Here is a 54924-nt window from a genome sequence, read left to right on the forward strand (position 1 = left end):
TCGTCGCGCAGGTGACCGAGATCGCCGCCGCGCGGCTTGGCCTCACCGTGACACAAGTGGAGCGCGCCATGGCGCTCTCCACCTGGACCACCGCCGTCGAGACAATCGAGCGCGAGTTCCTCGGCGACTACCGCGGCTACTTCCCGAAGTGCGGGATGGCCGTGCGCAACGAGGCCATCATTGCGGAGGTCTTTGACGCCATTGCCGAGGCCCTCGGCGATCTGCGCCGCACGCTGCGAGCGGGGATCTACACGCCCCCTGTCCCTAGTGCTGCATCCGTCGCCCCAGCCGGAGGGCGGACCAATGGGTGAGGGTCTCTACTGGAGTCGCGCCGGCCGCACCGTCTACGTCGAGCCCTTCGACTATTTCGACCCCGATGATCACGTTCTCTGGCGGGACGCCTGGTCCGATCTTGGCGAGACCATTGCATCCTGCTTGTCGGACGCCTGGGAGCACCTGCCGCGCTGCTGGAAACGCTCCGGCGAGCGCGTGGTCATGCGCAACGGGCTGCATGAGGTCTGGCTACATGAGGACAGCTACGCCCGCGTCCACGTCACCTTTGGAGTGCGCTGCGATCTCTACGAGACCGACGCCCTCGCTCTCGCGACGATGCCGGACAGGGCCGAGGCGTTCTTCGACCGGCTGGCGCTGCACTACGAACTGCGCGTCCGCACCTCCGCCTGGACGAGTGCTGCGCGCATTTCCCGCCCCACCGGGGAGGCGTTGGCATGAAGATCGAGCTGCACGCCATCCGGTACAGCGCTGCCGCCTCGCAGGAGACGGCGTTCTACTCGGCGGACCTCCATGTCAATGGACGCAGGATTGGAACGATCTCGAACGGCGGCACCGGCGGGGAGGATGTCGTCCACGGCGACCGCGCAGCCTATGCGGTCGCCAACGCTTGGTGCCGCGCGAACCTGCCGCCCTGGCGCACGCCGGACGGGCTCGCGTTCGAAACCGACCTCGAACTGCACTGCGCTACCCTCCTGCAGCAGTGGATCGACGCGGACGAGTTGCGCCGCGCCTTGGCGGAGCGCGTCCTCTGGCGCGATCCGGTCGATAGGCGCGTCTACGGGCTGCGCCACCACGGCCGGATAGAGGCGGCGATCTCCTCGGTGCGGCGTCGCCATCCCGATGTGACCATCCTGAACGAGCTGCCCTTCGTCATGGCGCTGGCGATCTGGAGGTCGATCCCCCCGCAGGGACCTTCGGAGGATTGCCAATGACCGCCCGCCTATCCGTTCCCCCGCCATCGCCGCCGAGATCGTGGCAGGCGCACTCTTCGCGATCTTGCATTCGGGCGGCAAGGACAGTCAGGCCATGACGATCCTGCTGCGCGAGATCGTCTCATCGAAGTAGATCGTCGTCGTGCACGCGCCCTTCGGCCGGGTCGAGCGGCCTGGCACCCTGCGTCGCATCCAGCGGACGACCGAGGGCCTGCCGCTGATCCTCGCCAGCGCGCAGACCGATTTGCTCGCCGTGGTCCGTCGGCGTGGGCGTTTCCCGACGCCCGGCATCCTGCAGCGCACTTCGGACCTGAAGCGCGGGCCGATCACCCGCGAGGTCCAGTGCTATCTGCACGCCCGCCCGCAGCACGAGCTGCGCGTCGTCTCCCACATGGGCATGCGGGCGGACGAGAGCCCCCGGCGGGCGAAGTAGGCGCCGCTCAAGATCAATACGCGGAACTCCGTCGCCGGGCGGCATTGGCTCGACTGGCTGCCGATCCACCACCTGACGGAGGCGGAGGTCTTCGAGACCATCGCCGCCGCCAGGCAGCGGCTGCTCTGGGTCTACCGCGCGGGGATGTCGCGATGCTCCTGCTCGTTCTGCATCATGGCGTCGAAGAAGGATCTGCGCCGGGCGGCGCGGCTCCGGCCGAAGCTGGCGTCCGAGTACGTCGCGTTGGAGGAAGAGATCGGGCATACGCTCAGCCCGTCGCGAGTGCCGCTGCGCCGTCTCTTCGCGGCATGATCGAGCCCGACCCCGGTGGGAGGGTTGTGTCCGTCCCTGCCCGTTCGCGTCGTCTCGCCCGGAGCCCTCGCCCTCATTCACGCACAGGTCCCGTTTCCGACCTTAGACGCCCGGTGGGGCCGAACTTGGCCCTGTCCTAGCCCTGCCGTCCTCGCGGATATTCTCTCTACCTAATCTGCTCTTGAGTACGGTGTTCAGCGGGTTCTGCCGGTCTGGCCGGTAGCCGGTGATGGGCGGATGAGGTCGCAGGCAGGTCAATCCCTGCCCGTGGTCTCCTGTCGTTTCGTGGCATGGGTGTCTGGCCGGATCGCGCGCGGGCGTGCCCTGCGGGTCGTCGTGCCTCCGCCCCTTCGGCAAGCACGAATACGGCTTCCACCCCCCCTGCGGTGTGCGGACCCTCCGCATTCGCGCCTGCGCCAGCGCTTCTCCGATCCGGCCTCTTCGACCCTATCGAAACGAAAGGAGACCACGACATGGCCCGCTACAACCTCACCGCCCCCGTCACCTACAGCCAGAACGGCACCACGAAGACCCGCTACACCCGGGTGGGGACCGTTTTCGAGAACACCCGCGAGGACGGCTCCAAGTGCCTCTCGATCAAGCTCGACTTCCCCGTGGGCGCCACCGAGCTCGTCGCCTTCGAACCCCGCGCGCGGGAGGAAGGCGAGGGCGAGGGCTGAAGCCCTCGCCGGGGGGCGCCGCGGTGCCCCCCACCCGCATGCCCGGCGGCGCCTGTGGGACCGAAGGGCGCCGCGTCCGTCGCCCCGCGCCTTCGGCGGATGCCACGATCTCGTGAACGTCGTCTCGGGTTACGCCCTCTCCCAGCTGACGTCGCCGACCGACTTGGTTGCCGTCGCCAATCCGGTTCGTCGTCGCCGAAGACGTCACCGCTTCGCCTCCGGCTTGGTTGCACGCTGCCACGTCAGCCGCTCATACTGGACCTCCCTCTGAGGCCGCCGAGGCCGTGGCTTGCGGTCCAGGTCCGTCGCACGGTCCGTGTCCCCCTCGACCAGAGCCTCCAGGCGCCGCTCCGCCAGGGAGCGGTGATCGACGCGCACCTCGTGGTCCGCTGCCGCGAGCGCCTCGTTCATGATCCGCGCCCACGCCGCGCGCAGCTCGACCAGGACCGTCCGCGGGGACATCTCGCGCAGCTTCGCCATCAGCGCGCGCCCCTCCAAGCGGCGCGTCGGGGTCAGCACCACGACGATCAGGTTGCGGGGGTCGCCGCCGTCGGGCGGCCGATGAACCGCGCAGTCCGCCACCACGCCGAACCGCTCCACCAGCAGACCCGCGAACCGTCCGACCATCCCGACATGCGCGTCGAGGTCCAGCTCGTGCGGCAGCGACAGCTCGTACTCCCTGGCGACCTGCGCATCCACCCGCGTCTCCCGGCGCTCGACCGCGTTCCACAGCGCGGAGCGGTCGAATACCCAGGCCGGAGCGTCGTCCGGCGCGTGGGTGCCGGTTTAGATCACCATGTCCATGCGCTGTTAGCGATGGACCAGTCCCGTCCGGTCGCGACGGATCCGCTCCCCGAACTTGTAGGCCGCTACACGCGTCGCGGAGCGCCTCTCGGAGCGCTTCATGATGCGGGCGGTGAAGTGGTAATGCGCCACGACGGATGTCCTCGTCCTCGGGAGGCGAACGATAGAGGCATCCGGATGCCGATCCAACGCCTCGAACCACCACGTCGGGCCGAAGCATCCACTTCGAGCCGCCGCGCCGCCGCCGGTGCGGCGTCGCTTCGGGCCCTCGTCGGCTTCGCCTCCCCGAGCCCCGCACCCCCGGCCTCCCTGCCCCGGCGGCCTTACGGCCTTCCGCGCTCCGCGGTCTCCTCCGGAGCCCTCTCCACGCGGACGGGGCATGGTCGGTCGCGGGCACGGGTCTCGGCCCTTCGGGTATCGGTCCCGGGCAGGGACATCGAACCGGATCGGATCCAGGGGTGGCAAGCGTTGCGCCCCGCCCTCGGGGATTCGCCGCCCTGCGGGCGACGAACGCCGCTCGGCCGGGGGACGCCCCGGACCATCTCCCTGCCCCGCCCGTCCGCCACCCTGCCGGATCGGTCGCGGCCCGGACGCCTGGCAGGCCGACGGTCGGCATCAACAGGCTTTCGCGGCATATCCTCGCCCCTTTGGGCTCCGGTATTCCACGGTCCTGTTGACCCCTCCCTCAGACTGGCCTGCCTACTGGGCCTGTGCGACCGACCGACGGGTGACAAACAAGCGAAGCGCGCCGGAGGTACGTCCGGTTCTCTTATGCGGAGGCCCTTCGGGCCGCGGGGGTTTTGTTGCCCCCTGCCTCCGGCAGGCGGCGATGTGCTCTCTCGGTCGGGGATCGAAACAAGCGGAGTAAGGGTTTGTTTGCAAAAGGTTTATTTGCGATGCAGGCCAATATATTCCTTCGGTGTCAGGGGGTTAAGGGGTATTCTGAGGACAGAGGAAGCGAGGCGCTTCCCACCAAGGCCGGGGCTGCCCGGCGCACCAGATGACAGAAGGAAACAGACCCATGACCATGACCCCCTATGACCAGATCGAGCTCTTCGGCCTCACCGAGACCGGCACCGACGAGTTACCCATCCCGAACGATTTGGAGTTGCAGGGCCGCGCCGTGGGCGATGCCTTCGACGCCATCATCGGGACCATCCAGAACACTGGGCTCGCGTCCGAGGTGGAACCCCTCGCCCATGCGTTTGCCACCATGTTCCAGCGCCGCGCGACCCTGACCGAGGAAGCCGCCGATCGGCTAAAGGATAAGATCACCGCCCTGATCCGTGCGCAGGACGGGTCCGAGGTGGCCGAGGTCGAGTTGGAGACCGCACAGCGCCAGTTCGAGACGACGCAAGAGAAGGGCGACGCGCTGCGCCTCATGGCCGAAGCCGCCGCCGAGGCCTACGAGCGAGAGACCGGGGACGCCTACGTGCCCGTCACCGGCAACCGCACCACGCGGCGCGCGATGGAGACGGGAGCCGTGTTCGAGGCGAAGCGCCTGTTGGAAGCAGCCGACCGGGCCGAGGCGGAGCGCAACACCGTCAAGGGGACGTTCATCGCCGTGGCGGGGGCATCGGACTGGGCCGACCATGCCCGCATCTTCGCGCGGCTTGATGCGGCCCGCGCCCGCTGCCCCGACATGGTCCTGTGCCACAAGGGATCGAAGGGGGCCGAGCGCATCGCCGCCGCATGGGCGCGCAACCGCAAGGTGCCGCAAGTGCTGTTCCGCCCCAACTGGAACGCCCATGCCAAGGCCGCGCCCTTCCGCGCAAACGACGAGATGCTGCGGGCGAAATTGCGGGGTGTGATCCTCTTCGGCGGTGGTGGGATCGGTCTTAACCTCGCGGAGAAGGCCGAGAAGAAGGGCCTGCACGTCGCCCGGATCGCGGCAGAGCAGACTTTGGCCCGCGCGGCGTGAACCAGGGGCGCAGCGCCCCCACCCACCTGACCAGACGACAGGAGGGCGGCCCCGGGCGGGTCGCCCTTCGGCGTGTCCGCGAAGGAGATACGCGGCGGCGCGGCCCCTGCGGGGCCGAGATGTCCGGTCTGGCGGAGGCCGCGAGGGCCCCGCCAGACCGGACCGGCGCTATGCGCGCCGCAGCCACGCCCGGTGGGGTGGCGAAGCGTGTGGAGACAGTCGGTGCCAGATTTAGCCTGGTGCGCGTTATCCTGTCGGTCCACAGCGCCATCAGTGAGCCGCATACCTGAAGGATCGACCGTATGGTCCCATCTTGAGCCTTAGATAGTTCACGATGAGGCGCGCCATGCAGACCGTCGAAGCCATTCTCGATCTCCCCGGCGCGAGCTCGCCGCTCTCGCTGGTGGATCGGATCAACGACGGCCTGCCGCTGGCCGCCATCGACGCCTTCGCCCGCCGCGTCGCCCTAGAGCCCGCGCTGCGCTACCGCCTCATCCCCAAGGCCACGCTCGCCAGCCGCCGCAAGCGCCATGAGCCGCTCTCACGCGAGGAGAGCGCACGGCTGGCCCGCGCGGCCAAGGTCCTGGCACCGGCCGAGGAGGTCTGGGGTTCGCCCGAAGAGGCCCGGGCCTTCCTGCACCGCGCCCACCCGATGCTGGAGGACCGCCGCCCCATCGACGTGACCCTCGATAACGAGTTCGGCGCCGACTTCGTCGAGGGGTCCTGCAGCGCCTCCGTTTTGGCTCCGCCGCCTGATCCTCTCGCGATGACAGCGTAGCGCCTCGACCGTACGCTCGGCGTGTGGCGGATCGGCAACCCGAACGGGCTCTACCCGATCTATGACGCCACCGGTCCTACCATCGCGCCGGGGCGCTGGAACGACGCCGCAACACCGGTGATCTACGCGGCCGAGCACTACGCCACCGCCCTGCTGGAGAGGCTCGTCCACGGCTCCGGGCGCCTGCCCCCGAACCAGCATGCTGTGCAGACCACGATCCCGGCGGGGATCTCCTACGAGGTCGCCACGAAGGACGGCCTGCCCGGCTGGGACGCCATGCCGCCCGGGCCGAGCGTCGATTTCGGGGCGATGTGGGTCCACCAGGGGCGTTCCGCGATCCTGCTTGTGCCGTCCGTCGTCGCGCGCGAGGAGCGGAACGTCCTCATCAACCCCGCCCATCCCGACGCCGACCGGATCGAGCATTCGCTGCACAAACCAGTGCACTGGGATCGGCGGCTCTTCGGGCCATAGGCGGGCGTCTGCCGGTGCAGGGAGGCGCATCCGGTTCCCTGCCCGTCCACGTCCTCTCGCCCTGTCGCTTGTTCTCCTTCACGCATGGGCTCCCTCTCCGACTTCGGGCGCCTGGTGGTGGTCGAGCTTGGTCCTATCCTGGCCCCGCCGTCCTCGTGGATGTTTTCTCTGCTTGGTCTGCTACCGGGTGCGGGTGCTTTTGGCCTTGCCGATCTGTGCGCTGTCCGGTGCCGTGCGGATGAGGTTGTGAGCGGGCCAATCCCTGCCCGTGGTCTCCTGTCGTTTCTTCGTGATGGGTGTCTGGCCGGATCGCGCGCGGGCGTGCCCTGCGGGTCGGTCCCCTCCCCTCCGGCAAGCACGAATACGGCTTCCACCCCCCTGCCGGGTGCGGACCCTCCGCATTCGCGCCTGCGCCCCCGCTCCTTCGATCCGGCCTCTTCGACCCCATCGAAACACAAGGAGACCACGACATGGCCCGCTACAACCTCACCACCCCCGTCACCTACACCCAGAATGGCACCACCAAGACCCGCTACACTCGGGTGGGCACCGTCTTCGAGAACACCCGCGAGGATGGCTCGAAGTGCCTCTCGATCAAGCTCGACTTCCCCATCGGCGCCACCGAGCTCGTCGCCTTCGAACCCCGCACGCAGGAGGAAGGCGAGGGCGAGAGCAGGGACGGGGGGCTCTGACACGCACCCCCTACCCCGCCTGGGCGGCCCAAGGGCCGCCCAGAAAGCACATCGCAGAACGTTCTCGTCGCGGATGTGGTTGTCCGCTATGCGGACAAGGACGAAACCGCTTTCGCGGTAGGGCGCTTGAAGCAAATGATGCGCTCTGATCGGGGCGGTGTGATTTGGTGGATGTGCACGTCTGTCGGACGATTGGGGCCTTCTTAATCCGATACCAAGAGGCTTCCATGCCCGATCAACACGTTTTCGCTCTGCGCCGACGGTTTCTCGAAAATATTCGCATCAAGGGTCTGCAGCCCAAGACGCAGACCATGTACCTGCGGGTGATGCGCGACTTCACTCGGTTCCTGGGCCGCTCGCCCGACACGGCGACGCCTGAGGATCTGCGGGCGTTCCAGCTGGATATACATATGGGACCATTTCTGTCTCTTCTCGATATGGCGATTGTTCTCATTTGCCAGCGGCATCGAGCAATGACCGCGTGAAACTGCGAAATGCGAGCCAAGACGCGCCCAGAAAGAAGACTAGAAGCAAGAAGGTTATGAAACCCCATCTGCTCTCGGCGGCCGCCGCGATCTGCTCACCAAGTAGGTACCCGATCCCGACGAGCACTCCAGCCCAGACGATGGCCGAGGCAGCATTGAAGACCGTAAAAGTTCTCCAGGACATGCCGGAAAGGCCGACCGGAAGCGCTCCGATGGTACGCAGGCCCTTAGGATACCGATAGATGAAGATGTAAGTGATGCCGTAGGTGTCGAGGAACCGTCCAGCTTGTTCGATCCACGCGCGGATCTTCGGGCGCGCTGCAAAGAGTCGGCCGCCATAGCGACGTGCGACCGCGAAGCGCGCCTCGTCGCCCAGATATCCGCCGAGGAAGACCGTCACCGCCACCAGAATCGGATCGAGTACTCCCTGTTGCGCGACAACCCCCGCTAAGAGTGGCAGCGCGCCGCTCTTGAGGGCGCAGTACCCGAAGAGCAGCGCGTAGACCGCGACCGGATTGACGGCGATCCAATTCAGCAACGTTTCCATCGATCTCTTTCATCCGTTTAGATTCTGACGAGCAGCCAGAAATTCTTCTACCGACATCCACGACAATCAGATTTTTTCACAGCGCCATCCCATCATGCACGGCCGACGATCCATGACAGAGGAACGAGTATCGCGAGCAGGATCGGCTGATGCAGAAGATAGATCGTCAGACTCCATCGTCCCGCGAAGACCAGCGTCGTGCGAAGGGGCACACACGGTACGGCGAGGAATGCGAACCAGCTGCGGGCTTCTATGATGCGCCCTGCACCGAGGCCGATCAATGAGAGCCCGACCCAAGGAAAGACGGGGACGAAATCGTTCGAGAAAGGTGGGTCGGCGGCGAACCCGATCCAAGCAAGATGCCTCGGATCGAAGGCGGAAATCTCGACGGCATTCCCGATGAAGACGATCGTGATACCCAGAACAATGACGAACAGGGGCCGTGCGCGGATCAAGACTGCGCAGACGAGGGTGGCCACGACGATTGCATGCAGGATTCCGAAATAAACATAGGCCTCCGGAAAGGTCAGGCGGGTGACTACGGTGATCGCGAGGGCTGCGGCTGTGATCACGCCCATGCGTCGCAGGAACGGTCTTGCCAGAATTTTGTTCCTCGCGGCCAAAGCAAAGCTGATGCCCACCAGCACCATGAACGTACCTGCAAGGGTGCGTCCGAACGCGATCCATAGGGGACTGGACACCCAAGGAGCAGGGATCATTCCGAGAAAGGCAAGATCCCAGACCAGGTGGAACAGGACGACGCCAAAAATTGCGATGCCGCGGATCATATCGATCGCAACAACGCGGTCCTTGGTCTTTTGATCGTGCATCGGCGGTCCGGTCATAGCAATGGTCTTGGGACGCCTAGATGGGGCCGAAGAAGATTGCTACACCCCCTGAATTAAAACAGGATTTCGGTCTTGAACCTATACCCGGTAGAGGTTGCATACCTTCAGCTATAGGATGACCCTACCAACTGATCCGATCGCGTCACGCGATGAAGACTGAAAACGAGGACTTTAGGCCATGTTGACGAGACGGCATTTCATTCAAACGACGGCGGCTCTTTTCTCCACGGCCATTGCGACGCCAGTTTTGGCCAGCCGCCAACCGACAGCTGCTGAAAAGGCCGCATGGGACGCGCAGGTGACACCCGCAAACTACGATCCGGCGACCTCGAACCCGTGGGGGTTGGAGCCGCGGTTCCTGCCTCGTCGAGTGGAGGCGAATGCGGGTCTTGTCCCCGGTGACATCCATGTCGATGCTGTCGCGCTCTACCTTTATCATATCGAGGAAGGCGGCACGGCCATGCGATATGGCGTGGCGATCGCCCGCGATGAGCTCTACGAACCCGGCACCTACACGATCCGCCGCAAGGTGCAGTGGCCGCATTGGACCCCAACTCGAAGCATGATCGAGCGAAACCCCGAGTATGAGCGATACGCAGACGGAATGGAGCCGGGGCCACAGAATGCGCTCGGTTCACGCGCGCTCTACCTGTTTGTCGGCGACCGAGACACCTATCTTCGCATCCACGGAACGCCTCACGCCCGATCAATCGGTGGACGGGCAAGCTCGGGCTGTGTGCGGATGGTGATGGCGCATATAAATACGCTCTATCCGAACGTTCGGACCGGATCGAGGGCCTTCCTCTACGCCCCGGCCTGAGCAACTTCACTGGACTGGCCGCAAATCGGATTGCCCTGAGGCGTTCTGAGCGGCAGCAGAGTCGTCTCGACCGGCCCCACGTACTCGTACCAAAAGCATCCGTCTTCCGGCATCAACCGAGCCGTCAGGACATTCTGGCTGGGGTCGGCGAGCGCGACGACTTCGTCAGGAACCGTCCGTGCCTTGGTCGATCCATTATCATCCATAGTTCCCACACATGCGCCCAGCATTGGAAGGAGGAAGAGAGTGAGACTTGCGCGGGTGCGATACATTGCCTGGTCCTATTCGGTTCATCATGATGTGCGGAGGCTCGATATGATAACTCTCCGCTCTTTCGACAATCAGGCATGACCCTTGATCCTCCGAAATCCAAGAAGTGATTTCCGACCGCGTGGAAAAACTGCAGAAACTGCGATTTTGGCCTTGAACCTCTAGGGCCTAGAGGACCCAGATTGCACGGCGAAGCATCTCGGAGCGACGACATGGTCGAAGAATCCCACCGCCATTCCCATGATCACGGCCATTCGCACGATGACCAGACCGGCAGCTGCTGCGGTTCAGCGGCGGATAGCGTGGCCGAGGCCATCCCGGCCCCTGGCACCGGTCGCAGTTTTCGGGTCAACGGGCTCGATTGCGCTGAAGAGGTCGCGATCCTTCGCCGCGTGGTCGGACCGCAGGTCGGGGGTGCCGACAATCTGGCTTTCGACGTGCTCAACGCCCGCATGATCGTCCTCGATGGCGCCCCGCCGCTCCCGGACGCGCGCATCGTCGAGATTGTCGACGGCTCCGGCATGAGCGCCAAGCCATGGGACGATGAGACCGCCGACGCCGACCAAGCCGCGCATTTCTCCCGGCAGCGCCTGTTTACGGCTCTATCTGGGGGCTTCTGGGCGGCGGGCTTCCTGTGGCATGGGGTGGAAGCGGGCGTCGGCGGTGCACTTCGGCTTTTCTCCGGGCATGGGGAGGTGCCCATGCCCCTGTCCGAGATGACGCTGTTCCTGCTCGCCATCGTTTTCGGAGCCTGGCTGGTTGCGCCTAAGGCTTGGTCGGCCGCGCGACGCTTATCACCCGACATGAACCTGCTGATGGTAGTGGCCGTAGCCGGAGCCATCGGATTGGGCGAGTTCTTCGAGGCGGCGACCGTCGCCTTCTTTTTCGCCCTCTCCCTGACGCTCGAATCCTGGAGCGTGGGACGGGCACGGAACGCCGTTTCCGCGCTGCTCGACCTCGCGCCGCCGACGGCCCGCGTTATCCGCGAAGACGGGTCCGAGGCCGATCTGCCCGCCAAGCAAGTCACCGTGGGGGACCGCTTCGTCGTCCGGGGCGGTGACCGCATCCCCCTCGACGGCGAGGTCGTGAATGGGCACGGAGAGGTCGATCAAGCCCCGATCACGGGGGAAAGCGCCCTGACTCCCAAGGAGGTCGGCGACGAGGTCTATGCCGGGACGATCAACGGCGACGGCACCCTTACCGTGCGGGCCACGAAAGCTTCCTCGGATACGGTGCTGTCCAAGATTATCCGTATGGTGGGCGACGCCCATTCCAAGCGCGCCGAGGTCGAGCAGTGGGTGACGCGTTTCGCTCGTATCTATACCCCCATCGTAATGCTACTGGCCGTCGCCATTGCGGTCCTCCCGCCGCTGGTCATGGGCGGGGGCTGGGCGGACTGGTTCTATAACGCTCTCGTCCTCCTCGTGATCGCCTGCCCCTGCGCGCTCGTCATCTCCACGCCGGTTTCCATAGTTGCTTCCCTGGCCGCAGCCGCCCGGGCTGGCGTGCTAATCAAGGGTGGGGCCTATGTTGAGGCCCCGGCCAAGCTTTCCGCGCTGGCCATGGACAAGACGGGCACGATCACCATGGGCGAACCCGAGGTCGCAGGACTGCATCCGATCGACGGGACGCCCGAAATGGACCTCCTGCGAACCGCGGTCGCGCTGGAGGCGCGGTCCTCCCACCCGCTGGCCCGCGCGATCCTGGCTCGCGGCGAACGGGACGGCCTGCCGACAGAGGCTGCCGAAGAGACGCGCACGGTGCCTGGACGGGGCGTCGAGGGAATGCTGAATGGCGCGGCCGTCTGGCTCGGCTCCGACAGGTTCGCTGCCGAGAAAGGCTTGGATAAAGCCATCCCCCGCGACCTGCTGGAACGGATCGAGGGTGCGGGCAGCACACTAGTCGCGATCGGGACCGCAGATCGCCTGATGGGCCTCATAGAGCTGCGCGACCGCATCCGCCCGGACGCGCGCGCCGTCATCTCCAGGCTTCATGCGCAGGGCGTCCGCAAGATCATTATGCTCACCGGCGACAACGAACGTACGGCTCGCGCCGTGGCCGCCGAGGTGGGCATCGACGAGGTCCGAGCGGAATTGCTGCCGGAGGACAAGGTCACTGCGATCGAAGAATTGGTCGCCGAGTATGCAGTCGTCGCGATGATCGGCGACGGCGTGAACGACGCACCTGCCATGGCCCGCGCCCATTTTGCCATCGCAATGGGCGCCGTCGGATCGGATGCCGCCATAGAGACGGCCGACATCGCCCTGATGACTGACGATATCGCCAAGGTGCCGTGGCTTATCGGACATTCGCGCCGCACCATGGGCGTGATCCGCCAAAATATCGTGCTCGCGTTGGCGACGAAGGCCGTATTCGTCGGTCTGACAGCGTTCGGCATGGCGAGCATGTGGGGCGCTATCGCAGCCGATGTGGGCGTTTCCCTATTGGTGGTCGCCAATGCGCTTCGACTGCTTCGGGGAGAAAAAGATGAACCGGACCCCAAGGGCGGCGAGCGGATCGGAACCCGAATGACACAGGGCGCCCTCGCCCACGGTCGATAGGGTCCTGACCCCTTGAGGCGTCGGAATCGGGACGATAGCACGGCACAAAAGGCGAGGCAGGCGGCGATGAACAGTTCACTAACACGGCGAACCGCCCTCCTTGGGGGCGTTGCGGTGGCGCTCGCGGGATGTGCCGGCAAGTTCCGATCCTACAACGGCCCCGAGGTGACGCGATTGCGCATCCGGAAGGCGGACCGGATACTGTTCCTTGACGGTCGCGATCGGATCCTCGCCACCTTTCCCATCGGCCTGGGCTTTGCTCCCGAAGGACACAAGCAGTTCGAGGGCGATGGTAAGACACCTGAAGGCCGGTACATGATCGACCGCCGAAATCCGAGCAGCCTGTTCCATCTGTCCATCGGCATTTCATATCCGAACGCCGAGGATAGGGCGTTCGCTGCGGCCCAGGGTCAGTCGCCCGGCGGCGATATCTTCATCCATGGCGGTCCTCGCCGGGGCATCGACCCCATGGACAAGCGCGATTGGACGGCCGGCTGCATCGCCACCACCGATCGTCAGATCGAGCGGATCTATGCGATGGTGCGCGATGGCACACCGATCGAGATAACAGCTTAGAGGATCAGCCGCCATCCAGTGCCGGTTTCCTACCGCCGAGCATCACAAGACACGCCGCACCGCAGACGACGAAGACGTCCGCCATGTTGAAGGCTGGCCAATGGGCGACGCCAACGTAGAAGTCGAGGAAGTCGGTCACGCCGCCGAGCCGTATCCGGTCGATGATGTTGCCGAGCGCGCCGCCGATCACGGTGCCGTAGGCGATGCCCTCCACGAGACTGTGCGTTCGAGCCATCCCGACCACGAGAAACGCGACGATACCGATAGCAAGCAGGGCGAGCCCCCAGGGTGGCAGGGTGCCGAGCAGGCCGAAGGCAACTCCCGTGTTTCGGGCAAAGACCAGATCGAAGCCTGGAAAGACGGTCAGACCGCCCTCAAGCTGTGATGCGTTGGCGACTACGGCGGCCTTGGTCGCTTGATCCATGACCAGAGCCACGACAGCCATGGCAACGCCGAATTGAACAGGAGGGCGCATTATCCCAGCCAGACGTCGAGAAAAAGCATGACCACTAGGCCAACAGCAAGGCCGAGCGTTGCCTGGTTCTGATGCCCGCTTCGATGGGTTTCGGGAATGATTTCGTGGCTGATAACATACAGCATCGCACCTGCGGCAAAGGCGAGGCCCCATGGAAGTAGCGGCTGAGCCACGACAATCACCGCCGCACCGAGCAGCCCCATCACCGGTTCGATCAGTCCGGTCAGGGCGGCGACACCGAATGCCGTCATCCGCGAATATTTCTCTCCCAAAAGGGCCACGGCCACGGCCAGACCCTCCGGCGCATTCTGAAGCCCGATGCCAAGCGCTACGGGGAACCCACCTTCGAAGCCCTCTGCTCCGAACGCTACGCCGACGGCGAGGCCCTCTGGCGCGTTGTGGATCGCGATGGCGATGATGAAAAGCCAGACGCGTCGCACGGCGGCCGCCTCGGGCCCCTCGCGGCCGGAGGCGAAGTGCTCGTGGGGGATCGTCTCGTTCATCAGCGCAACAACGCCCATTCCGATCAGAATGGCGGCGCAAACGATCAAGGCGGGCATGGCCCCAGTCGCCCCCTGTTCTTCTGCGGCATCGAGCGCGGGGATGATAAGTGAGAAGAAGGACGCTGCCAGCATTACACCTGCGGCGAAGCCGAGCGAGATGTCGCGCCACATGCGCGTTGGCGTCTTACCGAAGAGGACCGGCAGTGCTCCGACGCTCGTCATCAAGCCAGCGAGCAAGCTTCCGACTAGGCCAAGCATTACCGGAGAGAGTTGGGCGATGGCGGCCATTAGATATCCTTGGAGATGAGTTGTTTTTCGCGAATCATGCGTCGATCTCGGCAAGCGCCGCGAAATCCGCCCGCGTCGCGGCGAGCGCTGCTTTCGCTCTCTGCCCATCAGGCCGCTTGTCGAACCCATCGCCCTGATGAGCGATTGGATCGACGGGGCGCCCGCCGATCCGAACCTCGAAATGCAAGTTCGGCCCCGTCGCCGTGCCCGTATCGCCGACCACGCCGATTGGATCGTCTGCGGCCACGACGTCCCCCGCAGACAGTCCCGGACGAATGGCATCGAGATGGGCATACCGAGTCATCGTATCGTTGCCGTGTGTGATTTCGACAACCTTGCCGTATCCGCCTCTCCATCCGACAAAAGCGATACGTCCGGCGGCGGTGGATTTGACAGGCGTGCCGCGCATGGCTGCATAATCGACGCCGGTGTGCTGCCGCATGTCTCCGAAGATGGGGTGTCGGCGTGGGCCGAAGACCGACGACAGGCGGGCATTTTCTACAGGCGGCACCAGGTCTTTAAGAAGAGCACCGTTGCGATAGATGGAGTGTCGGCTTCCGGCATCCTCACTCGGCCACAGAACCTCGTACAGCATGCCTTCGACATCGACTGCGGCGTATCGCATGGTCGGGCGTCCAACTGCCGTTCCATCCGGAAGCATTGTCTCGTCCCATAGAATGCTGAGCCGCTCGCCGCCCTGCAAATCCCGTCGCATATCCACGAACCCATCAAGGATCCTCCCAAGGTCATTCGCGAAACCGGTCGGGACGCCAGCACGATCCAGAGAGGCGTAAATCGACCCTTCGACTTCCAGCGCACCGGCGCGGGCGACCTGCTCCGCTTCCGGCTCGATTGTCCGGGCAGAGACCGTCGATCCAAGCGTGACCTCGATCGTTTTGCCTTCGCCGACGGCCAACTCGACCGATACGGGAACGGGTGTCGATCCGTAGAGCACTCGCAATTCGTACCCTGGCTTGAGCTTACGCAGGTCATACTCTGACGCGAGCGCATCCGTGATTGCCGACTTCATAGGGCTATCCACACCTGCTGCTTCAAGCATCGAGCCGAGCGTATCTCCTGGGTCGAGGGTCTTGGACCAGGGGGGGAGAGCGAGTGCGGCTCTGATCGCCTCAAGACTACTCGGTATGTCAGGCAGGTCGAGATATGGTTGCAGGGTCACTGGCCGGGTCTCCGCCATTGCGACAGCGACCTTCGGAGCAGCTGGTTCGGCGGGAGCGGCGAGGCTTGTCGGCGCCGCGCTCAAAATCCGTGGCGGCTCCGCCATAGGCATCCGCCAAGCCGTCGTGCCGCCGACAGTCATGATCGACGCCAGTCCCAGAAGGCCCATTGTTCCAATTTTGTTCATTGCCCTGCCTCTTCATTCTGAAACGCTCGCCGTATTTTTGGCAATGCGAAGTCCCTCGGTTCGTGATAGTCGATAGCCGTCACGAAACGTCCTGTCGCGTCGAATAGGAAGACGCCTGCCGTATGGTCCATCGTGTAGTCTTCCTCCAGCGGGACCTTTCGATATCCTACGCGGAATCCCGCCGCGGCCTTCGCTGTCTCCGGGGGCGTGCCGGTCCAGCCTTGGATCGCCGAGTGGAAGAACCCGACATATTCTGAAAGGATCTCCACCGTGTCCCGTTCCGGATCGACCGTGATCAGAACGGGCGTGATCCGCTCTGCATCTGTGCCCAGCTCGTCGAGCCAGCCCGAAATATCCGACAGCGTCGTCGGACAGATCTCGGGACAATGGGTGAAGCCGAAGAACACGAGTGCCGGCTTGCCGGCCAAGGTATCCGGGCCGACGTTGCGGCCCGATTGGTCGGTCAAGGTGAATGACATCTCGGTCAGCGGCAAAGGCCGGGGATCGTCCGTCTGAGCTTGGTCTGCTCCGGGGCCATCGACCTGCCACCAGCCAAGCAGCAGAGCGAAGACCAGCGCAGCGACGACGGCGCCCGAGGCGAGAAAAGTCCGACGCATTCCCGGTCGCTCAATCGGTCGTAGCCGCGACTTCAGCCTCGACCATCGCAATGAGTTGTGCGGCCCCGAACTCGGGCAGCGGCTTTCCGTTCACGAAGAAGGTCGGTGTTCCGCGGATGCCGACCGCCTCGACGTCGGCACGGTCTTGGTTGAGCACGCCGATCACGTCGGGCGCGCGCATCTGCGTCTCAGCTGCCTCGGCGTCGAGACCGGCAGCGACGGCGACCTCCATGATGAGAGCAATGTTGGCACCTCCATGCGACGCCCATCGGGGCTGTGCCTCCAGCAGGGCGTCCATGACGGGAAGAAACACGCCCTGCATACGGGCAGCCTCGAGCACCTTGACGGCCACCTCGGAGGCCTCGCCGTGGAATGGCGTGTAACGGACGACGACCCGAACATCGTCTGGGTGGTCCTCGAGAATGCCTTTTACGATAGGATGGAAGCGGCGGCAGGCCTCACAGGCCGGATCGAAGAATTCGACGATGGTCACGGGCGCGTCTTCGCGCCCCAAGATCGGCGAATGGCCCCGCACCAGCGCGTCCTGCGCCTGGACTGGCTCCGCTGTCGCGATAGCGGCCGTGTCCGGGCGGCCCATGTACCAAGTGCCACCGGCGAAGAGCGTTAAGGCAACGGCGAGGATGGCAAGGAGTGTGGTCTTGGTGGTCATGTGGCAATCCGTCGAAGAGGCAGGAGAAAGAAGCCGATCGCGGCAAAGGCACCGAGCGCCATCATCGGGATCGGGAGGCCGAGAAAGAGCATCCCATCATCGGTGCAGGACGGTCCGGTATCGGAACAAGGCGTGATCGGCGCGGGCACAAGCCCGACGTAGAGGGCCATGTGGTAACCCGCGATCAGGACACCCCCTGCCGCAAGCGGCAAGGCATAGACCCAAACTTTCGTATCTTCTCGCCAGACGGCGACCCCGAGCACGATCGCGAGCGGGAACATGAAGGCGCGCTGATACCAGCAGAGAGTACAGGGCATCTGTCCCAGAACCTCGCCTATGAAAAGCACAGCCAGCGACGATCCTAGGGCCAAGACCCAAGCGATTAGGAGATAGCGCGTCGCAGTGCCATCCAGCGCGCTACCGGTCGATATGACGGTCATTTCTAAATCCTTCCCCGCAAGTCGTCAGCAACCTCGGAGGGTGTGGCGTTACGGTCGAAGGTGCGCACGAAGACACCTTCATCATCGAAGAGCAGCAAATTTGGCGCGTGCCCCATCGTATAGCCGTCGGGCGCACCTTCGTCCTCGACGCGCTCGTAGTAGATCTTGAAAGCGCCAGCCGTCCGTTCAAGTTGCGTGTCCGTGCCGCCCAGTCCCACGATGGCGGGGTCGAAGAAGGCGAGGTATTCCTTCAGGCGCGATGGCGTGTCGCGCGACGGGTCGACGGTGACGAAGATCGGCTGGACCTGTTCACGATCCGCGCCGAGATTGTCCATCGCGGCCGAGATTGTGGCCAGGCCTGTCGGGCAGATATCCGGGCAGTTGGTGAAGCCAAAGAAGATCAACATCCAGCGCCCACGGAATTCGTCCCGAGTCTGCACCATGCCATTTTGGTCGGTGAGTTCGAACCGCGCCTGCACGCCGTCCGCCTCGGGCGCGACGAGGAACGGGATCGAGGTCACGCGAGATGGTGCGAGTGCCAGAAAACCGACGCCAACGAGAGCGACGGCCACGGCAGTCCACAACACCAGTCTCAGCTTCGACATTTCTCGAAATAGCCCTCACGATCGCATAAGACTGGAGATGCGATCTCTAGTAGGTAGAGGTTCAAGCGCTAAATCTTCGCGTTAGATCACGAGACCGTGAATCGCCGGACCTTCAATCACTTCAGGTATCACTCTAAAACCTCTGAAGCTTGAAGGTTTAGGAGGACACATGCTGACCATTGGAGATCTGTCGCGCCGGACCGGAACGAAGGTCCAGACGATCCGGTACTACGAAAAGATCGGAATCATGCCCGAACCCGGTCGCACTGAGGGGAACCAGCGGCGCTATGGATCCGATGAGCTCGACCGACTGTCGTTCATACGACATGCCCGGCAGCTTGGGTTTTCCTTAGACGCGATCCGGGAACTTTTAGGATTGTCAGACATTCCAGATCGCTCCTGCGCCGAGGTCGATGACATCGCACGACGCCAGCTTCAACACGTGAAGCAACGCATCGCGCGGCTCGAAGCCTTGCGCGTCGAGTTGGCTCGGATGGTCCACGAATGCTCCGGTGGAACAGTAGGAGAATGTCGAGTTCTGGGAGTTCTGCGCGATCACGACGAGTGCCTGACACAGCATAATGAAATCGGAGCCTGAGCGTAGAATCGCGCCGCGCGAACCAACGGCAGAAAACCTCCATGGCAATGCAGAAAAACCCTTGAACCTCTAGCGGCTAGAGCGCCTAGGTCTCGATCAGAACGGGGTGGATTTAGGGATTTCGGCTCGCCCCAAGGGGGGCCGGCTTCATCCGGCAATCTCCTCCCCATAGACGAGCTGGAGCCGCCGCATGTCGCACGATCATGGTCACGTACATCTTGATCCGGCTTCGGGTGACCGGCGTGTCGCGGTGGCGATCTGGGCAAACGGCTTACTCACTATCGCGCAGATTTTGGGTGGAATCCTCTCCGGAAGCCTGGCGCTGATCGCGGACGCCATCCACAATCTATCCGACATGGCCTCGCTGGTCATCGCTTTCGCGGCGCGCAAGATCTCGCGACGTCCCGCGGATGCACGCATGACATTCGGCTATGGGCGTGTGGAAGTCGTGGCCGCATTAATCAATTACACCTCGCTGATTTTGATCGGGATCTACCTGATCTACGAGGGCATCATGCGCTTTATCGAGCCTTCCGAGGTCTCAGGCTGGACGGTCGTCATCCTCGGAGGTATCGCCCTGATCGTCGATGCCCTTACGGCCGCGCTGACCTATTCGATGCAGAAGGGGAGCGTGAACATCCGCGCCCTCTTTCTGCACAACTTGTCCGACGCGCTCGCCTCCGTTGCGGTGATCGTCGCTGGAAGCCTGATCCTGCTTTATGACTTGTACTGGATCGATCCGGCCATCACGCTCGGGATCGCAGCCTATATCCTCTATCTCGCGCTAACTGAGATCGGCGGGCCGATCCGAACACTGATGCTGGGCTGCCCTCCGGAGTTGGATGCGGAGGCGGTCATCGCGGCCGTGGAAGAGATCGACGGCGTGGAGGAACTGCACCATGTGCATCTGTGGCAGATGGAAGAACACCAAGCGGCCTTCGACGCGCATGTCGTCCTCCTCACCGATCGCTGGAACGAAGCGGAAAACGTGAAGCGCGCGATCAAGATCCACCTTCGAGACGCATTCGATATCGATCATACGACGCTCGAACTGGAGCGGGCCGATCACCGGCATCGCGAAGCTGCACAACTCGGACATGAAGATGCTGGATCGGCCCAAGGCACCTAACTAACACGACACAAATCACGGAGACCACAATGCGTCGCACACTGCTTTCGTTCCTGCTGACGGCGACCGCTGCCCTACCCCTCTCTGCTCACGAGTTTTCGGGCAAGGATCTGGAGATCGGGCATCCCTACACTCATCCCATGCCCAGCGTCGCACCGACGGCGATCGCCTATCTGACGGTGACCAATACGGGCACCGAACCCGATCGATTGGTCGCGGTCGAGGCGACGAATTTCGAAGGCGCGAGCCTCCACCGGACCGAAATTGCGGACGGCATCGCACGGATGCGATCACAGCCTGAAGGCATCGTCATTCCGCCCGGCGAAACCATCGCGTTCGAGCCCAATGGCTACCATGTCATGCTCGAAGGTTTGGGCGGCGATCCTATCGAGCTGGACGAGACCTTCCCTGCGGTCTTGGTCTTCCAGCGTGCTGGCAACGTCGAGATCGTCATCAACGTCGATCCTCGTGGCGCGGGGATTTCCGGAGGCGATCACTCCGACCAAAGCGACATGGAGGGTATGGGCGACGATCCGAATGACCACGACGAAATGGACGAGGAGGACTAACTGTCGTGAACGCTCGGTAGCCTTAGGCCCGAATATGCTGCACCGTCGGCTCGTCTTCGACGTCGATCTCGACAGTCACGTGATCCATACCAAACTGTTCCTCCATCCTAGCCCTGATCGCAGCCCGCACCGTTAGCTGATCCGCGTCTCGCGTGATGGTAGCCTCGAGTGTCGCAACGGGCCGTTCTTGAGTGATCGACCACGCATGCAGGTGATCGACCGACACCACGCCTGGTACTGAAGCGACGAGGTCGGTCGTCACTTCGCGCGTATCGAACCCAGCCGGCGCACCCTCGAGAAGTATGTGCCCGCTCTCTTTCACTACGCTCCAAGCCGATCGCAGGATGAGCAAAGCAACCAACACCGACAAGATCGGGTCGATAGGTGTCCAGCCGGTGAAGATAATCACGAGGGCTGCCGCAAGGGCGGCGACGGAACCGAATAGATCTCCAAGAACATGAAGCGCGGCGGCCCTGACGTTAAGGTTCTCTCCTTCTGTGCGCGACAGGATCCAGAACGATAGGACGTTGACTGCAAGGCCACCCGCAGCGACCCAGAGCATCAGACCTCCCAGGACGGTGCTTGGTTCGCTCAAACGATGCCAGGCTTCGAAGCAAATCCAGATCGCGATAGCGAACAGCGACAAACCATTCACAAGCGCTGCGAGGACGGAAAAGCGATCGAAGCCGTATGTTCGCTTCCAGTCCGCGGGGCGGCGGGCCAGCCGGAATGCGAACCAGGCTAAGACGAGCGAGGCGAAATCCGTCAGCATGTGTCCCGCATCGGCCAATAGCGCGAGCGATCCCGATACAACGCCACCTACCACTTCGGCCCCCATGAAGCCGCCTGTCAGAAGGGCCGCGAGTCCGATCGCACGCTCCTTCGACCGTTTCTTCTCGGGTGAAGCGTCTTGATCGCCGCTTCCATGCGCGTGTCCTGCACCCATCCTTCAGTTTCCCTCCCAAGACCCGGAGCCCGTTGTCCGGCGGCTCAACGCACGAAACCGACAAACCGTGCCGTTCGGCTCAGATAAATGTCGTAAGCCGTGCCATAGGTCCTCCTAAGCCACGGCTCTTCGGCAAAGGGCGCGATCGCCAGCGCGATGATGATCCCGATCGCAACCGGGACAACCCAGACGGATGCGGCAAGCAGTATCCATCCACTCATGATCATCATGTCTGCGAAGTATTGCGGGTTGCGAGACCATCGATACCAGCCATCGACCTGCAACGCCGCCGGGCCGCCGCTGGTCGCCCCCAGACCAATATTCGCGACCGCGCTCCAAACCACGACGTTGCCAATCAGAATAAGGGGGAGTCCGAGGCCCCAACGAAGCCAGTTTGGCCAATCGAGCCCGTTCCAGTTCAAGATGCCCAACCCGATTGCACAGCCGAACACCCAGAAAGTCGGCAGCCATATTGCGATAAATGTCATTGGCGTAACCGCACGGAGCGGCCAGAGCCGTCGCTCCGGAACAGCGATCGACCACAAGAGCATCACAATCACTGCCACGTTCACGAGGCTTCCCGAGAGAAGAAGGATTTCCCTCAAGGCTGAGCCCGCTGGCGACCGACAGACTCCGGTTCTGACCCCAACGGAGAAAGACTGTCGGATCGATCATCGGCTACCATGAGCGCCGAGGTCCCAGGAATCGTGGGCACCCTCCCCCGGCGGATGCCAGCGACGCGGGCGTTCATCCAGTGGCGGATCGCATGTCGGTAGATAAACCCGCGCACGAGGCCGAATGCTTGGGTATGCTTGGCATAGAAAGCGTCTGGATCGTCGTAGAGCCCGAGGTCGCGGTTGATCCCCGTGCGCTGGATGTAGGTGTCACTGCCCGTCCAAGCGACCGGCGGATCGGTCAGGCAGTCCGTCCCTGCCCCGTAGGCGCAGAGCGACGAGCGGCCGGCGAACGCGGTCTGGAGCGCGGACAGGAACAACGCGTCGAGGATGAACCCTTCGAGGTTCACCCATGCCCCACCCCGTTCGACCTCCACCCAGGAATGCAGGATGCTTTCGGGCGCGATGCGGTAGGCGATTTCGGGCACCACGCCGCGCTGGAGCGCCTTGTGGATGGTGAAACCGTGCAGGCGGCAGGGGACGTCCAAGCCACGCAGCAGCGCCATGAGCAGCGTCGCCTTGGTGTTGCATTGCCCGTAGCCATCGCGCAGCACCTCCGAGGCCGGAATCGCGTCGTCGCGGTTGAAACCGAACGCGATTTCGTCGCGGACGAAGTCGTAGGCCGCGCCGATGCGTTCAAAAGGCGACAGGGTGGTCCAACCCCGCGCCGTGATCAGGTTGCCGATCGCGGTGGCGTCGAAGTTCAACAGATCGGTGCGGCGGAGGTGTCGATCGGTCATGTCAGCGCCCTTGATTCGTTTGTCCCGTCCAAGATGCGATCTACAGCGGCTGTAGCTTCAAGAGGTGATTGTGATGCAGGGTGACTCCAACAGGGCACTCTCGCATAGGGCATCCGTGAAGGTGATGGTATCTGATACCGCGAATTCGTGGATCAGCTAGATGCCATGAACTTGGAGAGCGAAGTTATCTCCGCAACTGCAGTGCCCACATATCCCGCTCTTCGATGTCGCCCGGGTTTTGGCCGTCCGAACGCTACCGGCTCCGACCCAATGCACTGATGAACCGGCCCGAGGTTTCCGAAGGGGCGACCACGACGCCTTCGGCCGAAAGGGCACGAAGTACCTTTGCATCGCGCCCATAGACGTCATCGCGGAAATTTAGCCCACCTCGTGCATCAGTGAATGCCGTCCGGTAAACAAGGTGAACCGGGATCGGCGACACTAGGTTTACGCGCGTCTCGTTGGTGCTGCGCAGGATGCGTTGGAAGAATGCCTCTGGATCCTCCTCTTGTGCGGCGAGGAGGTGGTAACCGAATTCGAAGGGGCGCTTGAGCCGAATGCAGCCGGAGCTGAAATCGCGAACGTCCTCTTCGTATAGGTTCTTGGCCGGTGAGTCATGGAGATAGATCGCATGTTCGTTCGGAAACATGAATTTCACGAACCCGAGGGCATTTCTTGGCCCCGGCGGCTGACGCATGGAGAACGGGAAATTCCGCGCCGTGTACTGCGAGAAGCCACGAGAACGATTTACCTCTCGGCCCCTGCTATCGGTGATCCTCATGTAGGAGGCTGCGTAAGGGTTCGCACGGAGCCGCGGCAGGTAGTCCCGGACGGCGATCGTGCGGGGCACGTACCAGGTCGGGTTGATGACCATGTGGTCCATCGTGTCCGAGAACTCGGGCGTGTGCTTGCCATTTATGGCCTGACCGATGACCGAGACCGTGCGGAACGTCTCGATCCCGTCGTCCAGCACAGTGGTGTGGAAGTCGGGCAGATTGACCCAGATCTCCCTTCCCACGCCACGGCCTCTTGGCAACCAGCGCTCCCTTTCCATGGCGACGAGGACCTGTCCAAGGCGATCGGCGGCGGAGACGTTCAGGGCCGCGATCGTTCTTGGGCCTGCCACGCCGTCGACTCGGAACCCCATTGCGGCTTGCGCCCTGCTGACGGCGGCAATCATCTGTGTGTCGTAGGTCGCGGATACGGATCTCGCGAGGAAGCCCTGCTCCCGGAGCCGCTCCCGAAGGGCAACGACTTCCGACCCCGACGCTCCGGGCTCGAGACGCGTCGCTCGTACCTTGGCTCCCCATCCGCCGTCATCGACGGCATCCTGGAGCATTTGTCGGTGCCGCATCAGGCGGACGTACTCGGGGGACTGGGGCGCGAGTTCGCGCAGCACCACGACCGGGTCTCCCTCCTCCATTCTGCGCATAAGCTCGTCGACAGGGATGATTTCCACATCACGCGGCATGGTCACCGGATCGATTTCGCGCGGAACCGTGAGGCCCGAGGACAGCGCACGTGCGAGATCGAGGTAAATTCGGCTGATCTCGACCTCGAGCCGGCCCCGGTCCCTCTGCGTTCGCGCGGCCGCGATACGCGTTCGCAAGGCTTCAGGATTGAAGCGATCGATCGGGAGCCCGTGATAATCCGCCGTAGAGAGCGCCAAGATCAACGCACTCAGGCGGTTCCGTCCTTGTTCGTCATTCGTTGTCCAGAACGGCTCGAACTTCCGGGCGCGATAGAAGGCTGCGAGGTCATCAACACGTTCGACGTCTTCTGCCAAGGCCATCTTGAAGCCCGGGTTCTCTCCGAACGGATTCGGAGAAGCGGCATGACTTTCGCCTGCCGATATCGCCATGACGGCAGCGAAAGTAAGGGCTGATAGCCTCAAAATGGTCATCTCTGTCTCCAAATCAATTTCCCAGCGAGACATAATACGACCTGTTCCCACTAGAGGTTTTACTCACGATCCTGTGTTCGCAAAAACGAATCTTCGATGTGTTGCACAATGGTTGCTCGGCGCTAATCGCACGCTCTCAGCACGGTTCCGCGGAACAGATTATCTGTTTCGACAGGATCGGTCCTACGATTTGGAACGGAGGAGACGGGTACCTAGACCCATTTGGAACACCCGAAGCTGCCATTCGTGCGTTTTGCAGCATTGGTCTCTGTAGGTTCGAAGCGGTCATCAACCTCGCTTGACGTAGAAGCCAGCTCTCGGATGCCTCTAACCGACCGCCCCCGCCATCATCACCTCCTCCACGCCCCGCCGTCCGTCCCGCCTCCCCAATTGCACCACCACGTCGATGGAAGCCGTACAGTAGCGACAAACGTCGGCGTAGGTCATGGCGATGCCCGTTCCCATGACCATCAGCGCGAGGCGGTCGATGGCCTTGGCGGCGGTGTCGGCGTGTACGGTGGTGACCGAGCCCGCGTGGCCGGTGTTGATCGCCTCCAGGAAGGTCACGCATTCCGCGCCGCGCAGCTCCCCCAGGACGATGCGGTCGGGGCGCAGGCGCAGGCTTGCCTCCAGAAGGCGCGCGGCGGAGCGGGCGGAGGCCTCGTCGCGCTCGGCCAGCAGCATTACGCGGTTGGGCTGCCCGGGGAACAGCTCGAACGCGTCCTCGATGGTGACGATGCGCTCGCCGGCCGGGATCAGGTCCAGCAGGCCGCGGGCAAAGGTCGTCTTGCCCGTCGTGGTGCCGCCGGAGACGAGCACGTTCAGCCGGTCCTCGACGCAGCGGCGCATGGCGCCCTTGACGTCGCCACGGCGCATCAGCTCCACGACCTTACCGGCCCGATTGCGGCGGCTGCGCGCCAGATCAACGAGTTCGCCATGGAGGAGGCCGAAGGCGTCCAGCCCGACCCGCTCCTCGCGGTAGCGGCGCAAGGCGATGGCCGCGCCTGCCTCTACGGCGGGCTCGTGCACGACCTGCGCGCGGATGGGGCGGCCGTCCGGCAGGGCGATCTTGCCCGAAACGATCGGGCGTCGGGCGGAGATCTGGCCCTTGGTCTCGCCGGCGATCGCACGGGCGAGATCGCGCAGCCGGGCGGGGTCGAAGCGCACACCGACCAGCAGCGCCATGTGGGTCGAGCCGTGCCGCTCGACCCAGGGAAGACCGTCCGGGTTCACGACCACCTCGACGGTGGCCGGGTCGTCCAGCGCCTCGCGTAGCGGCGCGAGGTAGGCCAGCAGGAAGGAGGTGTCCGTCGGGGCGGACTCCACCCCGTTCATCACAGTAGCTCCAGGTCGCGGTCGACGATCACTATGATCGCGGCGCCGGGCTCGACCGTGACGACGGGCGGGAGGGTCGCGTAGGCGCCGATCGCGGCGCGCGTGGTGCGCTCGAAGTTCGCGCCGATGTTTTCGGCCACCTCGCCCTCGATCCCGCCACCCGCCTCCGCCGCGGCGAGCGCCGGTGCAACTCCGATCACCGACAGGAGCGCGGCTGAGCCGAAGCGCTGCCCGAACCGCGAGTCCACCCTCCCCGTCAGGCCGGACCGCCCCTGCGTATCCGCGCCGAACCCCGCGAGAGTCACCGACTGGCCGTCCGGCGTGACGATCCGGCTCCACCCCACCAATGCGCGGCGTTGCCCGAGCGAGACGTCCGCGCTGTAGGCACCGAAGAGTCGCGAGCCCGCGGGGATCAGGATGTGGCTATGGTCGAAGCCATGGACGGGCCGCGTGACCACGGCCGTCACCGGACCGGGCAGACCGGTGTCGATGGCTGTCTCCAGCGTCGCCTCGATCACGGTGCCTTGCAGGACCGTGCGGGCAGGGTTCGCGATGGCCGTGGCACGTGCCACCGGTGCGGCCTCGGCCAGCCCCGCGACGAAGGCCCGACCGGTCGCGTCGCCGGGGGCCGGTGTCCCCTGCCCCGCCGCGGCGACACCCGCGGTGCTGCCACCGGCGTCGAACACGACGCCATCGGACTGCACCTGAGCGCGAGCCAGCGCCTGCGCCTCGGCGCGACGAGCCTCCAGCTGCGCGCGGCGCTCGGCCTCGGCGGCCGCCTGTCGGTCGGCCTCCGCCCGGGCGCGCGTCATGTCGTCCATGCCGCCCTCCAGCCGCCCGCGCAGGTCGCGGTTTTCCTCTTCCACGGCCACAACCTGCCGGGACAGTGCCTCCAGCCGCATTGTCGCGGCCTGCCTCTCCTGCTCCCGCCGCAGCCTCTCGGCCTCGGCGGCGGCGGCCTCGGTTTCGCGGCGTGCCCGTTCCCGCGCAAGGCGCTGTTCGGCCTCCAGCTCGGCGCCGCGCAGCCGGTTGTCGAACTCGGCCTGCAGCTGCGCCACCAGCTCCGCGTTCTGCGCCTGCATCGCCGAGACCGCCTCGGCAAGCGCGGCGCCGTCGTCGGCGGGTGGGCGCTCGGCCAGTTCGGCGAGCTGCGTGCGCAGGGCGGCCATCTCCTCCGCCAGTTCGGCATTGCGCCGTTCCAAGTCCTCTCGCTGCGCGTTCAGGTCGTCCCGGGGCGGCCCGCTATCTAAAGGCTCCGTCATCAGTGCAGGTTCGGGCGTCATGTCGATCCTGCCGAAGCTGCTACCTTCCTCCTCCTCCTGCCAGTCCTGCGCCCTTGAGGTCTCAGGCGGCGGAGCTTCCCCGCCTTTGATGGCGGGCCAAGCCGTCAGGCCCGCCCCGGCCACACCGGCCGCAACCAGAGCGGCTGCGGCCCACGGGCGGCGGCGCGGCCGCTCGACCACGTAGGGCTTTTCCCGGGAGGTCTCGATCTCTTCGCGCTTCGTCTCCGCCATGTCAGAACTCCCGCGACCGCAGGGCGTCGGCGTCGGGCCCCGTGACGTAGTTGGTCCCCGTGCGCGTGATGCAAACGTAGGCGTCGCCGACCCGGACCGTGTAGCTTTCGCGCACCCCGCTCACGCGCACGACCGTGCCACGTGTCGTACTGTTCTGCGTGACCTCGTAGCCCGCGCTATTCACCCCGAAGATCGCCGGCCGCACGCCGGAGCGGAATTGGAAGAAGGTGGACCGCCCGTCGTTCCAGACCTGCAGGGGACGGATCTCCTCGCCCCCTTCCCCTTCCGCGAAGCGGTAGCCCAGATCGCGACCACCGGCGACGAGCTGAGGTTGCGGGGCGCGGTCCTCGGGGAAGTTCACCACCACGCGAAAGGTCGGTCGCCGCTCTTGCCCTTCGGTCAGAGAGAAGGCGATCGCGCGGCGGTTGGTGTAGATCGTCATGTTGGTCGAGACGCGCGGCACGACCGGCTTGATCGACACGGTCTGACGGTTCGACAGGACCTCCACTTCGAAGCTCTCGCTGTCGCCCAGCAGGACCTGGTTGATCCGCTCGCCCGCGCCAAGTTCCACGGCGGTGTTCACCCGCAGGTGCGTGTCGACGCGGATCACGTCGGAGGCGTTGAAGTGGACATGCCGGACGCGGGCGTCCTGCCCCATGGTGACCGGCGCGCGTTCAGCCAGAACGGGGCCGGCGAGCAGCGCCGCGAGACATGCGATGGTCGCGGTCCTCATGTTCCGCCTCCTTCCCGAATGGCCTCCGCGTCGACGCGGAAGGCGGTGACCGTGAATCCCAGCGGGTTCTCCCAGACGCGCGCGAGGCTGCGTTCCTGCCGCGGCGCGAAATCGAAGGCGACCGTGGCAACGAAACTCTGGCTGCGTGGCGCCTCTCGGCGGCGGTGGAGCGTCTTCGTGAACCGCATCTGCGCCACGCCCGGCTCGAGGAAGGTGACCGAGCGCACGGCGACGTCGACCTGCGCCTCGGTGCCCAGCACGTCCGGCGGGTAGTCCGGCGACCCGGGCGTCCAGAGCGCCGTCAGCGACCGGCGCGCCTGTCCCGAGGAGCGGCGGCGCACGCCTTCGAGCCGGGCCTGGATACCGGGGCGGAAATAGCCCTCGCGGTCGGACAGGTAGCTGACCAGAAGCGCCTCGCGCACCGCCTCTTGGTCCGAGATGCCGGTGGGCCGCACCTGATAGACGCGCTCGGCGGCGCCGGTCGTGCCGTCCACCAGCACGGTGAAGACCTCAGTGCGCTGGAGCGGCAGCAGCGCCACGATCACGCCGGCCATGGCCACCGCTACGCCAACGGCGCAGGCGGCGACGATCCAAGCCGTCCGCGCCGCTCGGCGCGGGCCGATCACGAGATCCACGTCGAAGTCGCTCATCTTTTCATCCTTTCTTCATGCGTGCGGCCATGGATCCGGCCCCCGCTCGGGCTCCGCGCCCAATGAGGCCGCCCGCCCGGCCGGCGAGGTTGCTGTAATGCGCCATCGGTCCGCGTAGCGGCTGGCCGGTCCGAGCGCCCTCGAAGGTGCCGGCGCTGAGGCGCGCCGTCGCGCTGGCGCCGCGCCCGACCGCCCTGCGCGACAGCCCGGCGGCGTCGGCCGCGATGCCGCCGATGGCGATGTTGGTTGCGGCGAGCGACTGCGCGAAGGACGGCACCAGCACGAGGAGGCCCGCGCCCAGCATCATCACGACTACGAAGGAAAGCGCTTCGCTTAGCGTTTCGATGCCGCCCATGTCGGCTGGCGCCACTTCCGCGCCCGCTGAGATGGTGAAGCCTGCCATGGCCGCGACGAGCAGCGGCACGAAGGCCATGCCGAGGGCGAGTTTCACCCAGGCCTCGAAGATCGGGGCGGTCTGCCGGAACAGCGTGCAGGCCACCATGGCCGGCGCGATGGCGATCAGGACGGCGATCATGATCTTGGCCGCCGACAGCACGATGATCGCCACCGTCGCCATGATCGAGGCGACGAGAAACATCAGCAGCCCGGCCATGGCGCCGACTATGAGGCCGCCGCTCTCCGAGATGGCGTCGCCGATCTCCAGCGCCGTCCGGTAGAGGTCGTCGAGCCCGTCGTAGAGGTTGGTGACGGTCGCGCCCGACAGCGCGCTCAGCATGCCCGCGCCTATCTCGCCCGGCGCCTCCGTTAGCGCGAGGTAGACGGCCGTGATATTACCGTAGACGAGAAACACGTTCACCAGCGTGATCCGCAGCGCGAGGCTCACGGCGGTGCCCACCGTCAGCGGCACCGTCTGCAGCACGAGGTTCGCGCCGACCAGCGCCACGGTCAGCGTCGATGCGATGGCCACGACCGGGCGGACGGCGGTCAGCACACCATCATAGGTCTGCGCCGCCACGCCGATGACGGTCGCGTCTACGAGGCCGAGGATCTGCTCGATCACCGCCATCAGCCGTCTCCGCACCGCTCTTCGCTGAAGGTGCGGTATTGCTGCTCGACAGAACTCCAGTCAGGCCGCCGGTAGGAGCGGACGCGACTGTAGTCCGCGTCCGTCAGCTCCGCCGGCCCCCTGCCGAACGTCTCCTCGAAGAACCCCGCGAAGGGCAGCGCCTCGTAGACGCAACCGCAGGAGCCGGTCGCCACGGCCGCCTCGCGCGCCTCCACGAGGTAGGCCTTCTCGGCCGCCCCGGCGAAGAACTCGTTCTCCCAGAACGGCGTGTCCGGCACCGGCGCCTCGCAGACCTGCGGCCCGGCGAACATCAGCAGTCCGCGCGCACGGACCTCGCCCATGGCATCCAGCAGCGCATCCGCGTCCTGCGCCTCTGTCGCTGCGACCACGTCGGCCAGGAGAGCCTCGTCTGACAGCTCCGCCATGGATTGCGCGGCCGCGGGTCCGGCGATCGCCGCCAGCGTGGCCATGGCCAGAAGGTGATGTCTCATTCCTCGGTCTCCTCTCCGATGGTGGGGCCCGTGCCATAGTCGAAGAAGGCTCGGGTGCGTGCCTGCTCGGCGGCGAGGTCGAGCCCCGATTGTGCGCCGGCTAGGCCCGCGGCCGCGTTGAGCCGCCACATCTGCCCCAGCATGAAGTTGGTCTCGGCCGCCATGCGCGTGTTGAGGTCGACCGATTCCTTGAGCGTCTCCTGCGCGCCGATCGCGTCCACCAGGCCGTCGACGCGGCCGAGGCTCGCGGCCGCCTCCTCGTAAGCCATCTGCGAGGCGCCGATCGCCACGGTGTTGGCGGCGGCCGTGGTCGCGATCCGTTCCGCCGCTGGTTCGCCGGAGGCGGCCATCCCCTCCAGCGTCTCCGGGGTGAAGCCCGCATTCGCCATGATCCCGCGGAAGGCCTCGGCCGCGCGCAGCTCGCCCACCGTCACCTGCCCGTCGAGCAGCTTGTCGCGGATGGCGTCGAAGTCGCCGACCGACAGCCGGTCGACCAGTCCGTCGAGATCGACGATCTTGGCTGCCCGATCCCGGAGATCCTTGGCATCATTATAGAGGCGTGCAATCTCGTTGATCCCCGTCACCGAGCCGAGGATGCCCTCCAGGTTCGTCAACTGGTCGACCTGAAGCTCGACCTGACGGCGTAGCTCCTCGATCTGTCGAAGCTGCGCTTCGGCGTCCCGAAGTGCTGCCTGCAGCTGCTGCACGTTCTGCGCGAGGTTCGAGCCGTCGATCACCGGCACGCCCTGCGCCCGCGGCGCGGAGTCGGGAAGGACGGTGGCAGCCGCCAGCACGGCGGCGCCGAGCGCGAAGGCGCGTCTAGCTGTCATCGGCGTATCTCCAGAAGGTCGTGGTCTCCAAGGCGTCGGCCGCCTCCACGAGGTTGCCCGCGGCCTCGACCTTCACGGCTGCCGCATGTCGGCGCAGCGTCAGCGCCATCAGCCGGGCGCGTTCGGCCAGAACGTAGGTGGAATGATCGACAGCCTCCTTGGCGGTCGCGGAGCGGCCCTCGCGCAGCAGTGCCGCCATCCGGCCCATGGACGCCTCGACCTGCCCGGCCAGATGGTTGCCGTAGCCGACCGACGCATCGGCCCAGTTGCCCCAGGCCGCCGAGGCGCCATCCACCCCGACAAGGCTGCCGGTCATGTCCACGCCGGTGATGACGCCGAGATATTCGTCGTAGTAGCGCCGAATGCGCCGGACATAGGTCTGCGTCTCCTCGAAGGGTGGGATGCCCCCGTACTCCATCACCCGACCCGGTCCCGCGTTGTAGGCGGCGAGCGCATGGTCGACCCGCCCGAACCGCTTGAGCTGCGCCAGGATGTAGCGCGCGCCGCCGTCGAGGTTCTGCCAGGGATCGTAAGGGTCCACGCCGAGGTCGGAGGCGGTACCAGGCATGAGTTGGCAGAAGCCCCGCGCGCCGACATGGCTGACGGCGGCGTTGTTGAACCGGCTTTCCTGCTTGATGAGCGACTGGAACAGGATGCGCCACGTAAGCGGGGTCAGCCCCGCCGCGGCGAGGCCGGCATGGCCTTCGTAGCGCCGCGCGGTGGCGATGATCATCCGCTCCACGTCCGCGTTCTCGCCGAACAGGCGATCCGCGTCCGGATGCGCCTCGGTTACGGGATAGGTCTCGTCCGCGGAGGCCCATCCTAGCCCAGACGCTTCGAAGCGCGACAGATCGGTGGGGCCGGATGCGCCCTCGAGGAAACGCTCGTAGGCCGCGAGCTGATCGGCGTGCAAAGCCTCCTGCTCGCCGTGCACGGCCGACTTGTCGGCCTGGCGTGCGGCGTCGCGGCCCATCTCGGCGACGCGCGAGATCGCGCGGGCGAGCCGCGAGCCGTCCACGATGGGAACGCCCTGTGCCAACGCCGCTCCGCCGAGCACGGCGCCGGCCGCGACGATGGCCGGCACGATCCTAGAAGTCCTGGAAGTCGCAGGCATGGCCGGCCCCGGAGACGAAGGACATGGATGGCGAGGCATCACCGGCGCAGGGCGAGCGCTTGCCGGTGGGGACGCCGCAACTCGCCAGCAGGGCGAGGGCGAGAGCGGCACAGAGAATGCGTATCATCGGGTCATCTCCTTCCAGAAATCGGGATCGATGCGCCATCCGTGCGGCGCGCGCTCCTCGCCGGTGCGCCCACCGCCAAGCACCGTCATCAACGGACCAAGGCCGGACAGGTCGGCGTCGATCACGACCGAGTCGCCGCCCGAACGGATCAGGGCGAGGCGGCGCCCGCCCGTGCCCTCGGACAGGATCTCCGCCTCGCGTTCACCCAAGCGAAGGATGCGCCAGTCCTCGGGTGCGGCACGGGGGTTCGGAAACAGCACCTGCGTCGCTACGGACTCGGCGATGATCGCACCGACCTCCGACCGGGCGAGGTGGTCGGGCGCCTGGGTCAGCATCACGACGCAGGCGTTGCGCTTGCGCATGGTGACGAGCCAGTCGTGCAGGCGGCGCACGAAGATCGGGTCGGCCATCATCTTCCAGGCCTCATCGATCACGATCAGGGTCGGACGGCGGTCCTCGATGGTGCGCTCGATACGGCGGAACAGGTAGCTGAGCAGCGCCGTACGTTCGGCGTCGAGATCGAGCAGTTCGCTCATGTCGATGCCGATCACCTCCTCGTCAAGGCGAACGGCCTCCGCCCCGGGGCGGGAGAAGACCCAGCCGTGCCGTCCTTCCGCCGTCCATTCGCGCACGCGCCCCGCTAGGTCGCCCTCGTCGTCGGTCGAGGCCACAAGACTCGCCAGCCCATCGAAGCTGCGCAGCGCGGGTTCGGCCCGGGCGATCTGACGTACGGCCTCGGCCAGTGCGGTGGTCTGAGCGGGCTCCAGCGGGCGATGACGTGCGAGCAGGTCGGCAAGCCAGCCTGCGAGCCAGGCCTCGCCGCGCGCGTCTGTTTCGGTGGCAAAGGGATGCAAGCCCGTGGGTTGGCCGACCTTCACGGCGCCGTAGCGGCCGCCGAGTGCCCGGACAGCCATCTCCAGCCCCTGATCCTTGTCGATCACGACCACCCGTGCGTTCAGGCGGCGCGCCTGTGCGAGCAGGAAGGCGGTGAGCAGCGTCTTACCCGAGCCGGTCCGGCCAAGCACCAGGGTATGGCCGACGCTCGGCTCCGCATCCGTCCTGCCCCGCTCGTGGAAGTTGAAACGGTATAGCGTCGAGCCGACGGTGGGCAGGCCGGTGACGGGGGCGCCCCAGGGGGACTCGTTCGCGCCCCGGCCGCGGCCTGCGGCGTGCAGCGCGGCCATCTCGGCGAAGTTGTCTGCCGAGATCATGCCGGACCGGATGCGGTAGCCCCAATTGCCCGGCGCCTGCGCGAAGTAGAGCGCGCGGGCCGCCCAGCCCTCGCGCACCAGTAGCATCCCCGCCTCCTGACCGACGCGCCAGATCTCGGAGACCGCGCGCTCCAGCTCCGCCTCGTCGTCGCACCAGACCTGGATGCTTGCATGGTGGTCGCCGAAGACCAGCCGGCCCGAGGCGACCTCGTCGGCCGCCTCCACCAACTGCTCGGTCAGGCTGACGCCTGCGTCCTCGGTTGCGCCACGCTGGCGGTGGACGCGCTGAATGCGCTCCAGCGTCTCGGCGGTGCGCCGTGGCGTGAAGCTGTTGGTGACGCAGACGTCGTAGGGAAGCTCCAACCCGTCTAGCATGGCGGGCCAAGTGGCGGGCGGGTAGGACTTGACGCCGAAGATCGCACCGACCCGAGAGCGGACCCCGTCGTGCAGGCGCATCCGCCCGCCGTCGAACGTGACTTCGAAATTGGTCATCGCCTCGGCCAGCAGATCACCGGGCGCAGCGTGGACATTGGCGTAGTCCTGCCCGTGCACGGCGGCGAGCAGCGCCAGCCACTCCCCGGAGGAAACGCAGAGCCTGCGGGCGCCTCGCTCGCGCAGCGCGCCCATGACGAGACCCATGGCCTCGTCCAACTCCGCAACTCGGGCCGCACAATCGTCGCGGAACGCGCGCTTGGCGCGGCCCAGCCCGAGGGGCAGCCGATGCGCGAGGCTCGGTCGCAGGAGGACCGAGAGCATCAGCACCCGGCGCTTGAGATCGCGCGCGCCGAGGCTCTGCCGCCACGCGCCGTCCACGGCTGCGGCGAAGGGCGCGTCTTCGATTCCGGGTAGCTCGACCCGCTCGGACCGGGCGAGCCGATGCACGACCACACCGAAGCGTTCGCCAAGCTGGCCAACCATCCGCGCGACGGTGCCTGACAGCTCGTCAATGGCGGCTTCGTCCGCCGTTAGCCCGTCGATACCGTCGAGCACCATGGAGGCCATGAGGTCGCCTTGTCGGGTGAGGATCACGTCGTCGCGGAGCGCCGAGACATACGGCAGATGTCGGCCGAAGCGTTCGTGCCGGGGGACGCGCGTGCCCAGTAGGTCGCGCGCGGCAGGCGGGAGGTCGTGACCACGGAGGCTAGCCGACATAGCGGTCACCCCCGTTCTCCGTCCGCCCGGGGGTACGCGGTGTGCGCGCCGTTACTACCTGCAGGATATCGAAGACATGCGGATTGCGATCGGCCACCAGCCAGAGCGGCGGGTAGACGATCACGGGTACGAGCAGCCACCACAGGCTGCCCGTGCCGATCAACGGCACGAAGGTGACGAGGCTGAGCGCCACGCCGTAGCCGAGCGGCAGGCCGAGGAAGGTCGAGGGGCGCATCAGGCCGAGGAAGACCGGGGTGCGTCGCATGGGCATTGTCTCCGAAAGTGTCCCCCACCCTGCCGGGTGGGGAAGCATGTTATAGGGTTCAGGTCGGTGCGCCGGCGAAGCCGTCGATTACGGTTGCCGCGCCGAACACGATGGCCATGCCGACGAGCACGCCGCCGAACGTGGCCGCGTTGATGCGCCCGAACATCAGCATGACACCGAGTACGACCACGGCGACGATGCCGACGGCGCGGCCAATCGGGCCGGTGAGCGCCGTGACCACGGTGGTCAGCATGGTGGTCACCGGCGACAGGTCCTGCGCGAGCGCGGGAATCGCCGAGGCGAGAAGGAGCAGCGCCGCGGTCGCAGCGAGCTTGGGGGGTCGTTTCATCATCACATTTCTCCAAGGGAACTTCGATAGATCGCCATCACCTTGCGCACGTGCCCGCGGGTCTCGGCGTAAGGCGGCACACCGGCATGCCGCGCAACGGCCTCCGGTCCGGCGTTGTAGGCGGCCAACGCCAGCTCCAGGCTGCCGAACCGCTCCACCTGCGCGAGGAGGTAGCGGGCGGAGCCGTGCAGGTTCTGGACGGGATCGTGCAAATCGACCCCGAGATCGCGTGCCGTGGCGGGCATGAGCTGCCCCAGCCCGACCGCGCCCGCATGACTGCGGGCAGTGGGGTCAAACGCGCTCTCCACGGCAATGTTGGATCGGAAGAAGGCGTGCCACTGGCCTGCGGTCAGACCGGCCCGACGCAGTGCCGGGTGGCCGGCATGAGCGAGCGCCACGTCGAGGATCAGGCCCTCGATTTCCGGGCGGCTTCGTTGCACAGGGCTGTGCGTAACCTCCAACTCGATCTTAGGCGCGGTGCGAGTGCTCTTTACAGGCAGGCGGTCGAAATCGAGAACCGCGCCGGAGACACGGCCAGGTATCTCGTCCGCCCCCAAGTCGATCACCGAGGCCTGCGACGTACCGGACAGCGCGATGACCATGAGGCAGACTCCGACGGCCAGGCATCTGCGATTTGTCATGGCTCCTGCCCTCCCTAGTCACATACCGAACGGAACGCGCAGGGAGAGTCTGGCAGCACGCACCCGCGCCGCCAGCAAGGCCGTCATCGATCTGACGCCTGCTGTGTCGTCCCCGGCGGACGTCTCGGCAAAGCCGATCCATCCGCTCGCTCCACTCGGTCTCGGCTTTCCGCCTTCCCGGTTGATTATTGCCCCTGACATAGTGGACGTCGGGGCCGGGTTGACGATTAACTAAGAACAAACAATGAACACAAGGGGCCGGGGAACCGGATTTCATGGGAAGAGAACATGACGTTGCGCCAGCTTGATCGAGCCAGAGTTTCACAGCAGGAAAGACGATACCGGCATGTGCCGGTCTTCCTCGCCTGCCTCGCAGTCCTCACGGGTGGGCCATGGGCATGGGCCCAAACGACCTCGTTCGACTGTCTGCCTCCAGTCCCGCCATCGGCCGCGTCGCCCGACTTGCTGCGCGAGTACGAGGCCGAGCTTCGTGTCGAATACAGCGTCTATTTCGACGATGCGCAGTCCTACCTCATCTGCCTCGACGCGGCCGGCCGGACCATGCGGGCAGACGTGCAGGCCACATTGAAGGCGTATCGCCGCCTGTTCCCCGAATGATCGATCCCATGGAGACAAACGAACCGAAGGAGGCGCATCGATGCGCAAACTGCTGACAACTGCCGCGTTGGTCATGACACTGGGAACCGGCCTCGCACCCATGCGCGCCGAGGCCTACGCGGTCGACTGCGCGATACTGCTCTGCCTCGCGGGAGGCTGGCCCGCCTCGGCACCCTGTGCCCATGCCAAGGCGGAGTTCATCCGCCGGATCACGCCCTGGCCTATCGAGCCGCCCCTTCAGATCTGGCGCTGCCCAATGAGCGCGGCCTCGGGCGACGGCGATCCAGCCAAGCGCTTCGCCGCGATGGTCGCAGAGTTGTCGGGACGACCCGTTCCGATGGCTCGCGCGGTCGACGGACGCGCACAGGCACTGCGGGATGCTCTCATGCGAGTCCCAGCCTCCTATGACGGGGCGACGCCTGGTGCCGATGCCGATGTGTCCGGGCCTGCGTTCGATTTTATCCGGTCTATCGTCGTCTACGATGTGGACTGGTATGAATACGATCATGAGAACCATGAGGGCGACCATTCCTGCCGCCGCCTTCGGCAGCGTGTCCGGATCGGCACCTACGACGATACCGGTGCCTTCAGTTGGCGCGATGCACATGTTTCGGAAGCCATATCTCGCGCTTGGCTCGGTTTTACGACGCGCAGGAAGGAAGCATGCAGCTACGAGGGTTACTTCCGCGGCGTTGCCGTAGAATGGCGCGCCCACGGAGGCACACATGACCATGAGATAATACAGTACTGAGAGCGATCATGCGGGATCATTTCGAGATTGAATTCGGTGCTAATATCAATACTCTTGCCGCATTCTTGAGGAGAATCGCGCATGCAGAGAATGGAAGCCCGCGTTGCAGTAAGCGTTTCAGATCTCAAGAAAAGCCCGAGCGGCGTCATGGCGCGCGCTGATGGCGAGGCCGTGGCCGTTCTGAACCATAACAAGGTGATGGCCTATATGGTCCCGGCGAAAGCCTACGAAGCCATGAAGCGTCGGCTCGGCGAGCCGGAGGCGGACTGGAAACGGGCAAGCGGCGAGTAAGACCGCAGACGGCCCGGATGCGGTGCGGATCGGCTGCGAGCTGACGCCACCGTGAACCACGAAGATAAGGTCAAGAGAGGAGAGCAGACCCTAAAAAGCGAAACCCCCCGCGAGGTGAAACCAAGCGAGGGGGGCTTAATGAACCCAGGGTTGGCGCCCTGAACAAGATCTTCAGTCAAGATTGGTTTTAGAGCCCTCCGACATTGCAAGCAAGAAAAAACCGCATCTGTGTGAATAGGTGTGGCTTGCCAACCACCTCGCTTCAATCACAGGCGAGAACACTATGTCATTTTCACAGGCGACCACGGCGTCGTCCTACTCCCCTTATGCCGACGTACATGCGTCCGGCCCCCATCCTGTGCTGCCCGAAGGCATGCAGCGCAGTCAGGTCCGCGATCTCCTGCTGGAGCTTCGACGCGCGCTGAAGCTTAGTCAGGCGGCGTTGTTGACGTTGCTTCAGATCGTGGAACGCACGCGCCCCTCTGATTGGACCAGTCCGGACGTGGAGCCTGTCTGCTACGCCCGACAAGTGCGGCTGGCGTCCGAGCTCGGCAAATCGGAGCGTGCCGTTCGCTATGACGAGGCGCGGTTGGAGCGCATGGGCCTGATCGAACGGCGTACGCTGGCCAACGGCGCGCGCACTTCGCATGGCGGCTGCGGCCTCGTACTCTCCCCGCTCATCGAGAGGATCCCTGCGCTGCTGGCCCTTCGAGATCGCCAACGCGCCGAATGGGATGCGCGGGCGGCGCTGCTCGCCCGGCGCAGTGCCCTATACCGGGCGGTCAGGGACGCGCTGATGGAAGTGCAGACGACGCAGCCAGGAGATCCCGCCGCGCGCGAGGCGACGGAGACGTTTCTATCGTGGCCCGTACCTGCCGAGTTGCGCGCGATGTCCTTGGACGCTCTCTCGGACCATGTGGAGAAGGCTGGTGATTTAGCCGATCGCTTGGACGAATTGCTTGAGAGTTGTCGTGATTCTTCCGGTCAGACGGCAACAAGTTTCCGGTCCTATATACAAACTACAATTAACACTTCCTTTGAATTTTGTAACGCGCCGGCTAACGCCGCCGCTGACATAGAAGAAAATAGTGCGAAAAATCAGGCGGCGCACAAGCATGAACCCCAAGTGCAACCAGGACTGGATCGACTAACGCCTCAAGCACTGCGAGCGATCGCTTCGGACGAGCTTCGGCTCTACCTCGACTACGACACGCGAAACCGGGATCCGCGGATGCGAGATTTCACCCTGGCTGCGATCCGTCGACTTCCCGAGTTGGGCGTTAGCCCATCGGCTTGGGAGGAGGCCGTTGGAACCATGGGAGATGAGGCTGCTACGTTGGCCGTGTTGGTGATCGACGCGAACCGTGATCATCCCGCCGCCCCAGTTCGACGACCCGGTGGGCTGCTGCGCGCCATGGCTCGGCGACACAAGGCGGGCGAGTTGAATCTGTTGGGAAGCCTCATTGGTCTGCTGGAGCGAAAGCGCGAATAATTTTCTCGTACATGTACCCCTCAGGAGGTTGACCGAGGGGGCTTTCCCATTCGGTAGTATTCGTGTTCTGCATACCTGTGGGATACTTACATACAGGGCGTTTCATGATTTTCAGATCGGGCGGCTCCCTTTGGTCTCTTGCCGGTAGTGTCGGTGTTAAGGTAGTCCGTCGTGTGAGAACGAAGGAGCAACAATGATCCGGCGCGTCATCGCCATCTTGGCAACTATCACGCCGGTGATTGGTCAAGCCGCTATGGCGTGGGACCGGAAACTAGTACGCGGACTCGACACCTACATTGCAGCTACAGACGCAGGTCAGGTTACGGTCGTCTGCGACCCGGATCGCGTTCATGGAACGACGCCTCAGGGCATCATTGTCGTTCTCATGCCCAAGGACCGAAACGCTAATCGTGTAGTGCTTCTTGCAGAGACGGGCGAGCAGGCCGCCTTCGATCTCAAGGACGGGGTCGCGGCGCAGGCGATGTCCGACCCGGACGCCTGGAACGAGATGTCTCGAATGATGCGCGAGGGCGGGCGGATCGCGGTGGTGACCGCCAGGGACGCTTTCACCCTCGATCTGTCCCCCCTGCCCTCTTTGCGCTGCTCCTAGTCGTCGATGCGCTTCTCGAGCGCGTCAAGCTCCTCGACGAGTAGAACGCGGGCGAAGGCGCTGAGCACCTGCCCCGTCGAATGGATTCGCAGGGGGTCGTGAATGCCCTTGTGCACTTCGCGGACCTGTTCGACCGAGAGGTTCATCGTCGTGCGTCCGAAGGCCGGACCTTCCCCGCGGGAATCCTCCAGTCGCGGCGCTGCTAAATCGGTGTAGCTGCTCCAGTCGTCGGCATCGCGCAACTCGCGCATGCGTACCAGAACGGCCTTCTGCAACGCCTTCTGGATGTAAGCAACGGACACGCCCGCGACTTCGGCCATATCGTCGATGCGCGCGGTGTCCGCGAGAAGGACACGCATATGGAAGGCCGGCTTTTCACCCCCCTGCCCTGCCGTTTCCGTTTCTGCCGAATCCGATTTTACTGCGCGCGACCGCGTTCGACGCGGCTTGCGCGCCTTCGGGGCAGCTTTTGAGTTCGGCGTAGGCTCAGGCTTTACCTCGGGTTTTGAAGTAGGTTGGGCATGACCTTCCACATCAATGGTTTGCGGTGGTGGCGTCTCCGTTGCAACTTTAGGCACCGCCTTGGCCTCCTCCCCCACCGGGCGTGCTTCCATGTATTTTGCCGCGCTTACGGCAAGTGTTTCTGCACGCGCGTGCCTATCGGCGTTGGACACGCCAATACCGGTTCTCTGCGGCACTTTCCTGATCATGCCACGACCTCCTCACGGTTCTTCACAGCGGTCTCGATATCGACGAGAAGCTCCTCGCAATAGTCAAGCGCCGCCCTGACGTGACCGGCAGCCAACCGGCTGCGCGGATCGGAGGCGTAAGTATCGCGGACTACCGTCAGAGGCCCTGACAACGGCATGCGCCGGAAGGTCTGACTGGTTGGGACCGGCGTGGGCAGCATCGGCATGCGTTTGACGACCTCGTAGACTTCCAGATCCTGAGCGTGGACCTTGTCGCGCGCGCGGGCCAGCTCCGCCTCGTTGGCGGCAGTGACGAGAGCCATCGCCTTGGGTGGCGCGTTCAGCATCACCACGCCGCGCAATGGTTCGGGAAAACCCTCGGCCAAGGTTGCGGCCATCCGGTCGATCCAATCCAGCGTTTTCTGCACGGCGACGAAGTCGCTCTGCGTCGGCACGGCTGGAACGATGATCATGTCGGCTGCGAGGGCGAGGTTCTCTGTCTCGGGATTCTCGCCTGGCCGGGTGTCGATCAGCACGAGATCGATCCCTTCCTCCTCCCAGCCGTTGAGCGCTTCATAGAGCGCGTCGACAGTATCTGGGATCGGACCGATCGTGAGTCCTTCGGGCCAGGAAACGCGGGTTAGCCCGTTCCAGTCCGCAGCGTCCGACTTCGCTCTCCATTCGGTCAGTTGTTGGTCGGTATCTCCATCAAGAGCATGGACCCGAAGTCCGCGCGCGAGCGCGCCCGATGCGAGCATCTGTATCAAGGTGGTCTTTCCGGAGCCGCCCTTGGTGGACAGCGAAGTGACGGTAATCATGGTGCGAGCCTCGTCTATGCCTGTATGTGTGCAGCACTTCCGCCGGATGACCTGATACGTGTCGCTCCGATGTGTGCCGTCGTTGTGCAGGAAGTGTTTCTGCTGCCGCGCAAGATGACAAGATGGAACCTGACAATATGCAGTAGTGTGGCACACATGTACCCGTTACCAAAAACACAGGTATGCAGGATGCATATATTAGATATCGGAAAACGCGACGTATGAATGTGATATCCAAGGCGCAAGAATCATGTAAACGTACGCTGGGAAAGCACATGCAAGGATGCATTATGTCGGAACTATCCGCGCGATAGGTAGTATGCATTACGCTGGACGTGGAATGACGGAAAGCGGTATCAAAAATCCAGTATGAAGGATGCAGTATGTTGGACGCGGGACATTATAGTGTCATAACTAAAGTATGCATTCCGATACCGAGAGCGCTTGCTGGGTAGATCAAGAGCCATCGTTGATGAGGCATTAAGTCTCGACTTGTTATAGCCTTGTGCGACCCGTTCTAGGCCATGCTGAAGCTTTCTGAGCGATGCCAGATGACTGCGGCGCGCGTTGTTGGATGATTGATGGGTCGGGCTGCACCCGACGGCACTTTGGGCCTTGGCCCAAAGTGCCGCAACGGACCCCCTGTGGGGGACGTTGACAGGAATGGTATCTTGTATGACATTTTTGGACAGTCGAGCAGGGAGGGCTGACGACATGGCAGCTCGGCTCGGGAAAGATGACCGCCAGAAGGTTCTAAACCTTGCCTCAGAAGGACATTCCGATGCTGAGATCGCCCGTCGGTACGGCTGCTCCAGGCAAACGGTGGCGCGCATCCGTCAATGTGCGGTCGCTTCGGATCGGACGTCCAAGGGTCGGATCATCCAAGCTCGGGTGACGCCCCAAGAAGCAGACGCCTTCGCAACAATGGTTGACGAAGCGGGGACGACGACGTCCGACATGCTGCGCCGGATGATCCGTTTGTCGGCCGGAGTTGCTGATTTTAGGGCGGACGAACTCGAGGAACTGGGTCGGACGTCACGCGAACTGAACGCGCTGGCACGCAACCTCGTCCAACTCCTGCGCCTCGGTCATGTCGGAAAGCTGCGCTGGAACGCGCGCGACGCTGCGCTGGTCGGGCGTCTATCGGAGCGCACGGAGGAGGTCGCGCGGGCCGTCCAGGCGCTGCGGGCGGCGTCCATGCGGGGCGCCTTCGTGCGTACCGAGCTGATCGGCGCGACGCTCCCTGAAGATAGTCGACGACCAAATGGTGTCGAGACCGATGGCTGACCGCGGGACCGTCCAAGATGCGGTGATCGGCGAGGTTCTGCTCGGACTGGGACGGAACGCCCGCGGGATCCACGGTCGTGGGCCGCGCGCGCTCGGAAGCGGGCGTGGCGGGGCAGGGGGCTTGGCTGCAGGTCTAGCCGGAAACGTACTGCGGGTGCCGCAGAGCGTGGTGAAGCGGGTGGCGCAAGGTGGATGCCATACGCCGGCCGAGCTGCGGCGGCAGGCGGATTACGTGCTGCGCGACGAGGCCCGGATGTCGGCATGGAGTAACCAGATCGGCGTGGATCGATCTCTGGAGGCCGAGGGCGTTGAGGCCATCGTCGCGGATTGGTCGGCTTCTTGGGCCGGCGCGCCCAAGCGGGGCCATACCGACCATCTGATCCTAAGCTTCCCCCAGAACACCGATCCCAAGGTCGCGGAGGCCATCGCGCGTGATTGGGGCCAGACGCTGTTCGCAAGCGGCGAGCATCGGGACCGCTACCGTTACGTGGCTGCACTACATGCCAATACCGAGCATGTGCATGCGCATTTCATCGTCGATAAGGTCGGCATGGATGAAGGACGGTTCCTGTCGATCAGTCGTCATTCGGAGATCACCTACGATCTGATGCGCGAGCTGCACGTTGCCGTAGCGGCCGAGCACAGACTGGCGCTCAACGCCACATCACGGCTCAGCCGCGGCATCGTTGAGCATGCGCCGCGACAAGCCGATATCCCAGCCGCGCACCTTGAGGGACGAACGCCATTCATGGCGGGGATGGCGGAGGCGGAGCGCGATGCGCGGCTCGAGGTCGTGCGCGGCTTTGCCGAGGACTACGCGCGGTTGGCGGAGGTCGCGGGGTTCGCGGGCCCGGATGAGGATGGATTCATGGAGCGCCTTTCTAAGGCCGCGCGGTCGGCGGCGGATGCGCTTGGACGAGGGGAGATGATCATGGCGGGGTTCGAGGCGGTCGGCTTGGCGGAGCGGGATCCGGCAGCGCGGCTGACGGCAGCTTGTGAGGCGCTGGAACGCGAGGCCGAGCGGACTTGGACGGCGATCCGGGACATGGAAAGCTGTGCGGAGAAGGCGGAACTGGAGCATCTGCTCGCCGCGAAGGCCGAGGCAGTGCAGGCGGTGCTGGGTCAGAATGTGCTGGCCGGACACGAGCCGCTATCGCGCGGAACGGATGTTCATTCGGTTCCCATGATACACGCGCTGCGCACGCTCGCGGACGGGCAGGGGGAGGCGACGCGATCGGCGGAACGTGCGTTGAATGCTCTCCAGGACCGCGTCGAGGTGGCGCTCACCCCGCATGCGTCGCTGCTGGAGCGATCCGAGGTGACGGCCGAGGAGGTGGCGGCACGTTTCGCCTGGCCGAGCCGAAGCGCGCAGGCGATCGAGGCGGGGCGTCCCGCAGGCGAAGAGCGCGCGGCCTGGGATGCGATGGAGCAAGCCGCGCGAGGCGCAGCGGTGCGGGCGGCGGCCGAGCTGGCTATGACGCCCGAGCTGCGCGAGCCAGTCGCGCGGGCCGCGTTGTCGACCGCGTCCGCATCGGCCCGCCTTGCGGAAGTCGACGTGGTTCGGGAGTTCGTTCGCGCCGTGCAGGGCGAGATGGGCGAGGAGAAGACGGAGGCGGTGGTCGCGGGGCAGGGGGGTGCGCTGTCTGATCACGTCGCTGATCCCGGCCTGCGTCACGTCGTGCGATCAGAGCTGACCGCTTTGGCCGCCGCCGGCTGGGACGCCGAACCAGAGGCGCGAGACAGCGCCACCGTGGGAGCGGCGCGTGAGCGCATGATGGTGTTCGACTTGGCCGCGCGCGCGCAGGAGGCGCGGAGCCGGACGGCGCCGGAGCATGGACTGGAGCTTTGATCCGATGATCACGTCGATGGAGAGCCGCTGGCGCTACCCGCTGGCCGCCGCGGTCGGGCTTGCGGGTGGCGCGGTGCTGGGGCTGGCGCTCGCCACGCTGGCCGCGATGACGATGCTGCGCGAACCGCTAGAGACTTTTGCCTTCGCGGAGCCGTGGTTCCTGCGATGGTCGACGGACGAGCTCGAAGCCAACCCGGCAGTGCTGCGCTCGGTTTGGATGCTCACGCTGGGCCCGATGGTCGTACTCGCGGCGCTCGGCCTCGTTTCCGCTTGGCGCGGCGGGCTGACGGATTACGACGACGCGCATTTCCAGTCGGTGCGCGAGATGCGGCGCAACCGGATGGTCTCGGGGCTCGACCGGGGCGGCTTCCTCTATGGTAAACTCGGGCGGCCTGAGAAGGCCGGGAGGTTCGTCTCGGCCACGCCGGACCGCTTTCCGCATGCGATCATGATCGCGCCCACGGGGCGGGGCAAGAACGTCGGCTTCGTGTTCCCCAACCTCATGCATTTCCGCGGCAGCGCCGTGGTTCTGGACGTCAAGGGAGAGAACTTCGCCACGACCTCGATCCACCGGACGAGAGCCTTGGGCAACAAGGTGTGGTACTTTTCGCCCTTCGACTACGTCGACGCATCGGACGTGGGAGATGAAGATGGCGAGGACGGGCAGGGGGGCGAGGTCCGGACCCGCACGCACCGCTTCAACCCGCTGGCGCGCATTGCGGCGCTGCCGTCCACCGAGCAGCAGTTCACCGCCATCAACACGATGACGGACCTGTTCCTGTCGGTGGAATCCAAGGACGCCGAGAGCTTCTTCCAGGCCGGTCGGTCGCTCTTCGTGGTCGCCTGCCTGCGGGCCATCGAGACCGGCACGCCCACCATCGGCGAGGCGCTGCGAATCATGAATGGCGGCGGAGCCAAGAAGGAGAGCTACCGCCTGATTGCGGAGGAGACCGGGATCGCGGTGGTGCGCGAGGTGTTCCTCGGCATGGCCGATCAGATCGACAAGATCCTCGACAGCTACGTGTCGGTAATCCGCGGCGCGGGTCTGCAACTCTGGCTCGACCCGGCGGTCGACCGGGCGACGAGCGCGTCGGATTTCAACCTCGCCTCGTTCCGGCGCGAGGCGCAGACGCTCTACATCGCGATCCAGCCCGAGGAGTTGCGCACGCTTGCGCCTTTGGTGCGGCTCCTCTTCGCCGATGCCATCGCCTCGCTGCAACGCGCTCAGCCCGGTCCGGGCGAGCCGCATCCCGTTATGTTCGTCCTCGACGAGTTCGACCAGCTCGGCCGCCAGCCCAACGTGTTGCAGGCGCTCAAGACCATCCGCTCCTACGGGGGACGGTTCTTCATCGTCACGCAGTCGATCCCCGGGCTGGAGAGTGTCTACGGCGAGACTGACCGGCGCGCGCTGCTCGCGGCTGCGGGCGTGCAGATCTACATGACGCCCCAGGACGACCGAACGGCGGACGTCCTTTCGAGCGCGCTTGGGAGGACGACCATTGTCGCCAAGACCCGCAGCCAGGGGGCGGTGCAGAGGCTGGACGAGAGTGGCAATGTCTCGCGGCGCTCCGAGGAGCGGCCCTTGGTCTCCCCGTCCGAGACGCTGCGTCTCGACACGTCAAAGGTGCTGATCCTCCCCGAGGGACAGTACCCGATCCTGGCGGACCGGATCACCCACTACGCCGACCGGCACTTCAAGCGCATCGACGCGGCCCGGGCGGGCCATCCGCTGCCGTACCCGCCCGCGACCGTCCCGGCGCCGTCCCGGCCGCGCAAGATGCGCGCGTTCCTGTCGGAGGGGCAGGAGGCGGGCGCCGCCCTCGACCTGGTTGACGGCGCGGAATTCGCGGCCGAAGCGAAGGGAGGCGTCGCCGCAGTAGGCGACCGGGCGCGGGCGCGACCAAAGGGACGGCGCGCGCCGCCGGTTAGGAGCGATGACGTCGGCGTTGGCGAACAAATCGACCAAGCCGAGCCCGCGGTCGCTGAGGACGTGTCAGGGCTGACGGGCGAGCTGGGCCCTGATCCTGTCCCGGAGATCATCCCGACCAAACCGCCACGTCGCCGACCTCCGGCGCGTCGTGTGGCCATCGACGAAGACGCCTGACAACTTGTCAGGCGAGTTCGACGCCCTCCGCGTCGGCGGCGCGCCGGAGCGCGCGGTCTGCCGTCGTCAATGGCAGGGCACGGGTCTGGGCCAGAGCGAGATAGGCTGCGTCGTAGGCGGTCAGGCGGTGTCGCGTGGCGAGGGCGACGATGCCCGCGTCGCCGACCGCGCCCATGTCCACCGCCTCCAGCGGAAGACGGCGCAGACGTAGCAGTGAGGGAACAATCTCGGCCTCGGGCAAGCGTCCACGCCGTGCGGCCATCAGGAGGATGTTGCGCAACTCGTGCCAGATGAGGCCGGGTACGACGCCGCCCTCGGCCGCCACGCGGTGCAGGATCGCGTCAGCTGCGGCATTGTCCTCGTCTGGCAGCACCCAAACGGCGGCCACGGAGGCATCGACAATGAGACTCACGTGTGCCGCCTCAGCGCCGGCCATCGTCGCGCCAAGAAATCAGCTCGTCGGTGGTGGTGGGCTTGAGGCCCGCCCGCGCTGCGAGGATGTCAGCCACCGCGGCCCGCGCGTCGCCGGTCCGCGCGACGGGCACCAGCCGCGCCACGGGCACGTCGCCACGCGCAATCGTGACCTCTTCGCCGGCCTCAACGCGGGCGAGGAGCTCGCTGAGCCGAGTCTTGGCTTCGCCGGTCTTGATGACGGTGGGCATGGCGGCCTCCAAAGTTCTGCAGAAGGCAAGATAGGGCGCTAGGGAGGAGTTGGTCAAGACTTGACCAAGTTAAATATGTAATCCGTATTATGTAATAATAGAAAAGTTGAACGCTCGAACAGCGCCTGACATGAAGGCTGTTGACCTTCCCCCCACCGGAACCCCCATCTTCTTGGCCAAGCCTGACCGCAGGAGGTGGCCATGAACGTTCGAGAAAAGACGATACCCCTCGTTCGCGACCCTGTTTGCGGCATGGAGGTGAACCCGTCCGGTGGTGAGCCCGTGCACGTGCATGACGATCACCGTTATCACTTTTGCTCCGATCGTTGCCGCGATCGCTTTGCCGTCGCGCCGGCGGATTACGTGGAAGCGACGGATCCCGTCTGCGGCATGGCCGTCAATCGTGCCGCAGCCGAGCATCTGTCGCGCCATGACGACGAGGTTTTCTATCTTTGCTCAACGCCCTGCAAGGAACGGTTCGAGGCTACACCCGACACCTACCTCAAGGGCAGGCCCACGCCGGAGCCGATGCCGGCAGGCACCACCTACACTTGTCCCATGCATCCCGAGGTCGAGCAGGTCGGACCCGGCGAGTGCCCGATCTGCGGCATGGCGCTGGAACCCAAGGGCGTGCCGCCGGTCGACGATGGGCCAAATCCGGAACTCGTGGATTTCACCCGCCGCTTCTGGGTCGGCGCGGTGCTGTCGGCGCCCCTGGTCATCATCGCCATGGGGCCGATGGTCGGGCTGCATGTCGAGAGCTTCATCGCCGCGCGCGCGGTGCGCTGGTTCGAGCTGATCATTGCCACGCCCGCCATCCTGTATGCCGGCTGGCCATTCATCGTCCGGGGTTGGCGGTCTTTTCGGACTTGGAACCTTAACATGTTCAGCCTGATCGCGATGGGGGTGGTTGCCGCCTACTTGTTCAGTGCCGTGGCGGTGATCGCGCCGGGACTTTTCCCCGCAGGCTTCCGCGACCCCCTGAGCGGACAGGTCGGCGTCTATTTCGAGGCCGGGGCGGTGATCGTCACTCTGGTGCTTCTGGGCCAGATCCTGGAGCTTCGGGCGCGCGAGCGTACCGGCTCGGCGATCCGGGCGCTGCTGGATCTGGCGGCCAAGACGGCACGGGTGATCCGCTCCGACGGTAGCGAGGCCGAGGTCTCACTGGAAGAGATCGCAGTGGGCAACCGGGTGCGCGTCCGCCCCGGCGAGAAGGTGCCCGTCGATGGCGAGGTGGTCGAGGGATCCTCCTCCGTCGACGAATCGATGATCACGGGCGAGCCGGTGCCTGTCCAGAAGGCACCGGGCGACGCGGTGACGGGCGCGACCATCAACGGCACCGGGTCGCTGGTGATCGAGGCGCGGCGCGTCGGGTCCGACACGATGCTGGCGCGGATCGTGGACATGGTGGCGGCGGCGCAGCGCTCGCGCGCGCCGATCCAGAAGCTGGCCGACACGGTGGCGGGCCGCTTCGTGCCCGCGGTCATCGCGATCGCCGTGCTGGCCTTCGTCGCTTGGGCGATTTGGGGCCCGGCGCCGGCGCTGGCCTACGCGCTGGTGTCGGCCATCGCGGTGCTGATCATCGCCTGTCCCTGCGCGCTCGGGCTGGCGACGCCGATGTCGATCATGACGGCGACGGGGCGCGGTGCGCAGGCGGGCGTATTGATCAAGAACGCCGAGGCGCTGGAGGGCTTCGCCAAGGTCGACACGCTGATCGTGGATAAGACCGGCACGCTGACGCAGGGCAAGCCCGAGCTGGTGGCCGTGCTGCCCGAGGGCGGCATGGAGGAGGCGGAGCTGCTGCGCCTCGCTGCCGCCCTGGAGCGCGGGTCGGAGCATCCGCTGGCCGAGGCCATCGTGCGCGGCGCCGAGGCGGGAGGCCTGTCGCTGCCCCAAGCTGAGGACTTCGAGGCAGTGACGGGCATGGGCGTGCAGGGCACCGTCGAGGGACGCGCCGTCGCGCTCGGCAACGCCCGGATGCTGGAGGGGCTGGGGCTGGACGCTACGGGGGCCACGGCCGAGGCGGGTGCGCGCCGCGACCAAGGCGAGACGGTGATGTTCGTCGTGATCGACGGCGCCCCCGCCGGCCTGGTCGCGGTGGCTGACCCGATCAAGGAGACCACGGCCGAGGCGCTGGCCGAGCTGCGCCGGCTGGGTCTGCGCATCGTCATGGCCACGGGCGACAACGCCCGCACGGCGCGCGCGGTGGCGAACCGGCTGGGCATCGACGAGGTCCGCGCCGACGTGCTGCCCGAGGACAAGGCGGCTCTGGTGGAAGAGCTGCGCGCCGGCGGCGCGCGCGTCGCCATGGCCGGCGACGGGGTGAACGACGCGCCGGCGCTGGCGGCGGCCGATGTGGGCATCGCCATGGGCACCGGCGCCGACGTGGCCATCGAGAGCGCGGGCGTGACCCTGGTCAAGGGCGACCTGAACGGCATCGTGCGCGCGCGGCGACTGGCGGTGGCGACGATGCGAAACATCCGCCAGAACCTGTTCTTCGCGCTGGCCTACAACGCCGCCGGCGTGCCGGTGGCGGCAGGGGTACTCTATCCGTTCCTCGGCGTGCTGATCTCGCCCATCTTCGCCGCTGCGGCCATGAGCCTGTCCTCGGTCTCGGTGATCGGCAACGCGCTGCGGCTCAGGGGGGTGCGGCTCTAGCCGCGCCGTCTGCGCCACGCCGCCCAGGCCAGGGGCAAGCCGGTGACGAGGCCCAGGCCCAGAACTGCCAGTCCCGCGCGCGTCGCGCTCTCACCGGTCAGGGCACCCCCAAAATGAGTCAGCAGGAACGAGGCCGGGAGGACGCCCGCGAGCGTGGCCAGGAAGAACCGCCAGGGCCGCAGCACCGTCAGCCCTGCCGCATAGGAGATCAGGTCGAAGGACACGAAGGGCAGCAGGCGGCTGACGAAGACCGTGCCCATCAGCGCCCATTGCGATCCGGCGAGGCCCTGCGTGATTCGGTCGCCGAAGCGTCGTCGCATCGCCTCGGCCCCCAGGGCGCGGGCGATGGCGAAGGCGATCATCGCTCCTGCCTGCGCGCCTGCGACCACGATCAGTGTGCCCCACCAGTGTCCGTAGGCCGCTCCCGCCACCAGCGCGATAGGAGCCGAGGGAATGGGGCTTGCCACGATCGCGGCCGTCATCAGCGCGATCAGCAGCAGGGGTCCCCAAGGCCCGGCCCGCGCGACCAGGTCGGTCAGCGCGCCCTCCCCCACCAGGCCGCTAACAGTATCGCCCAATGGGGTGAGCCAGAGCAGGACCACGGCCGCCACCACCAGGGCGGCGGCGAGCATGAGAAGACGTAAGGGGCGGCGGGGAGCGGTGGTGTCAGGCATGGAGAAATTCCTGTGGAACTTGGAGCAGGTGGGAGCTTCCCCCGCGGGAGGGTCAAGCGTCCCGTTCACGGTACCGTGATCGCATAGGGCGTTGACCTTCCGGCGGGGGAACACGCGATCGGTCTTCGCAAGTTCAAATCACCGGCGAAGCGTGGAACAGGCAGGAGGACCGATGCAGGACCAGAACACGAAGATGCAGGACCAGAACACGAACCCGAAACGACATAGCCGACGCGCGTTCCTCGCGGGCGCGGCCGCTGGAGCCACCCTGATGGCCGCTCCCCCGGTATTGGCTTCGCAGGACGAGGTGCGGCGCAACCTCGCCAGCTTTCGCGTCCACGACTGGCGCGACCATTGGGACGAGCTTGGCGCGGGCGTGATCCTGTCCGACACCATGTCGCGCATGCTTCAGCACTGGGATGCAAATGGGCGAATGACGGTCTACCCGACCTCCGTGCCCATGACCGACGAGCTGACACGGCGGGGCCATACCGAGGTGGTCCGCAAGAAGGTCGCCCCCTCCTGGACGCCTACGTCGAATATGCGCGAGCGCGACCCCTCGCTTCCCCAACGGGTCGAGGGCGGCGCGCCGAACAACCCGCTCGGCACGCATGCTCTCTACCTCACCTGGCCGGCCTACCTGATCCACGGCACGCACGACACGCGCAAGATCGGACGGCGGTCGTCCTCGGGCTGCATCGGCCTCTACAATCAGCAGATCGCCGAACTCTTCTCCCGCGTGCCCGTCGGCGTGAAAGTCAGGCTCATCTGACGTGCGCGTTCCAGAGGCGGCGCGGCCTTCAAACCCGTACTTGAGTGCGGGCTGCCTTTTAAGGGAACTTCGATGAAATCTGAATATGTGCCGGACAGCATCTCGCTTGCCGGAGCGATCGCCATGGGGACAGGGGTCATGATCGGCGCGGGGATCTTCGCCCTGACGGGGCAAATCGCCCAGCTCGCCGGTCCCCTCTTCCCGCTCTCGTTCGTAGCGGGCGCGTTCGTCACCGCGTTTAGCGCCTATACTTACATCAAGATGTCGAACGCCTACCCCTCGGCGGGTGGAATCGCGATGATCCTAGAGAAGGCCTATGGCCCGACGATCGTCGCCGCCGGCGCGGCCCTGCTGATGGCGCTTTCGATGGTCATCAACGAAAGCCTCGTCGCGCGGACCTTCGCGACCTACCTGCTGCGAGGACTGGGCGTCGACCCGGATGGCTGGCTCGTTCCCGCGCTCGGCGTGGGTCTCATCGTCTTCGCCTACCTGATCAACGCGGCCGGGAACCGGTCGGTAGGGCTGTTCTCGATCGTCATGGCCGTCCTGAAGGTCTGCGGCATTGCGCTGTTTGGCGTTGCGGCACTTTGGGCGGGCGGCGTCTCGTTCGAGGCCGCTTCCGGGGGAGAAACGACGGCCGCGCCAAGGTTCCTGGCATCCGTGGCTCTTTCAATCCTCGCGTTCAAAGGGTTCACGACGATCACCAACAGCGGTGCCGAGATCACCGATCCGCATCGTAATGTCGGGCGAGCAATCCTGTATTCGATCGGCATCTGCGTCGTGGTTTATCTCCTTGTGGCTTTCGCGGTCGGCTCGAACTTAACGCTTGCAGAGATCGTCGCAGCGAAGGATTACGCCCTTGCCGAAGCAGCCGGCCCGACTCTGGGACGGACCGGCTTCTATCTGACCGTGGCCTTGGCGCTGATCGCCACATCGTCCGGCATCATCGCAAGTGTCTTCGCTGTGTCGCGCATGTTGGCCATGCTCACGGAGATGCGTCTGATCCCGCACAGCCATTTCGGAATGCCCGGGGTCATCCGCGACCATACGCTCGTCTATACGGTCGTCATTGCGGCATTCCTGACCGTGTTCTTCGACCTTGCGCGGATCGCTTCGCTCGGCGCTTTCTTCTATCTCGTCATGGATATGATCATCCACTGGGGGGTGTTCCGACATCAGCGTCGCGAGGTCGGGGCCGCCGGATGGGTCCTGCTGTGCGCGATCTCTCTGGACCTTGTCGTCCTCGGTGCCTTCTCTTGGCTCAAATGGCAAACCGATCCGCTGATCGTCTTCGTAGCGATCGGGATGATGGCGGCGGTCTTCATCTTCGTCGGTGTCTTCCTGCGGGTGCGGCCCGCAGATGGCAGGGCCGACGCGGCCCTGCCTCACGATCACGGAAAATCTTGAACACCCGCTCGATAAGCGTCGCATGGTTCTCGGACGCCGTCACGTGAAGCCAAGCGGGCGCGGGCCTCAGTTCGCCGTGACATGCATGATCGAGCCGTTCTCGAAATCGGTAAGGAACACGATCGAGCCGTCGGCCAGCACGTCCACGTCGCGCACGCGGCCCTGGTTGCGCAGCAGGCGCTCCTCCTCGGCGACGTAGCCGTCCTCGCCGAAGGTCAGCCGCACTAGACCGCCGGGATAGAGCGAGCCGATCAGGAGGTCGCCTTCCCATTGCGGGAACATCTCGCCCGTGACGAAGTTCGCGCCGCCCGGCGCGATCACCGGATCCCAGAAATAGAGCGGCTGCTCCATCCCCTCCATGCTGGCCTCGCCGGTCCCGACCAGCTCGCCCTCGTACTGCTCGCCGTAGGAGACCAGCGGCCAGCCGTAGTTCGCCCCCGGCGCGGGCTTGTTGACCTCGTCGCCCCCGGCAGGCCCGTGCTCCAGCACGAAGAGGCTGCCGTCGGGGGCGAGGTCGGCGCCCTGGATGTTGCGGTGGCCGAGCGATCAGATCGCGTCGTCCCCCGCGCGGCCGACGAAGGGATTGTCCTCGGGGATCGAGCCGTCGAGGTTCACGCGGATCACCTTGCCGTAGGTTCGGTCCATGTCCTGCGCGTAGTCGCGATACTGCTCCGTGAAGTGCTCGCCGGTGGTGATGAACACCGTGCCGTCGCCGGGGAAGACGAGGCGCGAGCCGTAATGCATCGCTGCATCCGAAGGGGGCGACTGGACCCAGATGTCCTCGACGTCGGTCAGCTCGGTCATGTCGTCGGAAAGCACGCCGCGCGCGGCGGCCGTGGCGGACATGCCGTCGCCCATCGGCTTGGAATAGGTAAGGTAGATCATGCGGTCCTCGGCGAAGTCCGGCCCCGCCTTCACGTCCAGCAGGCCCGCCTGCGTGGCCCAGCCGGTCGACGGTTCGGCGTTGTAGACCTCCGGCACGCCGGCGATCGGGTCGTGGACGGTGCCGCCCGTCGTGACGTGGCGCAGGCGGCCGGGCCGCTCGGTCACGAGGAACGAGCCGTCAGGCAGCTGGTCGATGCCCCAGGGGTGGACCAGCCCGCCGGCCAGCAGCGCGGTCGAGGTCGAGGCGCTGCCCTCGACCAGCTGGGCGCGGAACTGGGCGTCGAAGGCGGGATCGAAATCGGTGTTGCGGTTGCCCCAGGTGAACGTGACGTCGGTCTCGCCATGGCCGGGGGGGCGATGGCCGGGGCCGCCGTCACGCCCAGAAGCAGCATGGCGAGGGGGGCTTTGAATGTCGGATGCATCGGAATGGTCCTCCTGTCGGGGCGGGAATGATCGCGCGGCGACAGCCAAACGCATCTTCCAGCGCGGGAGGGTTCCATGCGGGCGTGCCGCGCCGCCCCCGGGGACGGCGCGGCGGACGCTCAGCGCAGCTCGGTCACGGTGAGTTTGCCGTTCACGCGGTCGACCGCGAACTCGACGGCGGTGCCTTCGGCGAGCCGTTCGGCCATGGCCGGTTCGGCCAGCACGAAGACCATCGTCATCGCCGGCATGTCGAGATTGGTCAGCTCTTCGTGGATCAGCGTTACCTTGCCGGCCTCCGCGTCGAGCTTCTTGACTGTTGCCTTGACGAAATGGGCGTCGGCCAAGGCCGGCGCGGACGTGAGGGCAAGCGCGGCGAGAAGGGGTATCAGTCGTTTCATGGGGTTTGCTCCAGGGTTCTAGTTGACGGAAACGGGGCCGTGCATGCCGGACTCGTAATGGCCGGGCAGCAGGCAGGCGAACTCGAAGCCGCCGGCCTTCGAGAAGGTCCAGACGATTTCGGAGCTCTCGCCCGGCTCGAGGCGCACGGC

The 54924-nt window shown here is 65.4% G+C and carries 61 protein-coding genes and 2 pseudogenes (2 of these 63 running past the window's edge); 27 read left to right on the top strand and 36 right to left on the bottom strand.

The window, feature by feature from the left end; genetic code table 11:
* From K3551_RS18750 to K3551_RS18770, 5 genes are all read left to right on the top strand, one after another.
* Positions 1–311 carry the 3' portion of a hypothetical protein gene (locus tag K3551_RS18750; protein WP_259920158.1) on the top strand. The gene continues 67 nt to the left of window position 1, outside the view, so only the last 311 of its 378 coding nucleotides appear in the window; the start codon falls outside the window, past its left edge; the stop codon is at positions 309–311.
* Entirely contained in the window at positions 304–732 is a 429-nt protein-coding gene (locus tag K3551_RS18755) for a hypothetical protein (protein WP_259920161.1), read from the top strand. The genes K3551_RS18750 and K3551_RS18755 overlap by 8 nt, the downstream gene beginning before the upstream one ends.
* A complete protein-coding gene (locus K3551_RS18760; RefSeq protein ID WP_259920163.1) occupies positions 729–1226 on the top strand; it encodes a hypothetical protein in 498 nt (165 codons plus the stop codon). Before K3551_RS18755 ends, K3551_RS18760 begins: the two co-directional genes overlap by 4 nt.
* Positions 1227–1368: 142 nt before the next feature.
* Complete coding sequence (locus tag K3551_RS18765; protein WP_259920165.1) at positions 1369–1659, top strand: hypothetical protein; 291 nt, start codon at positions 1369–1371, stop codon at positions 1657–1659.
* A 785-nt stretch (positions 1660–2444) separates the two neighbouring features.
* Positions 2445–2651: a hypothetical protein gene (locus K3551_RS18770; RefSeq protein ID WP_259920168.1), complete on the top strand. Its 207-nt coding sequence runs from the start codon at positions 2445–2447 to the stop codon at positions 2649–2651.
* A 204-nt stretch (positions 2652–2855) separates the two neighbouring features.
* Here K3551_RS18770 and K3551_RS18775 read toward each other — a convergent pair.
* A pseudogene (locus tag K3551_RS18775) lies at positions 2856–3416 on the bottom strand (MobA/MobL family protein); the annotation flags it as partial.
* A 1060-nt stretch (positions 3417–4476) separates the two neighbouring features.
* On the opposite strand from K3551_RS18775, the gene K3551_RS18780 reads away from it, so the two are divergent.
* The 5 genes from K3551_RS18780 (at position 4477) to K3551_RS18800 (ending at position 7802) form a co-directional block, all read left to right on the top strand.
* Positions 4477–5376: a DUF2493 domain-containing protein gene (locus tag K3551_RS18780; protein WP_259919910.1), complete on the top strand. Its 900-nt coding sequence runs from the start codon at positions 4477–4479 to the stop codon at positions 5374–5376.
* A gap of 346 nt (positions 5377–5722) precedes the next feature.
* A complete protein-coding gene (locus K3551_RS18785; RefSeq protein WP_259919912.1) occupies positions 5723–6154 on the top strand; it encodes an antitoxin Xre-like helix-turn-helix domain-containing protein in 432 nt (143 codons plus the stop codon).
* A gap of 21 nt (positions 6155–6175) precedes the next feature.
* Positions 6176–6625, top strand: coding sequence for an RES family NAD+ phosphorylase (locus K3551_RS18790; protein WP_259919914.1), 450 nt, complete (start codon positions 6176–6178; stop codon positions 6623–6625).
* Between the two features lie 470 nt (positions 6626–7095).
* Positions 7096–7317 (top strand): hypothetical protein, encoded by a 222-nt coding sequence (locus K3551_RS18795; RefSeq protein ID WP_259919916.1) that lies wholly within the window; start codon positions 7096–7098, stop codon positions 7315–7317.
* Positions 7318–7544: 227 nt separating this feature from the next.
* Positions 7545–7802, top strand: a complete 258-nt coding sequence (locus K3551_RS18800) for a phage integrase N-terminal SAM-like domain-containing protein (RefSeq protein WP_259919919.1) — start codon at positions 7545–7547, stop codon at positions 7800–7802.
* Here the strand turns inward: K3551_RS18800 and K3551_RS18805 are convergent.
* Together K3551_RS18805 and K3551_RS18810 are read right to left on the bottom strand one after the other, a co-directional pair.
* Positions 7768–8349: a DedA family protein gene (locus tag K3551_RS18805; RefSeq protein WP_259919921.1), complete on the bottom strand. Its 582-nt coding sequence runs from the start codon at positions 8347–8349 to the stop codon at positions 7768–7770. The two genes, K3551_RS18800 and K3551_RS18805, sit on opposite strands and share 35 nt — an antisense overlap.
* A gap of 92 nt (positions 8350–8441) precedes the next feature.
* Entirely contained in the window at positions 8442–9194 is a 753-nt protein-coding gene (locus K3551_RS18810) for a heparan-alpha-glucosaminide N-acetyltransferase (protein WP_259919923.1), read from the bottom strand.
* A gap of 181 nt (positions 9195–9375) precedes the next feature.
* Here K3551_RS18810 and K3551_RS18815 point away from each other — a divergent pair, with 181 nt between their 5' ends.
* Positions 9376–10017: a L,D-transpeptidase gene (locus tag K3551_RS18815; protein WP_259919926.1), complete on the top strand. Its 642-nt coding sequence runs from the start codon at positions 9376–9378 to the stop codon at positions 10015–10017.
* Here the strand turns inward: K3551_RS18815 and K3551_RS18820 are convergent.
* Positions 10002–10247, bottom strand: a complete 246-nt coding sequence (locus K3551_RS18820) for a hypothetical protein (protein ID WP_259920178.1) — start codon at positions 10245–10247, stop codon at positions 10002–10004. The genes K3551_RS18815 and K3551_RS18820 overlap by 16 nt on opposite strands.
* 252 nt (positions 10248–10499) lie before the next feature.
* Between K3551_RS18820 and K3551_RS18825 the strand changes: the two genes are divergently transcribed.
* Entirely contained in the window at positions 10500–12848 is a 2349-nt protein-coding gene (locus K3551_RS18825; RefSeq protein ID WP_259919928.1) for a cation-translocating P-type ATPase, read from the top strand.
* A 66-nt stretch (positions 12849–12914) separates the two neighbouring features.
* Positions 12915–13424, top strand: coding sequence for a murein L,D-transpeptidase family protein (locus K3551_RS18830; protein ID WP_259919930.1), 510 nt, complete (start codon positions 12915–12917; stop codon positions 13422–13424).
* A gap of 4 nt (positions 13425–13428) precedes the next feature.
* Here the strand turns inward: K3551_RS18830 and lspA are convergent, their stop codons facing one another.
* Genes lspA through K3551_RS18865 form a run of 7 tightly spaced genes read right to left on the bottom strand, consistent with a single transcriptional unit; the run spans position 13429 to position 18388 of the window.
* Positions 13429–13869 carry a signal peptidase II gene (gene lspA, locus K3551_RS18835; protein WP_259919932.1) on the bottom strand — a complete coding sequence of 147 codons (441 nt, stop codon included), beginning with the start codon at positions 13867–13869 and terminating at the stop codon, positions 13429–13431.
* Between the two features lie 29 nt (positions 13870–13898).
* Complete coding sequence (locus K3551_RS18840; RefSeq protein WP_259920180.1) at positions 13899–14681, bottom strand: ZIP family metal transporter; 783 nt, start codon at positions 14679–14681, stop codon at positions 13899–13901.
* A gap of 43 nt (positions 14682–14724) precedes the next feature.
* Positions 14725–16056: a M23 family metallopeptidase gene (locus K3551_RS18845; protein WP_259919934.1), complete on the bottom strand. Its 1332-nt coding sequence runs from the start codon at positions 16054–16056 to the stop codon at positions 14725–14727.
* The gene (locus tag K3551_RS18850) at positions 16053–16673 is read right to left on the bottom strand and encodes an SCO family protein (RefSeq protein WP_259919935.1); all 621 of its coding nucleotides are present in this window, start codon (positions 16671–16673) and stop codon (positions 16053–16055) included. The genes K3551_RS18845 and K3551_RS18850 overlap by 4 nt, the downstream gene beginning before the upstream one ends.
* 10 nt (positions 16674–16683) lie before the next feature.
* A complete protein-coding gene (locus tag K3551_RS18855) occupies positions 16684–17343 on the bottom strand; it encodes a thioredoxin domain-containing protein (RefSeq protein ID WP_259919937.1) in 660 nt (219 codons plus the stop codon).
* The gene (locus tag K3551_RS18860; RefSeq protein ID WP_259919939.1) at positions 17340–17783 is read right to left on the bottom strand and encodes a disulfide bond formation protein B; all 444 of its coding nucleotides are present in this window, start codon (positions 17781–17783) and stop codon (positions 17340–17342) included. Before K3551_RS18860 ends, K3551_RS18855 begins: the two co-directional genes overlap by 4 nt.
* Before the next feature lie 2 nt (positions 17784–17785).
* The gene (locus tag K3551_RS18865; RefSeq protein ID WP_259919943.1) at positions 17786–18388 is read right to left on the bottom strand and encodes an SCO family protein; all 603 of its coding nucleotides are present in this window, start codon (positions 18386–18388) and stop codon (positions 17786–17788) included.
* 169 nt (positions 18389–18557) lie between these two features.
* On the opposite strand from K3551_RS18865, the gene K3551_RS18870 reads away from it, so the two are divergent.
* The 3 genes from K3551_RS18870 to K3551_RS18880 all read left to right on the top strand — a co-directional run bounded on the left by K3551_RS18870 (position 18558) and on the right by K3551_RS18880 (position 20684).
* Complete coding sequence (locus K3551_RS18870; RefSeq protein WP_259919945.1) at positions 18558–18986, top strand: helix-turn-helix domain-containing protein; 429 nt, start codon at positions 18558–18560, stop codon at positions 18984–18986.
* A 190-nt stretch (positions 18987–19176) separates the two neighbouring features.
* Positions 19177–20115 carry a cation diffusion facilitator family transporter gene (locus K3551_RS18875; RefSeq protein ID WP_259919948.1) on the top strand — a complete coding sequence of 313 codons (939 nt, stop codon included), beginning with the start codon at positions 19177–19179 and terminating at the stop codon, positions 20113–20115.
* Between the two features lie 29 nt (positions 20116–20144).
* A complete protein-coding gene (locus tag K3551_RS18880) occupies positions 20145–20684 on the top strand; it encodes a copper chaperone PCu(A)C (protein ID WP_259919951.1) in 540 nt (179 codons plus the stop codon).
* Between the two features lie 22 nt (positions 20685–20706).
* Here K3551_RS18880 and K3551_RS18885 read toward each other — a convergent pair whose 3' ends face one another.
* The 17 genes from K3551_RS18885 to K3551_RS18965 all read right to left on the bottom strand — a co-directional run bounded on the left by K3551_RS18885 (position 20707) and on the right by K3551_RS18965 (position 36386).
* On the bottom strand, positions 20707–21630 hold the full coding sequence (locus K3551_RS18885; RefSeq protein WP_259919953.1) for a cation diffusion facilitator family transporter: 924 nt from the start codon (positions 21628–21630) through the stop codon (positions 20707–20709).
* Between the two features lie 44 nt (positions 21631–21674).
* Positions 21675–22118 carry an isoprenylcysteine carboxylmethyltransferase family protein gene (locus tag K3551_RS18890; protein WP_259919956.1) on the bottom strand — a complete coding sequence of 148 codons (444 nt, stop codon included), beginning with the start codon at positions 22116–22118 and terminating at the stop codon, positions 21675–21677.
* 113 nt (positions 22119–22231) lie between these two features.
* On the bottom strand, positions 22232–23044 hold the full coding sequence (locus K3551_RS18895; protein WP_259919958.1) for a transglutaminase family protein: 813 nt from the start codon (positions 23042–23044) through the stop codon (positions 22232–22234).
* Between the two features lie 253 nt (positions 23045–23297).
* A complete protein-coding gene (locus tag K3551_RS18900; protein WP_259919959.1) occupies positions 23298–24947 on the bottom strand; it encodes a murein L,D-transpeptidase in 1650 nt (549 codons plus the stop codon).
* A gap of 327 nt (positions 24948–25274) precedes the next feature.
* Complete coding sequence (locus tag K3551_RS18905; protein ID WP_259919962.1) at positions 25275–26282, bottom strand: ATPase, T2SS/T4P/T4SS family; 1008 nt, start codon at positions 26280–26282, stop codon at positions 25275–25277.
* Positions 26282–27796 (bottom strand): TrbI/VirB10 family protein, encoded by a 1515-nt coding sequence (locus tag K3551_RS18910; RefSeq protein ID WP_259919963.1) that lies wholly within the window; start codon positions 27794–27796, stop codon positions 26282–26284. Before K3551_RS18910 ends, K3551_RS18905 begins: the two co-directional genes overlap by 1 nt.
* Before the next feature lies 1 nt (position 27797).
* The gene (locus tag K3551_RS18915; protein ID WP_259919965.1) at positions 27798–28529 is read right to left on the bottom strand and encodes a TrbG/VirB9 family P-type conjugative transfer protein; all 732 of its coding nucleotides are present in this window, start codon (positions 28527–28529) and stop codon (positions 27798–27800) included.
* Complete coding sequence (locus K3551_RS18920; RefSeq protein ID WP_259919968.1) at positions 28526–29179, bottom strand: virB8 family protein; 654 nt, start codon at positions 29177–29179, stop codon at positions 28526–28528. The genes K3551_RS18915 and K3551_RS18920 overlap by 4 nt, the downstream gene beginning before the upstream one ends.
* A gap of 4 nt (positions 29180–29183) precedes the next feature.
* Positions 29184–30206: a type IV secretion system protein gene (locus K3551_RS18925; protein WP_259919970.1), complete on the bottom strand. Its 1023-nt coding sequence runs from the start codon at positions 30204–30206 to the stop codon at positions 29184–29186.
* Positions 30206–30697, bottom strand: coding sequence for a hypothetical protein (locus tag K3551_RS18930; RefSeq protein ID WP_259919973.1), 492 nt, complete (start codon positions 30695–30697; stop codon positions 30206–30208). The genes K3551_RS18925 and K3551_RS18930 overlap by 1 nt, the downstream gene beginning before the upstream one ends.
* Positions 30694–31527: a type IV secretion system protein gene (locus tag K3551_RS18935; RefSeq protein WP_259919975.1), complete on the bottom strand. Its 834-nt coding sequence runs from the start codon at positions 31525–31527 to the stop codon at positions 30694–30696. Before K3551_RS18935 ends, K3551_RS18930 begins: the two co-directional genes overlap by 4 nt.
* Complete coding sequence (locus K3551_RS20010) at positions 31517–32611, bottom strand: lytic transglycosylase domain-containing protein (RefSeq protein ID WP_311199808.1); 1095 nt, start codon at positions 32609–32611, stop codon at positions 31517–31519. Before K3551_RS20010 ends, K3551_RS18935 begins: the two co-directional genes overlap by 11 nt.
* Before the next feature lie 4 nt (positions 32612–32615).
* Entirely contained in the window at positions 32616–32768 is a 153-nt protein-coding gene (locus tag K3551_RS18945) for a hypothetical protein (RefSeq protein ID WP_259919977.1), read from the bottom strand.
* On the bottom strand, positions 32765–35131 hold the full coding sequence (locus K3551_RS18950; RefSeq protein ID WP_259919978.1) for a helicase HerA domain-containing protein: 2367 nt from the start codon (positions 35129–35131) through the stop codon (positions 32765–32767). The genes K3551_RS18945 and K3551_RS18950 overlap by 4 nt, the downstream gene beginning before the upstream one ends.
* A complete protein-coding gene (locus tag K3551_RS18955; RefSeq protein ID WP_259919979.1) occupies positions 35121–35396 on the bottom strand; it encodes a type IV secretion system protein VirB3 in 276 nt (91 codons plus the stop codon). Before K3551_RS18955 ends, K3551_RS18950 begins: the two co-directional genes overlap by 11 nt.
* 58 nt (positions 35397–35454) lie before the next feature.
* Complete coding sequence (locus tag K3551_RS18960; protein WP_259919980.1) at positions 35455–35748, bottom strand: TrbC/VirB2 family protein; 294 nt, start codon at positions 35746–35748, stop codon at positions 35455–35457.
* A complete protein-coding gene (locus K3551_RS18965; protein WP_259919981.1) occupies positions 35748–36386 on the bottom strand; it encodes a lytic transglycosylase domain-containing protein in 639 nt (212 codons plus the stop codon). Before K3551_RS18965 ends, K3551_RS18960 begins: the two co-directional genes overlap by 1 nt.
* A gap of 288 nt (positions 36387–36674) precedes the next feature.
* Here K3551_RS18965 and K3551_RS18970 point away from each other — a divergent pair, with 288 nt between their 5' ends.
* From K3551_RS18970 to K3551_RS18990, 5 genes are all read left to right on the top strand, one after another.
* The gene (locus tag K3551_RS18970) at positions 36675–37004 is read left to right on the top strand and encodes a hypothetical protein (protein ID WP_259919982.1); all 330 of its coding nucleotides are present in this window, start codon (positions 36675–36677) and stop codon (positions 37002–37004) included.
* A 40-nt stretch (positions 37005–37044) separates the two neighbouring features.
* Positions 37045–37755 carry a hypothetical protein gene (locus K3551_RS18975; protein WP_259919983.1) on the top strand — a complete coding sequence of 237 codons (711 nt, stop codon included), beginning with the start codon at positions 37045–37047 and terminating at the stop codon, positions 37753–37755.
* Positions 37756–37836: 81 nt separating this feature from the next.
* Complete coding sequence (locus tag K3551_RS18980) at positions 37837–38046, top strand: type II toxin-antitoxin system Phd/YefM family antitoxin (RefSeq protein WP_259919984.1); 210 nt, start codon at positions 37837–37839, stop codon at positions 38044–38046.
* A gap of 283 nt (positions 38047–38329) precedes the next feature.
* Complete coding sequence (gene repC, locus K3551_RS18985; protein WP_259919985.1) at positions 38330–39538, top strand: replication initiation protein RepC; 1209 nt, start codon at positions 38330–38332, stop codon at positions 39536–39538.
* Positions 39539–39731: 193 nt separating this feature from the next.
* Positions 39732–40148, top strand: coding sequence for a hypothetical protein (locus tag K3551_RS18990; protein WP_259919986.1), 417 nt, complete (start codon positions 39732–39734; stop codon positions 40146–40148).
* On the opposite strand, the gene K3551_RS18995 is transcribed toward K3551_RS18990, so the two are convergent.
* Both K3551_RS18995 and K3551_RS19000 read right to left on the bottom strand, forming a co-directional pair.
* The gene (locus K3551_RS18995) at positions 40145–40858 is read right to left on the bottom strand and encodes a hypothetical protein (protein ID WP_259919987.1); all 714 of its coding nucleotides are present in this window, start codon (positions 40856–40858) and stop codon (positions 40145–40147) included. The genes K3551_RS18990 and K3551_RS18995 overlap by 4 nt on opposite strands.
* The gene (locus K3551_RS19000) at positions 40855–41655 is read right to left on the bottom strand and encodes a ParA family protein (RefSeq protein WP_259919988.1); all 801 of its coding nucleotides are present in this window, start codon (positions 41653–41655) and stop codon (positions 40855–40857) included. Before K3551_RS19000 ends, K3551_RS18995 begins: the two co-directional genes overlap by 4 nt.
* A gap of 714 nt (positions 41656–42369) precedes the next feature.
* On the opposite strand from K3551_RS19000, the gene K3551_RS19005 reads away from it, so the two are divergent.
* The 3 genes from K3551_RS19005 to K3551_RS19015 all read left to right on the top strand — a co-directional run bounded on the left by K3551_RS19005 (position 42370) and on the right by K3551_RS19015 (position 46895).
* Complete coding sequence (locus K3551_RS19005) at positions 42370–42942, top strand: helix-turn-helix domain-containing protein (protein ID WP_259919989.1); 573 nt, start codon at positions 42370–42372, stop codon at positions 42940–42942.
* A 121-nt stretch (positions 42943–43063) separates the two neighbouring features.
* The gene (locus K3551_RS19010) at positions 43064–44791 is read left to right on the top strand and encodes a relaxase/mobilization nuclease domain-containing protein (RefSeq protein ID WP_259919991.1); all 1728 of its coding nucleotides are present in this window, start codon (positions 43064–43066) and stop codon (positions 44789–44791) included.
* Positions 44775–46895, top strand: a complete 2121-nt coding sequence (locus K3551_RS19015) for a type IV secretory system conjugative DNA transfer family protein (protein WP_259919993.1) — start codon at positions 44775–44777, stop codon at positions 46893–46895. Before K3551_RS19010 ends, K3551_RS19015 begins: the two co-directional genes overlap by 17 nt.
* A gap of 7 nt (positions 46896–46902) precedes the next feature.
* Here the strand turns inward: K3551_RS19015 and K3551_RS19020 are convergent, their stop codons facing one another.
* On the bottom strand, positions 46903–47307 hold the full coding sequence (locus tag K3551_RS19020; RefSeq protein WP_259919995.1) for a type II toxin-antitoxin system VapC family toxin: 405 nt from the start codon (positions 47305–47307) through the stop codon (positions 46903–46905).
* A 10-nt stretch (positions 47308–47317) separates the two neighbouring features.
* Positions 47318–47557: a type II toxin-antitoxin system Phd/YefM family antitoxin gene (locus K3551_RS19025; RefSeq protein ID WP_259919996.1), complete on the bottom strand. Its 240-nt coding sequence runs from the start codon at positions 47555–47557 to the stop codon at positions 47318–47320.
* 201 nt (positions 47558–47758) lie between these two features.
* Here K3551_RS19025 and K3551_RS19030 point away from each other — a divergent pair, with 201 nt between their 5' ends.
* Positions 47759–50215, top strand: coding sequence for a heavy metal translocating P-type ATPase (locus K3551_RS19030; RefSeq protein WP_259919997.1), 2457 nt, complete (start codon positions 47759–47761; stop codon positions 50213–50215).
* On the opposite strand, the gene K3551_RS19035 is transcribed toward K3551_RS19030, so the two are convergent.
* Positions 50212–50889, bottom strand: coding sequence for a TVP38/TMEM64 family protein (locus tag K3551_RS19035; RefSeq protein ID WP_259919998.1), 678 nt, complete (start codon positions 50887–50889; stop codon positions 50212–50214). The two genes, K3551_RS19030 and K3551_RS19035, sit on opposite strands and share 4 nt — an antisense overlap.
* 172 nt (positions 50890–51061) lie before the next feature.
* Between K3551_RS19035 and K3551_RS19040 the strand changes: the two genes are divergently transcribed.
* Together K3551_RS19040 and K3551_RS19045 are read left to right on the top strand one after the other, a co-directional pair.
* Positions 51062–51661, top strand: coding sequence for a L,D-transpeptidase (locus K3551_RS19040; protein ID WP_259920000.1), 600 nt, complete (start codon positions 51062–51064; stop codon positions 51659–51661).
* A gap of 72 nt (positions 51662–51733) precedes the next feature.
* Complete coding sequence (locus K3551_RS19045) at positions 51734–53068, top strand: APC family permease (RefSeq protein WP_259920002.1); 1335 nt, start codon at positions 51734–51736, stop codon at positions 53066–53068.
* Positions 53069–53134: 66 nt separating this feature from the next.
* Here K3551_RS19045 and K3551_RS19050 read toward each other — a convergent pair.
* The 3 genes and pseudogenes from K3551_RS19050 to K3551_RS19060 all read right to left on the bottom strand — a co-directional run.
* Positions 53135–54430: pseudogene (locus K3551_RS19050) on the bottom strand (PQQ-dependent sugar dehydrogenase).
* A 65-nt stretch (positions 54431–54495) separates the two neighbouring features.
* Positions 54496–54774, bottom strand: coding sequence for a copper-binding protein (locus K3551_RS19055; RefSeq protein WP_259920004.1), 279 nt, complete (start codon positions 54772–54774; stop codon positions 54496–54498).
* An 18-nt stretch (positions 54775–54792) separates the two neighbouring features.
* A protein-coding gene (locus tag K3551_RS19060; protein WP_259920006.1) for a cupredoxin family protein crosses the window boundary here: on the bottom strand, positions 54793–54924 show its 3' portion. 345 nt of this gene lie beyond the right edge of the window; 132 of the gene's 477 nt are visible here — the last part of the coding sequence; the start codon falls outside the window, past its right edge; its stop codon occupies positions 54793–54795.

This window comes from Jannaschia sp. M317, from assembly GCF_025141175.1.
GTDB lineage: Bacteria > Pseudomonadota > Alphaproteobacteria > Rhodobacterales > Rhodobacteraceae > Jannaschia.

Coding starts and splice junctions, on each gene's coding strand:
- K3551_RS18755 (WP_259920161.1), top strand. CDS start 304: ATGGGTGAGGGTCTCTACTGGAGTCGCGCCGGCCGCACCGTCTACGTC.
- K3551_RS18760 (WP_259920163.1), top strand. CDS start 729: ATGAAGATCGAGCTGCACGCCATCCGGTACAGCGCTGCCGCCTCGCAG.
- K3551_RS18770 (WP_259920168.1), top strand. CDS start 2,445: ATGGCCCGCTACAACCTCACCGCCCCCGTCACCTACAGCCAGAACGGC.
- K3551_RS18780 (WP_259919910.1), top strand. CDS start 4,477: ATGACCATGACCCCCTATGACCAGATCGAGCTCTTCGGCCTCACCGAG.
- K3551_RS18785 (WP_259919912.1), top strand. CDS start 5,723: ATGCAGACCGTCGAAGCCATTCTCGATCTCCCCGGCGCGAGCTCGCCG.
- K3551_RS18795 (WP_259919916.1), top strand. CDS start 7,096: ATGGCCCGCTACAACCTCACCACCCCCGTCACCTACACCCAGAATGGC.
- K3551_RS18800 (WP_259919919.1), top strand. CDS start 7,545: ATGCCCGATCAACACGTTTTCGCTCTGCGCCGACGGTTTCTCGAAAAT.
- K3551_RS18805 (WP_259919921.1), bottom strand. CDS start 8,349: ATGGAAACGTTGCTGAATTGGATCGCCGTCAATCCGGTCGCGGTCTAC.
- K3551_RS18810 (WP_259919923.1), bottom strand. CDS start 9,194: ATGACCGGACCGCCGATGCACGATCAAAAGACCAAGGACCGCGTTGTT.
- K3551_RS18815 (WP_259919926.1), top strand. CDS start 9,376: ATGTTGACGAGACGGCATTTCATTCAAACGACGGCGGCTCTTTTCTCC.
- K3551_RS18820 (WP_259920178.1), bottom strand. CDS start 10,247: ATGCTGGGCGCATGTGTGGGAACTATGGATGATAATGGATCGACCAAG.
- K3551_RS18825 (WP_259919928.1), top strand. CDS start 10,500: ATGGTCGAAGAATCCCACCGCCATTCCCATGATCACGGCCATTCGCAC.
- K3551_RS18830 (WP_259919930.1), top strand. CDS start 12,915: ATGAACAGTTCACTAACACGGCGAACCGCCCTCCTTGGGGGCGTTGCG.
- lspA (WP_259919932.1), bottom strand. CDS start 13,869: ATGGCTGTCGTGGCTCTGGTCATGGATCAAGCGACCAAGGCCGCCGTA.
- K3551_RS18845 (WP_259919934.1), bottom strand. CDS start 16,056: ATGAACAAAATTGGAACAATGGGCCTTCTGGGACTGGCGTCGATCATG.
- K3551_RS18850 (WP_259919935.1), bottom strand. CDS start 16,673: ATGCGTCGGACTTTTCTCGCCTCGGGCGCCGTCGTCGCTGCGCTGGTC.
- K3551_RS18855 (WP_259919937.1), bottom strand. CDS start 17,343: ATGACCACCAAGACCACACTCCTTGCCATCCTCGCCGTTGCCTTAACG.
- K3551_RS18860 (WP_259919939.1), bottom strand. CDS start 17,783: ATGACCGTCATATCGACCGGTAGCGCGCTGGATGGCACTGCGACGCGC.
- K3551_RS18865 (WP_259919943.1), bottom strand. CDS start 18,388: ATGTCGAAGCTGAGACTGGTGTTGTGGACTGCCGTGGCCGTCGCTCTC.
- K3551_RS18870 (WP_259919945.1), top strand. CDS start 18,558: ATGCTGACCATTGGAGATCTGTCGCGCCGGACCGGAACGAAGGTCCAG.
- K3551_RS18875 (WP_259919948.1), top strand. CDS start 19,177: ATGTCGCACGATCATGGTCACGTACATCTTGATCCGGCTTCGGGTGAC.
- K3551_RS18880 (WP_259919951.1), top strand. CDS start 20,145: ATGCGTCGCACACTGCTTTCGTTCCTGCTGACGGCGACCGCTGCCCTA.
- K3551_RS18885 (WP_259919953.1), bottom strand. CDS start 21,630: ATGGGTGCAGGACACGCGCATGGAAGCGGCGATCAAGACGCTTCACCC.
- K3551_RS18890 (WP_259919956.1), bottom strand. CDS start 22,118: ATGACATTTATCGCAATATGGCTGCCGACTTTCTGGGTGTTCGGCTGT.
- K3551_RS18895 (WP_259919958.1), bottom strand. CDS start 23,044: ATGACCGATCGACACCTCCGCCGCACCGATCTGTTGAACTTCGACGCC.
- K3551_RS18900 (WP_259919959.1), bottom strand. CDS start 24,947: ATGACCATTTTGAGGCTATCAGCCCTTACTTTCGCTGCCGTCATGGCG.
- K3551_RS18905 (WP_259919962.1), bottom strand. CDS start 26,282: ATGAACGGGGTGGAGTCCGCCCCGACGGACACCTCCTTCCTGCTGGCC.
- K3551_RS18910 (WP_259919963.1), bottom strand. CDS start 27,796: ATGGCGGAGACGAAGCGCGAAGAGATCGAGACCTCCCGGGAAAAGCCC.
- K3551_RS18915 (WP_259919965.1), bottom strand. CDS start 28,529: ATGAGGACCGCGACCATCGCATGTCTCGCGGCGCTGCTCGCCGGCCCC.
- K3551_RS18920 (WP_259919968.1), bottom strand. CDS start 29,179: ATGAGCGACTTCGACGTGGATCTCGTGATCGGCCCGCGCCGAGCGGCG.
- K3551_RS18925 (WP_259919970.1), bottom strand. CDS start 30,206: ATGGCGGTGATCGAGCAGATCCTCGGCCTCGTAGACGCGACCGTCATC.
- K3551_RS18930 (WP_259919973.1), bottom strand. CDS start 30,697: ATGAGACATCACCTTCTGGCCATGGCCACGCTGGCGGCGATCGCCGGA.
- K3551_RS18935 (WP_259919975.1), bottom strand. CDS start 31,527: ATGACAGCTAGACGCGCCTTCGCGCTCGGCGCCGCCGTGCTGGCGGCT.
- K3551_RS18945 (WP_259919977.1), bottom strand. CDS start 32,768: ATGATACGCATTCTCTGTGCCGCTCTCGCCCTCGCCCTGCTGGCGAGT.
- K3551_RS18950 (WP_259919978.1), bottom strand. CDS start 35,131: ATGTCGGCTAGCCTCCGTGGTCACGACCTCCCGCCTGCCGCGCGCGAC.
- K3551_RS18955 (WP_259919979.1), bottom strand. CDS start 35,396: ATGCGACGCACCCCGGTCTTCCTCGGCCTGATGCGCCCCTCGACCTTC.
- K3551_RS18960 (WP_259919980.1), bottom strand. CDS start 35,748: ATGATGAAACGACCCCCCAAGCTCGCTGCGACCGCGGCGCTGCTCCTT.
- K3551_RS18965 (WP_259919981.1), bottom strand. CDS start 36,386: ATGACAAATCGCAGATGCCTGGCCGTCGGAGTCTGCCTCATGGTCATC.
- K3551_RS18970 (WP_259919982.1), top strand. CDS start 36,675: ATGACGTTGCGCCAGCTTGATCGAGCCAGAGTTTCACAGCAGGAAAGA.
- K3551_RS18975 (WP_259919983.1), top strand. CDS start 37,045: ATGCGCAAACTGCTGACAACTGCCGCGTTGGTCATGACACTGGGAACC.
- K3551_RS18980 (WP_259919984.1), top strand. CDS start 37,837: ATGCAGAGAATGGAAGCCCGCGTTGCAGTAAGCGTTTCAGATCTCAAG.
- repC (WP_259919985.1), top strand. CDS start 38,330: ATGTCATTTTCACAGGCGACCACGGCGTCGTCCTACTCCCCTTATGCC.
- K3551_RS18990 (WP_259919986.1), top strand. CDS start 39,732: ATGATCCGGCGCGTCATCGCCATCTTGGCAACTATCACGCCGGTGATT.
- K3551_RS18995 (WP_259919987.1), bottom strand. CDS start 40,858: ATGATCAGGAAAGTGCCGCAGAGAACCGGTATTGGCGTGTCCAACGCC.
- K3551_RS19000 (WP_259919988.1), bottom strand. CDS start 41,655: ATGATTACCGTCACTTCGCTGTCCACCAAGGGCGGCTCCGGAAAGACC.
- K3551_RS19005 (WP_259919989.1), top strand. CDS start 42,370: ATGGCAGCTCGGCTCGGGAAAGATGACCGCCAGAAGGTTCTAAACCTT.
- K3551_RS19015 (WP_259919993.1), top strand. CDS start 44,775: ATGGACTGGAGCTTTGATCCGATGATCACGTCGATGGAGAGCCGCTGG.
- K3551_RS19025 (WP_259919996.1), bottom strand. CDS start 47,557: ATGCCCACCGTCATCAAGACCGGCGAAGCCAAGACTCGGCTCAGCGAG.
- K3551_RS19030 (WP_259919997.1), top strand. CDS start 47,759: ATGAACGTTCGAGAAAAGACGATACCCCTCGTTCGCGACCCTGTTTGC.
- K3551_RS19035 (WP_259919998.1), bottom strand. CDS start 50,889: ATGCCTGACACCACCGCTCCCCGCCGCCCCTTACGTCTTCTCATGCTC.
- K3551_RS19040 (WP_259920000.1), top strand. CDS start 51,062: ATGCAGGACCAGAACACGAAGATGCAGGACCAGAACACGAACCCGAAA.
- K3551_RS19045 (WP_259920002.1), top strand. CDS start 51,734: ATGAAATCTGAATATGTGCCGGACAGCATCTCGCTTGCCGGAGCGATC.
- K3551_RS19055 (WP_259920004.1), bottom strand. CDS start 54,774: ATGAAACGACTGATACCCCTTCTCGCCGCGCTTGCCCTCACGTCCGCG.